The sequence below is a fragment of the Streptomyces sp. NPDC002499 genome (assembly GCF_053595415.1).
In genome coordinates this window covers 287,071-344,741 of sequence record NZ_JBSFXO010000013.1, presented here as the reverse complement: position 1 = coordinate 344,741, position 57,671 = coordinate 287,071, and the positions used below count along the sequence as shown (strand labels likewise).

The 57,671-nt window shown below is 71.4% G+C and carries 42 protein-coding genes (1 of these 42 running past the window's edge); 15 read left to right on the top strand and 27 right to left on the bottom strand.

Going from position 1 to position 57,671, the window contains the following annotated elements:
- From ACWD5F_RS34860 to ACWD5F_RS34845, 4 genes are all read right to left on the bottom strand, one after another.
- Positions 1–1,693: the 5' portion of a 1,4-beta-glucanase gene (locus ACWD5F_RS34860; RefSeq protein ID WP_451260317.1), read on the bottom strand. Its footprint begins 500 nt before the window's first position; only the first 1,693 of its 2,193 coding nucleotides appear in the window; its start codon is at positions 1,691–1,693; the stop codon falls past the left edge of the window.
- Positions 1,694–1,792: 99 nt separating this feature from the next.
- On the bottom strand, positions 1,793–2,746 hold the full coding sequence (locus ACWD5F_RS34855) for a carbohydrate ABC transporter permease (RefSeq protein ID WP_451260316.1): 954 nt from the start codon (positions 2,744–2,746) through the stop codon (positions 1,793–1,795).
- Positions 2,743–3,777, bottom strand: coding sequence for an ABC transporter permease (locus tag ACWD5F_RS34850; protein ID WP_451260315.1), 1,035 nt, complete (start codon positions 3,775–3,777; stop codon positions 2,743–2,745). Before ACWD5F_RS34850 ends, ACWD5F_RS34855 begins: the two co-directional genes overlap by 4 nt.
- A gap of 26 nt (positions 3,778–3,803) precedes the next feature.
- Positions 3,804–5,495: an extracellular solute-binding protein gene (locus ACWD5F_RS34845; protein WP_451260314.1), complete on the bottom strand. Its 1,692-nt coding sequence runs from the start codon at positions 5,493–5,495 to the stop codon at positions 3,804–3,806.
- A gap of 299 nt (positions 5,496–5,794) precedes the next feature.
- Between ACWD5F_RS34845 and ACWD5F_RS34840 the strand changes: the two genes are divergently transcribed.
- A complete protein-coding gene (locus tag ACWD5F_RS34840) occupies positions 5,795–8,629 on the top strand; it encodes a glycoside hydrolase family 3 C-terminal domain-containing protein (RefSeq protein ID WP_451260313.1) in 2,835 nt (944 codons plus the stop codon).
- A 111-nt stretch (positions 8,630–8,740) separates the two neighbouring features.
- On the opposite strand, the gene ACWD5F_RS34835 is transcribed toward ACWD5F_RS34840, so the two are convergent.
- The 3 genes from ACWD5F_RS34835 to ACWD5F_RS34825 form a co-directional block, all read right to left on the bottom strand.
- Entirely contained in the window at positions 8,741–10,186 is a 1,446-nt protein-coding gene (locus ACWD5F_RS34835) for an aldehyde dehydrogenase family protein (RefSeq protein WP_451260312.1), read from the bottom strand.
- Between the two features lie 245 nt (positions 10,187–10,431).
- Positions 10,432–11,994 carry a PucR family transcriptional regulator gene (locus ACWD5F_RS34830; protein ID WP_451260311.1) on the bottom strand — a complete coding sequence of 521 codons (1,563 nt, stop codon included), beginning with the start codon at positions 11,992–11,994 and terminating at the stop codon, positions 10,432–10,434.
- 182 nt (positions 11,995–12,176) lie between these two features.
- Positions 12,177–14,294, bottom strand: a complete 2,118-nt coding sequence (locus ACWD5F_RS34825) for an ATP-binding protein (RefSeq protein ID WP_451260310.1) — start codon at positions 14,292–14,294, stop codon at positions 12,177–12,179.
- 272 nt (positions 14,295–14,566) lie between these two features.
- Between ACWD5F_RS34825 and gabT the strand changes: the two genes are divergently transcribed.
- The gene (gene gabT, locus ACWD5F_RS34820; protein ID WP_451260309.1) at positions 14,567–15,901 is read left to right on the top strand and encodes a 4-aminobutyrate--2-oxoglutarate transaminase; all 1,335 of its coding nucleotides are present in this window, start codon (positions 14,567–14,569) and stop codon (positions 15,899–15,901) included.
- Positions 15,902–16,283: 382 nt separating this feature from the next.
- Entirely contained in the window at positions 16,284–16,913 is a 630-nt protein-coding gene (locus tag ACWD5F_RS34815; protein ID WP_451260354.1) for a phosphatase PAP2 family protein, read from the top strand.
- Here ACWD5F_RS34815 and ACWD5F_RS34810 read toward each other — a convergent pair.
- The 8 genes from ACWD5F_RS34810 to ACWD5F_RS34775 form a co-directional block, all read right to left on the bottom strand.
- Positions 16,852–18,645, bottom strand: a complete 1,794-nt coding sequence (locus tag ACWD5F_RS34810; protein ID WP_451260308.1) for a chitinase — start codon at positions 18,643–18,645, stop codon at positions 16,852–16,854. The two genes, ACWD5F_RS34815 and ACWD5F_RS34810, sit on opposite strands and share 62 nt — an antisense overlap.
- Before the next feature lie 121 nt (positions 18,646–18,766).
- Complete coding sequence (locus ACWD5F_RS34805) at positions 18,767–19,222, bottom strand: bifunctional DNA primase/polymerase (protein WP_401722975.1); 456 nt, start codon at positions 19,220–19,222, stop codon at positions 18,767–18,769.
- A 128-nt stretch (positions 19,223–19,350) separates the two neighbouring features.
- Complete coding sequence (locus ACWD5F_RS34800; protein WP_451260307.1) at positions 19,351–20,769, bottom strand: NAD(P)/FAD-dependent oxidoreductase; 1,419 nt, start codon at positions 20,767–20,769, stop codon at positions 19,351–19,353.
- A 29-nt stretch (positions 20,770–20,798) separates the two neighbouring features.
- Positions 20,799–21,599 (bottom strand): ABC transporter permease, encoded by an 801-nt coding sequence (locus ACWD5F_RS34795; protein ID WP_401722970.1) that lies wholly within the window; start codon positions 21,597–21,599, stop codon positions 20,799–20,801.
- On the bottom strand, positions 21,599–22,522 hold the full coding sequence (locus tag ACWD5F_RS34790) for an ABC transporter permease (RefSeq protein WP_401722967.1): 924 nt from the start codon (positions 22,520–22,522) through the stop codon (positions 21,599–21,601). Before ACWD5F_RS34790 ends, ACWD5F_RS34795 begins: the two co-directional genes overlap by 1 nt.
- Positions 22,522–23,682 carry an ABC transporter ATP-binding protein gene (locus tag ACWD5F_RS34785; RefSeq protein WP_401722965.1) on the bottom strand — a complete coding sequence of 387 codons (1,161 nt, stop codon included), beginning with the start codon at positions 23,680–23,682 and terminating at the stop codon, positions 22,522–22,524. The genes ACWD5F_RS34790 and ACWD5F_RS34785 overlap by 1 nt, the downstream gene beginning before the upstream one ends.
- Entirely contained in the window at positions 23,679–24,926 is a 1,248-nt protein-coding gene (locus tag ACWD5F_RS34780) for a polyamine ABC transporter substrate-binding protein (RefSeq protein ID WP_401722963.1), read from the bottom strand. Before ACWD5F_RS34780 ends, ACWD5F_RS34785 begins: the two co-directional genes overlap by 4 nt.
- Positions 24,927–25,009: 83 nt before the next feature.
- Positions 25,010–26,548, bottom strand: a complete 1,539-nt coding sequence (locus ACWD5F_RS34775; protein ID WP_451260306.1) for a gamma-aminobutyraldehyde dehydrogenase — start codon at positions 26,546–26,548, stop codon at positions 25,010–25,012.
- A 210-nt stretch (positions 26,549–26,758) separates the two neighbouring features.
- Here ACWD5F_RS34775 and ACWD5F_RS34770 point away from each other — a divergent pair, with 210 nt between their 5' ends.
- Positions 26,759–27,340, top strand: coding sequence for an NADAR family protein (locus ACWD5F_RS34770; protein ID WP_451260305.1), 582 nt, complete (start codon positions 26,759–26,761; stop codon positions 27,338–27,340).
- Between the two features lie 31 nt (positions 27,341–27,371).
- Here ACWD5F_RS34770 and ACWD5F_RS34765 read toward each other — a convergent pair whose 3' ends face one another.
- A complete protein-coding gene (locus ACWD5F_RS34765; RefSeq protein ID WP_401722959.1) occupies positions 27,372–28,178 on the bottom strand; it encodes a DUF4190 domain-containing protein in 807 nt (268 codons plus the stop codon).
- A gap of 188 nt (positions 28,179–28,366) precedes the next feature.
- On the opposite strand from ACWD5F_RS34765, the gene ACWD5F_RS34760 reads away from it, so the two are divergent.
- Together ACWD5F_RS34760 and ACWD5F_RS34755 are read left to right on the top strand one after the other, a co-directional pair.
- Positions 28,367–29,428, top strand: a complete 1,062-nt coding sequence (locus tag ACWD5F_RS34760; protein WP_451260304.1) for an adenosine deaminase — start codon at positions 28,367–28,369, stop codon at positions 29,426–29,428.
- A 26-nt stretch (positions 29,429–29,454) separates the two neighbouring features.
- A complete protein-coding gene (locus ACWD5F_RS34755; protein ID WP_451260303.1) occupies positions 29,455–30,165 on the top strand; it encodes a glycerophosphodiester phosphodiesterase in 711 nt (236 codons plus the stop codon).
- An 18-nt stretch (positions 30,166–30,183) separates the two neighbouring features.
- Here ACWD5F_RS34755 and ACWD5F_RS34750 read toward each other — a convergent pair whose 3' ends face one another.
- A complete protein-coding gene (locus ACWD5F_RS34750) occupies positions 30,184–31,857 on the bottom strand; it encodes an RNA polymerase sigma factor (protein ID WP_451260302.1) in 1,674 nt (557 codons plus the stop codon).
- A gap of 314 nt (positions 31,858–32,171) precedes the next feature.
- Between ACWD5F_RS34750 and ACWD5F_RS34745 the strand changes: the two genes are divergently transcribed.
- Positions 32,172–33,347 (top strand): serine hydrolase domain-containing protein, encoded by a 1,176-nt coding sequence (locus ACWD5F_RS34745; protein ID WP_451260301.1) that lies wholly within the window; start codon positions 32,172–32,174, stop codon positions 33,345–33,347.
- Here the strand turns inward: ACWD5F_RS34745 and ACWD5F_RS34740 are convergent.
- The 5 genes from ACWD5F_RS34740 to ACWD5F_RS34720 all read right to left on the bottom strand — a co-directional run bounded on the left by ACWD5F_RS34740 (position 33,340) and on the right by ACWD5F_RS34720 (position 35,986).
- On the bottom strand, positions 33,340–33,861 hold the full coding sequence (locus ACWD5F_RS34740; RefSeq protein ID WP_451260300.1) for a hypothetical protein: 522 nt from the start codon (positions 33,859–33,861) through the stop codon (positions 33,340–33,342). The genes ACWD5F_RS34745 and ACWD5F_RS34740 overlap by 8 nt on opposite strands.
- Positions 33,862–33,914: 53 nt before the next feature.
- Positions 33,915–34,424: a hypothetical protein gene (locus ACWD5F_RS34735; protein WP_451260299.1), complete on the bottom strand. Its 510-nt coding sequence runs from the start codon at positions 34,422–34,424 to the stop codon at positions 33,915–33,917.
- On the bottom strand, positions 34,408–34,899 hold the full coding sequence (locus ACWD5F_RS34730; protein WP_123997401.1) for an RNA polymerase sigma factor: 492 nt from the start codon (positions 34,897–34,899) through the stop codon (positions 34,408–34,410). The genes ACWD5F_RS34735 and ACWD5F_RS34730 overlap by 17 nt, the downstream gene beginning before the upstream one ends.
- 122 nt (positions 34,900–35,021) lie before the next feature.
- A complete protein-coding gene (locus ACWD5F_RS34725; RefSeq protein WP_451260298.1) occupies positions 35,022–35,636 on the bottom strand; it encodes a class F sortase in 615 nt (204 codons plus the stop codon).
- A complete protein-coding gene (locus ACWD5F_RS34720) occupies positions 35,633–35,986 on the bottom strand; it encodes a sortase-dependent protein (RefSeq protein WP_401722942.1) in 354 nt (117 codons plus the stop codon). The genes ACWD5F_RS34725 and ACWD5F_RS34720 overlap by 4 nt, the downstream gene beginning before the upstream one ends.
- 240 nt (positions 35,987–36,226) lie before the next feature.
- Here ACWD5F_RS34720 and ACWD5F_RS34715 point away from each other — a divergent pair, with 240 nt between their 5' ends.
- Positions 36,227–41,395, top strand: coding sequence for a hypothetical protein (locus ACWD5F_RS34715; RefSeq protein ID WP_451260297.1), 5,169 nt, complete (start codon positions 36,227–36,229; stop codon positions 41,393–41,395).
- A 24-nt stretch (positions 41,396–41,419) separates the two neighbouring features.
- Here ACWD5F_RS34715 and ACWD5F_RS34710 read toward each other — a convergent pair whose 3' ends face one another.
- Positions 41,420–44,194 carry an AAA family ATPase gene (locus ACWD5F_RS34710; RefSeq protein ID WP_451260296.1) on the bottom strand — a complete coding sequence of 925 codons (2,775 nt, stop codon included), beginning with the start codon at positions 44,192–44,194 and terminating at the stop codon, positions 41,420–41,422.
- Positions 44,195–44,463: 269 nt separating this feature from the next.
- Between ACWD5F_RS34710 and ACWD5F_RS34705 the strand changes: the two genes are divergently transcribed.
- The 3 genes from ACWD5F_RS34705 to ACWD5F_RS34695 all read left to right on the top strand — a co-directional run bounded on the left by ACWD5F_RS34705 (position 44,464) and on the right by ACWD5F_RS34695 (position 48,093).
- Positions 44,464–45,126, top strand: a complete 663-nt coding sequence (locus ACWD5F_RS34705) for a helix-turn-helix transcriptional regulator (protein WP_280880068.1) — start codon at positions 44,464–44,466, stop codon at positions 45,124–45,126.
- Between the two features lie 151 nt (positions 45,127–45,277).
- The gene (locus ACWD5F_RS34700; RefSeq protein WP_451260295.1) at positions 45,278–45,964 is read left to right on the top strand and encodes a DUF4255 domain-containing protein; all 687 of its coding nucleotides are present in this window, start codon (positions 45,278–45,280) and stop codon (positions 45,962–45,964) included.
- A 50-nt stretch (positions 45,965–46,014) separates the two neighbouring features.
- Positions 46,015–48,093 carry an ATP-binding protein gene (locus tag ACWD5F_RS34695; RefSeq protein WP_451260353.1) on the top strand — a complete coding sequence of 693 codons (2,079 nt, stop codon included), beginning with the start codon at positions 46,015–46,017 and terminating at the stop codon, positions 48,091–48,093.
- A gap of 57 nt (positions 48,094–48,150) precedes the next feature.
- Here the strand turns inward: ACWD5F_RS34695 and ACWD5F_RS34690 are convergent, their stop codons facing one another.
- The 4 genes from ACWD5F_RS34690 to ACWD5F_RS34675 form a co-directional block, all read right to left on the bottom strand.
- Positions 48,151–49,539, bottom strand: a complete 1,389-nt coding sequence (locus ACWD5F_RS34690) for a ricin-type beta-trefoil lectin domain protein (protein WP_451260294.1) — start codon at positions 49,537–49,539, stop codon at positions 48,151–48,153.
- A gap of 1 nt (position 49,540) precedes the next feature.
- The gene (locus ACWD5F_RS34685; protein WP_451260293.1) at positions 49,541–50,968 is read right to left on the bottom strand and encodes an RICIN domain-containing protein; all 1,428 of its coding nucleotides are present in this window, start codon (positions 50,966–50,968) and stop codon (positions 49,541–49,543) included.
- 4 nt (positions 50,969–50,972) lie between these two features.
- Positions 50,973–52,397 carry a hydrolase gene (locus ACWD5F_RS34680; RefSeq protein ID WP_451260292.1) on the bottom strand — a complete coding sequence of 475 codons (1,425 nt, stop codon included), beginning with the start codon at positions 52,395–52,397 and terminating at the stop codon, positions 50,973–50,975.
- An 82-nt stretch (positions 52,398–52,479) separates the two neighbouring features.
- Positions 52,480–53,961, bottom strand: coding sequence for an eCIS core domain-containing protein (locus ACWD5F_RS34675; RefSeq protein WP_451260291.1), 1,482 nt, complete (start codon positions 53,959–53,961; stop codon positions 52,480–52,482).
- Between the two features lie 230 nt (positions 53,962–54,191).
- On the opposite strand from ACWD5F_RS34675, the gene ACWD5F_RS34670 reads away from it, so the two are divergent.
- The 4 genes from ACWD5F_RS34670 (at position 54,192) to ACWD5F_RS34655 (ending at position 56,975) form a co-directional block, all read left to right on the top strand.
- Positions 54,192–55,790 (top strand): phage tail sheath subtilisin-like domain-containing protein, encoded by a 1,599-nt coding sequence (locus ACWD5F_RS34670; protein ID WP_451260290.1) that lies wholly within the window; start codon positions 54,192–54,194, stop codon positions 55,788–55,790.
- Positions 55,791–55,858: 68 nt separating this feature from the next.
- On the top strand, positions 55,859–56,302 hold the full coding sequence (locus ACWD5F_RS34665) for a phage tail protein (RefSeq protein ID WP_133047373.1): 444 nt from the start codon (positions 55,859–55,861) through the stop codon (positions 56,300–56,302).
- Positions 56,302–56,820 carry a hypothetical protein gene (locus ACWD5F_RS34660; RefSeq protein WP_451260289.1) on the top strand — a complete coding sequence of 173 codons (519 nt, stop codon included), beginning with the start codon at positions 56,302–56,304 and terminating at the stop codon, positions 56,818–56,820. Before ACWD5F_RS34665 ends, ACWD5F_RS34660 begins: the two co-directional genes overlap by 1 nt.
- A complete protein-coding gene (locus ACWD5F_RS34655; RefSeq protein ID WP_185146030.1) occupies positions 56,817–56,975 on the top strand; it encodes a DUF6760 family protein in 159 nt (52 codons plus the stop codon). The genes ACWD5F_RS34660 and ACWD5F_RS34655 overlap by 4 nt, the downstream gene beginning before the upstream one ends.
- Positions 56,976–57,671: the final 696 nt, after the last annotated feature.

The following is a 57,671-nucleotide window of genomic DNA, read 5'->3' as shown; positions in this document are numbered from 1 at the left end:
GCGTGGCGCCCTTCGGGAAGGAGGAGATCTCGGTCCAGGTCGTGCCGTTGTCGGCTGAGCGGTGAGCTGCGTACTTCGTGCCGTCCCAGTGCACGAAGGACCACAGCAGCACGCTGCCGTCGGCGTTGGTGGCGATCGGCCCCGGTGCGTCATGGGCGAGGGAGGGCTGGGCGGCGAAGGGCGCCCAGGTCCGGCCGCCGTCGCCCGAGTGGGCACCGTTGCCGTTGTCGCCCCAGCCGGTGCGCACCACGTACGCCGGCCTGCCCGCGGCCTGCGCGAGTCCCGTCGCCGACCCGAACACGGGGTTCGCCGCCATGCCGCGGGAGGGCGAGGCCGTGAGCCGCTCGTGGTACAGCACGCCGATGTCCCCCGAGCCGCTCAGCAGGTGCGCCTCCCCGACCGGGGGCGACACCAGCTTGATCACGGACGTCTCCTCCAGGCCACGGATCTGCGGCGCCCAGTGCTTCAGATCCCGCGTGCCGTAGAGCGTGGCCCCGGTCCCGTACACCACATGCCGGGAGTCGTACGGGTCGACGGCGACGGCCTGGATCCACCAGCCGAACTTGGGCTGGTCCCCACCCCACTTGAGGAAAGGAGTCTCGGACACGTCAAAAACAGCAGCGTCCTTGAGGGACGTCCAGGTGCGACCGCCGTCGGTGGTCCGGTACAGGGTGTCGACGGCTGCCCAGCGGTTGTTGGTGGAGACGACGACGGTGCCGGGTCGACGGGCGTCGACGGCGACCCCGCCGTAGCCGAAGCTGTCGCTGCCGCCGGGCCGGACAGGGGTGACGTCCGTCCATCGGCCGGTGGCGGGAGCGAACCTGTGCACACTGCCGTCGGCCTGCCCGTTGGGCCCGGGCGCGTCGGCGTACGACACGTACAGCTCGCGGGTGTGCGCGTCGTAGGCGGCCCGGATCGGCACCTTGGCGGAGGCGCCGGTGGGCTGCGCGGGGACGGCTTCCCAGGTGGCGCCGTCGACGGTGCGGTACAGGTTGACGGCGGCCGAGGTGCCGTCGCCGTCTCCCCAGCCGGCGTAGACGGCACGGCCGACGGCGACGAGGAGGGTGACGCCCTGGCCGGAGCCGCTCGGGGTTGCCGGGAAGTCACTGACGGCTGCCCAAGTGGCGCCACGGTCGGTCGACTTGAGCAGCCCGTCGTGCCGGGTGCCGAGCCACAGGGTGTCACTGTCACGCGGGTCGACGAGCAGCCGCTCACCCGCGCCACGTCCGTCCTCGTTGGCGCCGAGCTTCACGGTGAGGTCGCTACGGGCCCAGGTGGCACCGCGGTCGTCGGACCGCAGGACGGCTCCGTTGCCGGCCCAGGACTGGGCGTAGGTGCCGACGGCGAGGTAGAGCCGGTTCGGGTGGAGGGGGTCGACGGCGAGGGCCTCGACGCCGAGGAGGTTCCAGTCGTCCCAGCCGAGGTGGTCGGTCAAGGGGGTCCAGCGGGCGGCCCGTTCGTCCCAGCGGTAGGCCCCGCCGATGTCGGTACGGGCGTAGGCGAGCCCGGGGACGGAGGGGTGAAAGAGCACGCCGGTGACGAATCCGGTACCGCCGATCACTGCGTTGCGCCAGCGGTAGGAGGGGGTTTCCACCGCAGCTGCCTTCACCGCGGCGCCGGGCACAGTGATGAGCGCGGCGGTGGCCGCAGCCCCGGCAAGAACGACACGCCGGCTCGGACTGGACGCGCGCATGACACAACCTCGCTTTGTGAGAGGGGATGAGGACACCCACCTAGGGGCGCGGGGAACTGCGCGACCAGCCACAACGCAGCGGCAGACAAATGACCCGGGTCAGCCCTTCACCGCACCGGTCAACATGCCCTTCTTGAAGTGCTTCTGGACGAACGGGGAAAGCACAGCCACCGGCAGCAACGCCATCACCATCACCGCCATCTGAACAGCGAGCCCCGACAGCTCACCCGTCTTGATCGCCTGCCCCAACCCCACCGGCGCCTCCTGCTTCTGCACCAGCTGGATCATGACGTTCTGCAGCGGCATCATGTTCTGGTCGTTGAGATACAGGGACGCGTTGAACCAGGCACTCCAGTACCCGACGGCGTAGAAGAGCGTGATGACCGCCAGCACCGCCCGGGACAACGGCATCACGATCTGCCACAGGATCCGGAAATCCCCGGCCCCGTCGATCCGCGCGCTGTCGGTGAGTTCCTGCGAGATCCCCATGAAGAACCCGCGCAGCACAAGGATGTTGAACACGCTGAGCGCACTCGGCAGGATCAGCGCGAGATAGCTGTCGGTGAGCCCGAGCGACTGCACCAGCAGGTACGTGGGAATCAACCCGGCACTGAAGAACATCGTGGCGAGCAGGATCATCAGCAGCCACCGGTGCCCGAGCGACCCGATCCGCGACAGCCCGTACGCGCAGAGCACCGACACCGTCATCGAGAACACCGTGCCGACGAGCGTGACGAGGATGCTGATGATCGCCGCACGGGTGACCTGGCCGCCGCTGAGGAGTTCCCTGTACGCGACGAAGGTGACGCCCTTGGGCACCATGACCAGGCCGCCGGCCTCGTCGATGGTCCTGCGCGAGGAGAGGCTGGTGACGAGGACGATCCAGAGCGGGAAGAGGATGCCGAGGCAGGCGAGGGTGAGGACGAGCCCCTTGCCCGCGAGGCCGGCCCTGCTGGGTTCTTCCTCCCAGGTCGGCCGGGGCGGCGCGGCCCAACGACCCGGCTGTCGTACGGACTTGACCGGCTGCACGGCCTTGTCGATGACGGCGGTCATTTCTTGTACACCCCCTGCTCGCCCATGAGATGGGCCACTTTGTTCGCGGCGAGGACCAGGCCGAGGCTGATCACACCCTTGACGAGTCCGGCGGCGGCCGCGTAGCCGAAGTCCTGGTTGCGGACGCCGTTCCACCAGACGAAGGTGTCGAGGACCTCCGCCGCTCCAGGGCCCACGGCGTCGCGTTGGAGGAGTATCTGTTCGAAGCCGACCGTCAGCGCGTCACCCACCCGCAGCACCAGCAGCAGCGCGATCACCGGCCGCAGCGCGGGCAGCGTGACGTGCCACATGCGACGCCAGCGCCCGGCGCCGTCCATCGCGGCGGCCTCGTACAGGTCGGGGCTGACGGAGGACAGCGCGGCGAGGAAGACGATGATCCCCCAGCCGGCGTCCTTCCACACGCTCTGCGCGGTGATCAGGAACTTGAACGTGTCGGGGTCGGTCATGACGTCGAGGCCGTCGTAGCCGTGCTGGCGCAGGAGTTGGGAGAACAGGCCCGCCCCGCCGAGCAGTTGCTGGAAGACGGCGATGACCAGCACCCAGGAGAAGAAGTGCGGCAGGTAGAGGATCGCCTGTGAGAGCGCCCGGACCCGGGGCCTGACCACGCTGTTGATGAGCAGCGCGAGCAGGATCGGGATCGGGAAGAAGAGGATCAGCTGGAGGAAGAAGAGGACCAGCGTGTTCCGTACGGCGCTCCAGAAGGCCGAGTCCTGGAAGATCAGCTGGAAGTTGTCGAAGCCGACCCAGGGGCTGTGCAGCATCGAGACGATGCCGTTGTCGCTGACGTAGGGGTCGTAGTCCTGGAAGGCGACGATGTTGCCGAGGATCGGCAGGTAGTTGAAGACCAGGATCAGCAGCAGCGCCGGCAGTGTCATCAGGAGCAGGACGCGGTCGCGTCGGAACCTGAGCCGCACGCTCAGCTTTCCGCCGGGACGTTTCTGCCGGGTGCCGGTGGCGCCGCCGGACGCCACCGGGGTCTTCCCCGTCGTGTCGGCCTCGGTCCTGCTCCGAGGCACCGTGCTGTGGGACACGGCCGTTCTCCTTGCCTCGGTGCCGGTCAGCTCGCCGCGGTGCCGTTGTCGTCGAGCAACTTCTGGTACCAGTCGCGCAGTCTGTCGCCGCCCTTGCTCTTCCAGTCGGAGACGGCCTGCTGCATGTCGCTGACCTTCTTGCGGCCGCGGGTGATGTCGTCCTCCAACTGCTCGAAGTCGTTGGAGAGGTTGGTGTACCGGCTGGGCTCGGTGATCTGCTGGCCGTAGAAGGTGGACTTCTTGGTGAAGGCGCCCATCCGCTGCTGCCACTCGACCTGTGCCTTGGCGACGTCGGGGAAGTCGGGGTGGGCGATCGTGGCGGCGGGGCTCGCGACCATCACGTAGGCGTTCAGGACCTCGTTGTTGCCCTGGTCGGTCTTGGTGGGCACGCCGTCCTTGACGGTGTAATGGGTGCCCTCCACGCCGTAGTTGGTGAGCATGTACTCCTTGGTGCCGTACGGCGCGGCGGTGACGTTGGCGACGGCCAGCACGTCACGGATCACGGACTCGGAGGCCTTCTTGCTGATGAAGGCGAAGATCCCGGCGGGCTGTTCGGCCCAGAGGCTCGGGTTGCCGCCGTCGTGGCCGAAGATGTCCATGCCCCAGATCTTGTACTCGGGGTTCTGGGTGGCCTGTTCGGCGGTGCGGCTCCACCACTGCGAGATGTTGTTGGCGTAGATGAGGAACTCGCCGGCCGCGAACTTGGGTCCCGGGTCGGTGGCCGCGCTCTTGCCCAACTTGGCGTCGGGGTGGACGTATCCGGCCGCGAAGAGCTTGCGGGTCCACTCCAGCGCTTCGAGGTACTCGGGGGTCTCGATGCGGTTGATCAGCTTGCCGTCGACGAGGTTCCAGCCGAGCGGCTTCTCACTGCCCGAGAGGACACCGAAGGCCTGGAAGGCGGTCCACTTCATGTCCAGGCAGGCCCACCGCTTGGCCTTGGCGTTGGTGATCTCCTTGGCCAGGGCCATGAACTCGTCGGCGGAGGTGGGGACTTGGTACCCCTCCTTGTCGAAGATGTCCTTGCGGTACAGGGGCACGATGCCGGTGACGTACGGGGAGGGCTGGGGCAGGCCGCGGAGTTTGCCGCCGAAGACCGAGCGCTGCCAGGCGTCCGTGGGGATCGCCGCGAGGTTCGGGTACTCCTTGATCTTGTCCCCGGAGAGATAGGGGCCCAGATCGGCGAACTTGCCGACGATCGCGCTGGGTATCTTGCCGCCCATGTTCCAGCCGGGGATGACCACGACGTCGGGGATGTCGCTGGAGGCGAGGACCGCGCCGAGCTTCTGGTCGTAGGTGTTGCCGTCCTGGTTCTGCCACTCGACGTCGACGCCGATCAGGGCGTTCATCGCCTTGTAGTAGGCGTTGTCCGACTTCGGCGGCGAGCCCCAGAACGGCGACATGATGGAGACCTTGCCGCCCTTGCCGAGCTTCTTGGGGACCGAGGTCTTCAGGCCGGCGAGGTCGAGCTTGGCGGTGAAACCGAGTGCGGAGCCGTTCTTCGCGGGGATGTCGGGGGTCACCACGTTGCCGGCCACGTACGCCGGGAGCAGCTTCTTGACGCCCTTGCCCGACGACGAACCCCCGTTCGACCCGCTGTCCGAACCACCGCACGCGGCGAGCAGCGGCATTCCTCCCGCCACCGCTGCGGCGGCGACCGCCGTGGAGGCGAGGAAACTTCTCCGGCTGGGGGCGGAGGCGGCGGAGGCGTTCGGCGTCATTGCGTCAACCCTTCATGGCGCACCAGGACACCCGGCGGTGGGCCGTCGGCTGCGGTGTCTTGAGTGGAACAGAGCACTTGGCGAACTTGTCGAAGCGCTTCGATGTTGCTGCGAGGTTAAGTGAACACCCTGGGGTGCACAAGGGTCGCCTCCAAGATTCCTCCGAGCTATCAGGGACGACCTCTTGGTATGCGCTGCTTGAAATAGCGGTGAGCATCCCTTGACACCCACCGGTCCGTCGAATGAGCATCGAAGCGCTTCGAAAGCGTTCCGCCGCTCCATCGCAAGGGGAACCCCACGTGACCGAACAGACGCCGTCCACGCCGCCGTTCCGCGATCCGCAGCTGCCGTTCGCGAAGCGCATCGACGATCTGTTGGAGCGGCTGACGCTCGACGAGCGGATCTCCTTCCTGCACCAGTTCGCGCCCGCCGTCGAGCGCCTGGGCATCGCCGCCTTCCGCACCGGCCAGGAGGCCCTGCACGGAGTCGCGTGGATGGGCCCGGCGACGGTGTTCCCGCAGGCCGTGGGTCTCGGCGCGACCTGGAACCCGGAGCTGGTGCGCCGCGTCGGCGAGGCGGTCGCCCAGGAGGCGCGGGCCATGCGCGCCCGCGACGACCGCGTCGGCCTGAACGTCTGGGCGCCGACGGTGAACCTGCTGCGCCATCCGCTGTGGGGCCGTAACGAGGAGGGCTACTCGGAGGATCCGAAGCTCACCTCGGCCATCGCCACCGCGTACACGCGCGGCCTGCGCGGCGACCACCCGACGTACTGGCGCACGGCACCGGTCCTCAAGCACTGGCTCGCGCACAACAACGAGACGGGTCGCGACGTCACGTCCTCCTCGGTCCGCCCGCGCGTCCTGCACGAGTACGACCTGCGGGCCTTCCGCGAGACGGTCGAGGCGGGCGCGGTCGCCGGGGTGATGCCGGCGTACAACCTGGTCAACGGCCGCCCCAACCACGTCTCCCCGTATCTGCGCGAGCACCTGCGCGCCTGGACCGACGAGGAGCTGCTGGTCTGCTCGGACGCGGGGGCGCCCTCCAACCTGGTCGATTCCGAGCACTACTTCGACACCCACGAGGAGGCGACGGCCGCCGCGCTGAGCGCCGGCGTCGACAGCTTCACCGACCACGGCACGGACGCCTCGCGGATCACCGCGCGGATCAAGAGGGCGTACGAACAAGGGTTGTTGACGGACGCGGACATCGACACGTCCGTCCGCCGCCAGCTCTCCGTACGCTTCCGGCTGGGCGAGTTCGACCCGCGCTACGACCCGTACGCCGGGGCCGCCGACTTCGACACCCCCGCGCACCGCGCCCTCGCCCAGGAGGCCGCCGAGCAGGCCGTCGTGCTGCTCAGGAACGACGGCCTCCTGCCGCTCGCCCCCGACACCCGGATCGCGGTCGTCGGCCTGCTCGCCGACGAGTGCAAGCTCGACTGGTACAGCGGCACCCTCATCCACCGCTCCACTCCGCTGGAGGGGTTGTACGAGCAGTTCGGCGCCGAACGCGTGGAGTTCGCGGAGGGCGTGGACCGGGTGCGGCTGCGGACCTCTCAAGGCGACTTCCTCCAGCTGCCGTTGGTGGAGGTGGCCGACGAAGTGCGCGGCGCCGAGGGCGCGTTGGACCCGGCCCTGCTGGCCGGACGCACCGATCTGCCCCCGCTCACCACCGACCCCGTCGGCACCGAACTCGCGCTCGTCGACTGGGGAGAGGGCGTCCTCACGCTCCGCGCCCCCGACGGCCGCTACCTCTCGGTGGCCGATGACGGCTACCTCCGCGCCTCCACCGACCAGCCCGGCGGCTGGGTCGTCCAGGAGACGTTCCGCCTTGAACCCCACGAGAACGGTCACCTCCTGCTGCACATCGGTACAGGTCGCCATGTCTGTGTCGCCGCCGACGGCGTGAAGGTTGCCGAGACGGGGGCGGAGGTGTTCGAGCCGGTCTTCGTCGAGCGCGGCGAGGAGGCGGTGCGGCGGGTCGCCGCACAGGCCGACGTCGTCGTGGTCGTCGCGGGCAACGACCCGCACATCAACGGCCGCGAGACCGAGGACCGTACGACCCTCCGCCTCCCCGCCCAGCAGGAACGCCTGCTGCGCGCGGCCCGCGCCACCAACCCGCGCACGGTGCTGGCACTGGTCTCCGCGTACCCGTACACCGTCCAGGCCGCGGCCCTGCCGGCCGTGCTGTGGACGGCCCACGGCGGCCAGGCGGCCGGCACCGCGCTGGCCCGCGTCCTGTCCGGCGAGGTCTCCCCCGCCGGGCGCCTGCCGCAGACCTGGTACGCGAGCGACGGTGACCTGCCCGACCTGCTCGACTACGACGTGATCGGCGGCCGGCAGACATACCTCTACTTCGAGGGCACGCCCCAGTTCCCCTTCGGCCACGGACTGTCGTACGCGTCCTTCGCCTACGCCGACCTCGCCGTGCGGGTCGAGGACGGGTCGGCGCACGTCTCCTTCACGGTGACCAACACCGGTGACGTCACTGCCGACGAGGTCGCGCAGCTGTACACGCGGGCCGTGGAACCGTCGGTGCCGCGTCCGCGCCGTGAGCTGCTCGCGCACCGCCGGGTCACGCTGGCGCCGGGCGCCCGGGCGGACCTGTCCTTCGAAGTCCCGCTCTCCGCCTTCGAGTTCTGGGACGTGAAGGGCAGCGGGTGGCGTCTGGAGCCGGGCCCGTACGAGGTGTTGGCCGGCGCCTCCAGCGAGGACGTCCGCCTCCGGACGACGGTTGTGCTGGACGGCGACCCCGGCGGTCCGCGCCGCGTGCTCCAACGGGGGCTCTCCGCCGCCGACTTCGACGAGCAGAGCGGGATCGCGATCGTCGACCGTACGAAGGTGTCGGGGGACGCGGTGACGCCGGCGGACGGCAGGGGCGGTGAACTGGTCTACCGGGACTGCGACTTCGGGGCCGGTGTCACGGAGGTGACCGTGCGGGTGGCGGGCGAGGGGGCGGTCGAACTGTCCCTCGACGGCGGTCCGGCACTCGCCGAACTCGCCCTGCCCACGGCCACGTCGGGACCGTACGACTACACCGTCCTCGGTGCCGGGATCGTCGCCGAGGGCGTGCACGACGTACACCTCAGACTGCGCGGCCCGCTGCGGCTCGCGCACGTCGGCTTCTCCGGTTGAGGGTCCGGGGCGGGCCGACGCGGAGAAGGGGCCCGGCACCGGAAGGCATCGGTGCCGGGCCCCTTCGGGGAGACTATATGAAAATGGTTCCCATTAGCTAGAGAGGTGCGGTCAGAGCGCGAGGCCCGTCAGCACCAGCACCCGCTCGTACGTGTAGTCGTCCATCGCGAACTTCACGCCCTCGCGGCCGACGCCCGACTGCTTGGCGCCGCCGTACGGCATCTGGTCGGCGCGGTAGGACGGGACGTCGCCGATGATCACGCCGCCGACCTCCAGCGCGCGGTGGGCGCGGAAGGCGACCTGCACGTCGTGGGTGAACACCCCTGCCTGGAGGCCGTACTTGGAGTCGTTGGCGGCGGCGAAGGCGGCGGCCTCGCCGTCCACCTTCGTCACGGTCAGCACCGGTCCGAAGACCTCCTCGCAGGAGATCGTCGTGTCGGCCGGTACGTCGGTGAGGACCGTCGGCGCGTAGGAGGCGCCGTCGCGCTTGCCGCCGGCGAGCAGGGTGGCGCCGGCCGAGACGGCCTCGTCGACCCAGGACTCGACCCGCTTCGCGGCGTCCTCGCTGACCAGCGGGCCGACGTCGGTCTTGTCGTCGGCGGGGTCGCCGGTGACCTGGGCCTCGACGGCGGCGACGATGCGCGGCAGCAGCCGGTCGTAGACCGAGGCGTCCGCGATGACCCGCTGCACCGAGATGCAGGACTGGCCGCCCTGGTAGTTGGAGAAGGTCGCGATGCGGGTCGCGGCCCAGTCGAGGTCGGCGTCGCTCGCGTAGTCGGCGAGGACGACGGCCGCGCCGTTGCCGCCCAGCTCCAGGGTGCAGTGCTTGCGCGGCACCGAGTCCATGATCGCGTAGCCGACCTTCTCGGAACCGGTGAAGGAGATGACCGGCAGGCGCTCGTCCTGGACCAGCGCGGGCATCCTGTCGTTGGCGACCGGGAGGATCGACCAGGAACCGGCGGGCAGGTCGGTCTCGGCGAGCAGGTCGCCGATGATCAGGCCCGAGAGCGGGGTGGCGGGGGCCGGCTTGAGGATGATCGGCACGCCGGCCGCGATCGCCGGGGCGATCTTGTGGGCGCACAGGTTCAGGGGGAAGTTGAAGGGCGCGATGCCGAGGACGACGCCCTTGGGGAAGCGGCGGGTGAGGGCGAGACGGCCCTGGCCGCCGAGGTCGGTGTCGAGGCGTTGCGCCTCGCCGGCGTTGAAGCGGCGGGCCTCTTCGGCGGCGAAACGGAAGACCGAGACCGCGCGGCCGACTTCGCCTCGGGCCCACTTGATGGGCTTGCCGTTCTCGGCGGAGATCAACTGGGCGATCTCTTCCGTGCGGTCTGCCAGGCGGCGGCTCACGTGGTCCAGGGCGGCGGCTCGGAGGTGGGCCGGGGTCGCGGCGAAGTCCTCGCGGATCGCGTGCGCGGCGGAGACGGCCTCTTCCACCTGGGCGTCCGTCGGGATGGCGACCTTTGCCACCAGGCGGCCGTCCCAGGGGGAGGTCACGTCGAAGGTGTCATCGCCGGTGACCTGGCGGCCGGCGAGCCAGAAGGCGGTGGGGGAAGTCATTGCGGGGTCCGGCCCTTCCGTCGGGGGTGCATGGGGTATTCGCGTCATTCGGGTCCACCGTAGGGCGGTGGGGGTGGGGCGGCGTTTGTCCGGGGTGTAGGGGTGGGGGCGGTGGGTGTGCCGGATTGGCGTAGTGGGGGGATTTCGCCCCCGCCGCCCCTACCCGTCCCATCCTCCAGGGGCTCTGCCCCTTCGACCCCGCTGGGGCTCCGCCCCAGACCCCGCTCCTCAAACGCCGGAGGGGCTCAATTGCCTGCCTTCAGGGCCAGCCACAGCTCCATCCGCACGTCCGGGTCGTCCAAGGAGCGGCCCAGGATCTCCTCCACCCTGCGCATGCGATAGCGCAGCGTATGGCGGTGGACGCCCAGGTCGGCCGCTGCCGCGTCCCATTGGCCGTGGCGGGAGAGCCAGGCCCGTAGGGAGGCGACCAGGTCGCCTCGGCCTGTCGCGTCGTGTTCCTGGAGGGGGCGGAGGAGGCCGTCGGCGAAGGCCTTCACCGCGTCGTCGGCCAGGAGCGGGAGGACGGATCCCGCGGCCAGTTGTTCGTGTTCCACCGAGATCCGGCCCCGGCGTCTCGCCACCGACAGCGCCTGTTCGGCCTGTTTGTACGCCGCTGCCGCCGCGATCGGGCCCGCCGGGGCGGACAGGCCGACGACCGGTTCGGTCTCGTCGCCGACGGGCTGGTCGCCCACCGCGCCCGTCCGGGCCGCCTCCAGTGCCGATGTGTACTCCCGGCACGCGGCGACCGCGGCGCCCTCGTCCGCGGCCAGGACGACCAGGCGCCCGCCCTCGGGCACCACCAGCACCGACTCCCCCGCGCGGGCGGCGGCGGACTCCACGGCCTCGGCGAGTGCGACCGACGCCGAGGGCGATTCGGCCACGACGATGCGGAAGGGCGCGTCGAGGAGGGTGCCGTAGAGGTCGCCGGCGACCGTGCGGGCGTGGTCCGGTTCGCCGGCCAGGAGCAGGCGCAGGACCGCCGCGTCGATGCGCTGTTCGGCGTCCTGGAGGGAGCGGGAGCGTTCCGTGGTGAGGGTGAGGAGGGCGATGGCCGAGTGGACCGCGTAGCGTTCCGCCGTGCCCAGGGCGGCTGCCGTGCCGACCGCCAAGGCCGCACGTGGTCTGCGGCCCGTGCCGAGCGAGTGCAGCTCTACCCGGTCCTCGTTCTCCGGGCCGCCCACCACCGAGGACGCGGGGGCCGGTCGTTCCCGCAGTCGCTCCACGTCGGGCGTGAGGCGTCCGGCCCGGCGGCCCGCCCACTCCGGTGCCGCGGCGACCACGGCGCCCGAGACGTCGTAGAGCGCCGCCCAGCCGTCCACCTGGGTCGCGAGCGCGGCGAGGAGCCCCTCGGGGCCGTTGGTCAGGGTCTGTCTGGTCAGTTCGCGCTGGGCGGCGAAGCCCGCCGTCACCGCGCGGTACTGGTCGGCCGCGATGGCCGCGGAGACCGCCTTGCTGATGGCGAGGAAGGGGGTGCGGCGCGGGACTTCGAGGAGCGGCAGTCCCTCCTTCACCGCCGCGTCCACCAGGGCCCCTGGAATGTCCTCGTAGTGGACGCCCACGGCGAAGCCGAGTCCGACCACGCCCGCCTCGGCCAGCCGCTTCACATACCGGCGCATCGCCTCCGGGTCCTCCGCGTCCAGCTTCAGCGCGGTGATCAGGAGGAGCTCGCCGCCCTCCATGTAGGGCACCGGATCGGCCAGCTCGCTGGCGTGCACCCAGCGGACGGGCACGTCCAGGCGGTCCTCGCCCGCGCGCACGGTCAGCTTGAGCGCGGAGTGATGGACGAGCGAGGCGAGGGTGGGGCGCATGGGGCCTTCAGGTCGGCGGGCGGGAGCGAGGTGCGGTGACGTGCGGTGAGGTGAATCGGGTGGAGCGATCGGATGACCCGAGCTGATCATTTGGCCGCTTCGTATGAACGACCTCTACCGATTCTGCCTCACCGTACGATCCAGGTCCCGATCCGTCTCCCGCCACCCGTCACCCGTTGCCCTCAGCTCCGGAGGTCCACCAGGAGCGGTGGCGCGTGTTCGCCCTTCACGTTCGTCAGGGAGAGGACCGCGTGGCCCGCCGGTACGCCGTGGGCCAGCTCGGACGCCGACCAGCGCTCCCGCTCGACCTGGCGGACGGTGACCGCGCGCTGGGTCGGGGCCTTGCCGGTGATCACGCGGCGGACCATGTGCAGGGCCTTGCCCGCGGGGGTCTCGGCGATGATCTGCCGGTCGGTGACGTCCCGCGCCTCGGTCCACTCCTTGCCCCAGACCTCGGCGAAGTCCTGCCCGTCCCAGGGGGTGAGCCCGGCGAGCGCCATCCGGCAGCCGGCGGCGCCGAGCAGGGGGTTGCGCAGGGGCCTGGGTACGTCGTCCAGGGTGCGCAGGGTGAGGACGACACCGGCGTTCGCCGACCGCAGCCGCTGGATGCCGCGGATGGCCTCCGGGGTCACCACGCCCGACGCGTCGTCCAGCACCAGACAGGCGAACAGCGACCGGTCCTCCCGCGCCGACACGCTCGCCGTGAACTGCGCGAGCACCAGCCGCGCCAGCATCCGCGAGGCGTCCGCGTGCCCGCGCTCGGGCAGGTCGATGCGGACCCGTACGGGGTGGTCGAGCGCCTTGAGCGAGAACGGCCGCGTCTGCCCGGACGTGTCGAAGAACCCGGCGAAGGCGGGCCGGTCCAGCAGCGCCACCCGGTCCGCGAGCACCGGCGCCACATCGCCGGGATGCGCCAACTGCCGCTCCCGCGCGTCCAGTTCGCGGATCAGCGACTCCTGTCCCGAGCCCTGCAACGCCTTCCGCAGGGTGTCCAGCGGGCCGGGCGCGCCGTCCAGCAGCTGCCGCAGCTCCGGCACGGACGGGAAACGGCCGTGCACGGCCCGGAAGGGGCCGAGGAGTTGGGCCAGGACGGTCGTGGAGCGCCGGCTGTCGTTGCCCGGGTGCGGATCGGCGAGGTCCCCGACCAACGCCTCGGCGAGCACGGCCGCGGCCTCGTCCGGGTCCGCGGTGCCGCCGTACAGGTCCAGGTCGTAGACGGATTCCGGATTCCCGATCCGTACGACGACGTCGTACGCGTCGACCGGTCCGAGCCCCGCGCCCGCCGCGCCGACCACGACCACCGCGGCGCGGCCCGCCAGCGCGTGCAGGCACAGCGACTCGGCGAGCGGGCGGACCAGGGTCCCGGTCTTGCCGGAGCCGGCCGGTCCGACGGCAAGGAGGGAGGTGCCCAGCAGGTCGGGGTCCAGGCCGAGGCCCGCACCCCGGTAGGCGTAGGGGTTACGGGGGTCGTCGGCGGTGGTGCCGAGCCGTACCTGTCCGGTCAGCAGGTCGTGGCGGGCCAGCCGGGCCGGCAGGTCACGTTCGCCGGAGGGGTGCAGACAGGCGGCCGAGCCGTCCTTCAGTACGGCACCCGTGAAGGCGGCGAGGGTGTGCCGGCCGCTGCGCACGCCCTGCCAGGCCCGGGTGATCCGGGCGTGGTCGACGTCCCGCATCAGCCCGGACCGCGCCTCGGTCGTCAGCCGCTCGGCCGCGTCCACGGCGCCCGCGGCCCGCAGCTGGGGCCATTCGGCGGGGTCCTGCTCGGGGGCCGGGGGGCGTTCGGTACGGGGGGTCGCGGAGCGGTTCCAGGCGGGCGGGCCGTAGCGGCGCCAGATCTCCGCCCAGCGGCCGAGCCGGCCCACGCCGATCATGATGATCAGGGCGATCAGCACGTAGTAGGCGTAGACGACCACGACGGAGGCGAAGCTGTGGGGCGAGGCCCAGGAGTCCGGGATCATCGCGTAGAGCGGGAGCAGCCACCAGCCGCCGACGTAGCCGTTCCACAGCAGCGACCAGATCAGCCAGCCGACCAGGAAGGCGATCAGCGCGCCGCTGATCAGCTGGCGGCCCGGGATCCGCTCGGGCTCCTCCTCGGGCCGCGGCCGGTGTCCGAACCGCCACACCCCGGGCAGCGTCTCCGGGCGCGCCGTCCGCAGCCAGGTCAGGAAGGCCGAGCCGTCCGGGCGTGGCGGCGCGCCGGGGGCGTCGGCGGGCCGCGGCGGGATCCGGGGCGGCCCCGCCGGGCGCGGCACGGGATTCGCCTGCGTACCCCGCGTGTCCTGCGTCCCGTCGCTGTCCATCGCTCTCGCTTCCTGACCAGCCGTTCCGTCCACCTTCAGCGGTCAATCTAACGCGCCCGCAAGGGGAGTTCACCGATTGCGCGGCCGGGCCGTCCCAGCACTCCCGGAGTGGGCCATGTCCACGGTGGACAACCGGCGGCACCGAAAACGCCCACATGGAGCATGCCCACCCCCCATGCCCCGTCCTAGCCTGCGAGAAAAGGAAAAGTCACAGCCGACGCCACAGCCGAAGCCAACAGTCCGTTTGGCCGCAACACCCCCAGGAGCCCCTCATGACCGCACTTCCGCAGGAGCGCCGCGTAGTCACCGCCATCCCCGGCCCGAAGTCGCAGGAACTGCAGGCCCGCCGGCTCGCCGCGGTCGCGCAGGGCGTGGGCTCGGTACTGCCCGTCTTCACCGTGCGGGCCGGCGGCGGGATCATCGAGGACGTCGACGGGAACCGGCTGATCGACTTCGGTTCCGGCATCGCGGTGACCTCCGTCGGCGCCTCCGCCGAGGCCGTCGTACGGCGGGCGAGCGCGCAGCTGGCCGACTTCACCCACACCTGTTTCATGGTCACGCCCTACGAGGGGTACGTGGAGGTCGCGGAGGCGCTCGCCGAGCTGACCCCGGGCGACCACGCCAAGAAGTCGGCGCTGTTCAACTCGGGCGCCGAGGCCGTCGAGAACGCCGTCAAGATCGCGCGGGCGTACACCAAGCGGCAGGCCGTGGTGGTGTTCGACCACGGGTACCACGGGCGTACGAACCTGACGATGGCGCTGACCTCGAAGAACATGCCGTACAAGAACGGCTTCGGGCCGTTCGCGCCCGAGGTCTACCGGGTGCCGGTGGCGTACGGCTACCGCTGGCCGACCGGTGCCGAGAACGCCGGTGCGGAGGCGGCCGCGCAGGCCGTCGACCAGATCAGCAAGCAGGTGGGCGCGGACAACGTGGCCGCGATCATCATCGAGCCGGTGCTCGGCGAGGGCGGCTTCATCGAGCCGGCCAAGGGCTTCCTGCCGGCGCTGAGCAAGTTCGCCAAGGACAACGGCATCGTCTTCGTCGCCGACGAGATCCAGTCCGGCTTCTGCCGTACCGGTCAGTGGTTCGCCTGCGAGGACGAGGGCATCGTGCCCGACCTGATCACCACGGCGAAGGGCATCGCGGGCGGGCTCCCGCTGGCCGCGGTGACCGGCCGCGCCGAGATCATGGACGCCGCGCACGCCGGCGGCCTCGGCGGCACCTACGGCGGCAACCCGGTGGCCTGCGCCGGTGCGCTCGGTGCCATCGAGACGATGAAGGAGCTGGACCTCAACGCCCGGGCCAAGCACATCGAGGCGGTCATGAAGCCCCGCCTGGCCGCGATGGCGGAGAAGTTCGACATCATCGGTGACGTGCGCGGGCGCGGCGCGATGATCGCCGTCGAACTCGTCAAGGACCGGACGACCAAGGAGCCGAACCCGGAGGCGACCGCCGCGCTGGCCAAGGCCTGCCACCAGGAAGGTCTGGTGGTCCTGACCTGTGGCACCTACGGCAACGTCCTGCGTTTCCTGCCCCCGCTGGTCATCGGCGAGGACCTCCTGAACGAGGGCCTCGACATCATCGAGCAGGCCTTCACCCGCATCTAGGGACGCCCCGGGGATGCCCACCGGCAGAGCGTGTGAAGAAGGTGTGCGAGGTGCATGGCGGGACTCGATTCCGCCTGTCTTCGCCCACTCCACTGCCGTAGGTTCATTCCAGATGAGAGATACACCCCGCCCACAGGGGACTGTGGGCGATTTCAGGACGGGGCCTCCCCAGCTTCGACCTGGTCGTGCCCTCGCGCACACACCCGGAGCCTCCGGCTCCGGATCTCCTCACCGATCGGACAGTCGCCCGCCCCAAACCCCCCGGGGTGGGCGTCGATCCGATCCGGACGGCCACCCCGGAACCACCCCCCCTGTTCCGGGGTGGCCGACCTCCTCTCTCTCCTTCGTACTTCCCCTCGGGCTTCCCGCCCTCCTCTTCGCGCTGATCACCTGGCAGGTCGTGGCCGACGGCCCCCTGCTGCGCGCGGACGAACGGATCAGCCGGGCCCTCGTCCATCCGGACCGCGCCTCCGAGCTGCTCGCCGACCTCGGCAACTTCCAGATCGCGGTCCCGGTCCTCGCCGTCGCCCTGGTCTACGTCGCCTGGCGAGGTCGTGCCACAGGTACGGACCGCTGGTGGCTGCCGCCGCTCGCCGGAGCCGTCCTGATGATGCTGGTCCCGGTGCTGGTCGTGCCCCTCAAGGAGCTGATCGACCGCCCCGGGACCCCGGCCGTGCCGCCCGCCACCGGCTACTACCCCTCCGGCCACACCGCGACGGCGATGGTCGCGTACGGCACCGCGGCCCTGCTCCTCCTCCCGTGGCTCCGCTCGGCGAACGCCCGCCGGGCGGTGGTCGTCACTGCCGCCGTCCTCAACCTCGCCGTCGCCTTCGGCCTGGTCCGCCGGGGCTACCACTGGCCACTGGACGTGGTGGCCAGTTGGTGCCTCGGCACGATCCTGCTGACCGCGCTGACCCTGGTGCTCGGCCAGCCCGGCCCGCTCGGTTCGCTCAGGGGAAGTACGCGTCGAAGTTCCGCTGGAACTCCCAGTTCGAGTACCGGTCCCAGTTGACCGACCAGGTCATCAGGCCGCGCAGGGCGGGCCAGGTGCCGTGGGTGGTGTACGAGCCGCAGTTGGTCTTCTTCGTCAGGCAGTCCAGGGACTTGTTGACCTCGGACGGGGAGACGTAGCCGTTGCCCGCGTTCGTCGACGCCGGCATGCCGATGGCTATCTGGTCGGGGCGCAGGGCCGGGAAGACGTTGTTGGCGTCACCGGCCACCGGGAAGCCCGTGAGCAGCATGTCGGTCATGGCGATGTGGAAGTCGGCGCCGCCCATGGAGTGGTACTGGTTGTCGAGGCCCATGATCGGGCCCGAGTTGTAGTCCTGGACGTGGAGCAGGGTGAGGTCGTCGCGCAGGGCGTAGATGACCGGGAGGTACGCGCCGCAGCGCGGGTCCTGGCCGCCGAACTTGCCGGTGCCGTAGAACTGGTAGCCCATCTGCACGAAGAAGGTCTCCGGGGCCATCGAGAGCACGAACTTCGAGCCGTACTTGGCCTTCAGGGTCTTCAGGGCCGAGATCAGGTTGACGATCACGGGGGTCGTCGGGTTCTTGAAGTCCGTGTCGCTCGCGTTCAGGGAGAGCGAGTGGCCCTCGAAGTCGATGTCCAGGCCGTCCAGGCCGTAGGTGTCGATGATGTTCGAGACGGACGAGACGAAGGTGTCCCGGGCCGCCGTCGTGGTCAGCTGGACCTGGCCGTTGGCGCCGCCTATCGAGATCAGCACCTTCTTGCCCGCCGCCTGCTTGGCCTTGATCGCCGCCTTGAAGTCGGCGTCGGACTCGACGTTCGCGCACTCCGTCACCGGGCAGCGGTTGAAGCGGATGTCGCCCGAGGTGGTGGAGGTCGGCTCGCCGAAGGCCAGGTCGATGACGTCCCAGCTGTCGGGCACGTCGGCCAGGCGCGTGTAGCCGGCGCCGTTGGCGAAGCTGGCGTGGAGATAGCCGACGAGGGCGTGGGTGGGCAGGCCCGGGGTGCCGCCGGTGCCCGTGCTGGTCGTCGCGGTCACCGCGGCCGACTTCGCCGACTCGCCGGCGTCGTTGCTCGCGGTGACCTGGAAGCTGTACGCGGTGGACGCGGTCAGGCCGGTCACGGTCGCCGAAGTGCCGGTCGCCGTCTGGACCTTGGTGCCGTTGCGATAGATCGCGTAGCTGGTGGCGCCGGTGGCCGCCGTCCAGGACAGGCCGACGGAGGACGAGGTGATCGTGCCGGTCCTGAGGCCGGTCGGGGCGGCGGGCGGCTGGCCGGTGCTGCCGCCGGGGCCGATGAGGGAGATGTCGTCGGCGTAGTAGGCGCCGGTGCCGTACCAACCATGGGTGTAGAGAGTGACCTTGGTGGTGGCGGCGCCGGTGGTGAAGGTCGTGGTGAGCTTCTGCCAGTCGGGGGCGGACTGGGTCCAGGTGGAGACGTCGGTGGTGCCGGTGCCGTTCGCACCGAGATAGACGTAGGAGCCGCGGACGTAACCGCTCAGCGTGTACTGGGAGTTCGGCTGGACGGTCACCGTCTGCGCACACTGGGCGTAGTCGCTGCCGGCCGGGGTTGCCTGCAGCGCGGAACTCCCGCTGTGCACGGGCGAGTTCACCGTCTTGGCGGCCGAACAGGTCCAGCTGTCGAGGCCGGACTCGAAGCCTCCGTTCTTCGCCAGTTCCGCGTCGGCCGCACGGGCGGCCGACGAGAGCGCGGTGATTCCGGGCACGGCCAGCAAGGTGGCCGTGAGCAGGGCGAGGAAGGGTCTGAAGCGGTCCACAAGGGCCTCCGGACATGGGGGAATTGGAGGGGTGGAGCGCGCTCAATTTGGTCCAGACCAATCCTGTTGTCAAGACCTCCTGCCGCTACCCGCGTTCATCGCCCACTGTCATCGCCCGTCCTCATGGGCTGCCGTCGTCGGTGGCCAGCCCGGCCGCCGCCTCGTGCATGGCGAGTTCGAGCAGGGCCGGATCGGTGAGCGTGCCCGAGCCGTCCGGAGGGACCAGCCAGCGGACTCCTCCGGTGGCACGGCCCGGGTAGGGCACGACGATCCAGGTGCCCGCGCCCGCCGTGCGGATGCCGGTGCCGAGCCAGCGCGCGGCCGTCCCGGGCGGCACGAAGAAGCCCATCCGGTTGTCGCCGAAGTCGACGAGCACAGGCCCGGGTTGATCCAGCACCCGGGTGAGTACGTCGAGCGTGGGATAGCCGAGTTCGCCCGGCAGGATCAGTACGTCCCACGCCTTGCCGGCGGGCAGCAGGGCCACCCCCAGCGGATTGCGCTCCCATTCCCAGCGGCAAGCCTCGGGGTCGGGTGCCACCGATGCCAGCCAGTCGACCGCCGTCTTCGCCCCAGTCATGAGACGACCTCCCTCTGTGTCGTGGACGCTGGTCGCGTCACGAGAGAGAGGGAGGTCTTCCGGGGAGCATTACGCGGGTTCCGGCACCCCGTTGGAGTGAACCGGATCACACCTCGCGAAAGCGGCGTTCAGCTGTCGAAGCCCAGGCCAAGCCGGTCCATGGTGCGCAGCCACAGGTTGCGCCGACCGTCGCGGGTGTCCGCGCGAGCCAGCGACCACTTGGTGAGGGCGATGCCCGTCCAGGCGAACGGCTCGGGCGGGAACGGCAGCGGCTTCCTGCGGACCATCTCCAGCCGGGTCCGCTCGGTGTCCTCGCCGTCCAGCAGGTCCAGCATCACGTCGGCGCCGAAGCGGGTGGCGCCGACACCGAGACCCGTGTACCCGGCCGCGTACGCCACGTTCCCCCGGTGCGCGGTGCCGAAGAACGCCGAGAAGCGCGAGCAGGTGTCGATCGCGCCGCCCCACGCGTGCGAGAAGCGGACGCCCTCCAACTGCGGGAAGCAGGTGAAGAAATGCCCCGCGAGCTTCGCGTACGTCTCCGGGCGGTCGTCGTACTCCCGGCGCACCCGGCCGCCGTACGGGTAGATCGCGTCGTAGCCGCCCCACAGGATCCGGTTGTCGGCCGACAGCCGGAAGTAGTGGAACTGGTTCGCCGAATCACCGAGACCCTGGCGGTTCTTCCAGCCGATCGACGCCAACTGCTCGTCGCTGAGCGGTTCGGTCATCAGCGCGTAGTCGTAGACCGGGACGGTGTACGCCCGTACGCGCTTGATCAGGTTCGGGAAGATGTTGGTGCCGAGCGCGACCTTGCGGGCCCGGACCGAGCCGTAGGGGGTGCGTACGGCCATGCCGGCGCCGTACGGCTTCAGGGCGAGGGCGGGGGTGTGCTCGTACACGCGGACCCCGAGCCGGACGCAGGCCTGCTTCAACCCCCAGGCCAGCTTGGCGGGGTGGAGCATCGCCACGCCTCCGCGGTCCCACAGGCCCGCCTGGAAGGTCGGTGAGTCGACTTGTTGCCGTACCGCCTCGGCGTCCAGAAACTCGACGCCCTCGGCGAGGCCCGCGCGCTCCATCTCTTCGTACCAGTCGCGCAGTTCGGCCGCCTGGTAGGGCTCGGTCGCCACGTCGATCTCGCCGGTGCGCTCGAAGTCGCAGTCGATGCCGTGCCGGGCGACCGCGCTCTCGATCTCGTCGAGGTTGCGGGCGCCCAGCTTCTCCAGCTGGTGGATCTCCTCGGGCCAGCGGGCGAGGCCGTTGGGCAGGCCGTGGGTGAGGGAGGCGGCGCAGAAGCCGCCGTTGCGGCCCGAGGCGGCCCAGCCCACCTCGCGGCCTTCCAGCAGGACGACATCCCGTCGCGGGTCGCGCTCCTTGGCGATGAGCGCGGTCCACAGTCCGCTGTATCCGCCGCCGACGACCAGCAGATCGCAGGTCTCGGCGCCGGTGAGCGCGGGCTCGGGGTGGGGCTTGCCGGGATCTTCGAGCCAGTACGGGACCGGCTGTGCGTCGGAGAGCGACTTCGTCCACTTGCTCATGGCGCTTGGGGCCATGATTTCAACTCCCTACAAGGGCTTTGTGCTTACGCCTTCTGCCTGTTGCGGCGATTTCCGAGAACCATGGAGAACAGCACCAACAGTACGGCGACCAGGAACATGGCCGTGCCGATGACATTGATCTGTACGGGTGTTCCGCGCTGTGCCGAACCCCAGACGAACATGGGGAAGGTGACGGTCGAGCCCGCGTTGAAATTGGTGATGATGAAATCGTCGAAGGAGAGCGCGAAGGAAAGCAGCGCGCCCGCGGCGATTCCGGGTGCCGCGATGGGCAGGGTGACGCGCAGGAAGGTCTGCGCCGGGCCGGCGTAGAGGTCCTGGGCGGCCTGTTCCAGGCGCGGGTCCATCGACATCACCCGTGCCTTGACGGCGACGACGACGAAGCTGAGGCAGAACATGATGTGCGCGATCAGGATCGTCCAAAACCCGAGCGGCGCACCGAGGTTGAGGAACAGGGTGAGCAGCGAGGCGGCCATGACGACCTCGGGCATCGCCATCGGCAGGAAGATCAGCGAGTTCACGGAACCGCGCGCGCGGAAGCGGTAGCGGACCAGCGCGAAGGCGATCATCGTGCCGAGCGCGGTCGCGCCGACGGTCGCCCAGAAGGCGATCTGGAGGCTCAGCGAGAGCGAGCCGCACATGTCGGCGACCCCGCACGGGTCTTTCCAGGCGTCGAAGGAGAACTGCTGCCATTCGTAATTGAAGCGCCCCTTCGGTTTGTTGAAGGAGAACACCGTGACGACGACGTTCGGCAGCAGCAGATAACCGAGGGTCAGAAGTCCCGCGATGACGACGAGATGGCGCTTGAACCAGGTGACGACGGGCATCAGACCAGATCCTCCGTCCCGGACCTGCGGATGTAGATGGTGACCATGAGGAGAATCGCCGCCATGAGGATGAAGGAGAGGGCCGCGGCCGTCGGATAGTCCAGGATCCGCAGGAACTGCGTCTGGATGACGTTTCCGATCATGCGGGTGTCGGTGGAGCCGAGGAGTTCGGCGTTCACGTAGTCGCCGGCCGCCGGGATGAACGTCAGCAGCGTCCCGGAGACCACACCCGGCATCGACAGCGGGAAGGTCACCTTGCGGAAGGTCGTGAAGGGCTTCGCGTACAGATCGCCGGCCGCCTCGTGCAGCCGCCCGTCGATGCGTTCCAGCGAGGTGTAGAGCGGCAGCACCATGAACGGCAGGAAGTTGTACGTCAGTCCGCAGACGACGGCGAGCGGTGTGGCCAGCACGCGGTCGCCGGAGGTCCAGCCGAGCCAGCTGGTGACGTCCAGGACGTGCAGCGTGTTGAGGGCGCCGACGACCGGGCCGCTGTCCGCGAGGATCGTCTTCCAGGCGAGCGTGCGGATCAGGAAGCTGGTGAAGAAGGGCGCGATCACCAGGATCATGATCAGGTTCCGCCAGCGGCCCGCGCGGAACGCGATGAGATACGCCAGCGGATAGCCGAGCAGCAGACACAGCACGGTCGCGGCGGCGGCGTAGAGGACCGAGCGCAGGAACTGCGGCCAGTACTCGCTCAGCGCGTCCCAGTAGGTCGCGAAGTGCCAGGTGACCTTGTAGCCGTCCTCCAGGGAGCCCGTCTGCACGGAGGTGGAGGCCTGGTAGATCATCGGCAGCGCGAAGAAGACCACCAGCCAGAGCAGACCGGGCAGCAGGAGCCAGTACGGCGTCCAGCGGCCCCGCTTGCGCGGCGGCTTCTTGTCGGGGGCCGGCGCCAGAGGGGGCGCCTCGGTGGCTGCGGCCATCAGGCGGCCTCCTCCTCGATGTCGACGCCGGCGTCGATGTCCTGGGCCGCGTCGAGGCCGAAGGTGTGGGCCGGGTTCCAGTGCAGGACGACCTCGGCGCCGGGCCGCAGCCGGGCGTCGCGGTCGATGTTCTGGGCGTAGACCTCGAACTCGGGGCAGACCGGGCTGTCGATGACGTACTGCGTGGAGACGCCGATGAAACTGGAGTCGACGATCTTGCCGGTGATGCGGTTGCGGCCCTCGGGGATCTCGCCGGCCTCGTCGGCGTGGGTGAGGGAGATCTTCTCGGGGCGTACGCCGACCAGCACCTTGCCGCCGGTGGTGGTCGGCGCCGAACAGCGCGCCTCGGGCAGCACCAGCTTGCCGCCACCGGCCTTGAGGACGATGTCGTCGCCGCTCTTGGTGTCGACCTCGGCCTCGATCAGGTTGGAGGTGCCGAGGAAGTTGGCGACGAACGTGGTGTTGGGGTTCTCGTACAGGTCGGTGGGCGAGCCGAGTTGCTCGACGCGGCCCGCGTTCATCACGGCGACCGTGTCGGCCATGGTCATGGCCTCCTCCTGGTCGTGCGTGACGTGCACGAAGGTGATGCCGACCTCGGTCTGGATGCGCTTGAGCTCCAACTGCATCTGGCGGCGCAGCTTGAGGTCGAGGGCGCCGAGGGGCTCGTCGAGCAGGAGCACCTTCGGGGTGTTGATCAGGGCGCGGGCCACGGCGACGCGCTGCTGCTGGCCGCCGGAGAGCTGGTGCGGCTTCTTGCGTGCCTGCTCGCCCAGTTGGACCAGGTCGAGCATGTCCTCGACCTGCTTCTTCACCGACTTGATGCCGCGCCGGCGCAGGCCGAAGGCGACGTTCTCGAAGATGTCGAGGTGCGGGAAGAGGGCGTAGGACTGGAAGACGGTGTTCACCGGCCGCTTGTAGGGCGGCAGATGGGTCACCTCCTGGTCGCCCAGGAACACGGTCCCGCTGCTCGGCTCCTCCAGGCCCGCGATCATCCGGAGGGTGGTGGTCTTGCCGCAGCCGGAGGCACCGAGCAGGGCGAAGAAGGAGCCCTGCGGCACGGTCAGGTCCAACGGGTGCACGGCGGTGAAGGCGCCGTAGGTCTTGCTGATTCCGGAGAGGCGGACGTCGCCGCTGTTGTCCGTGGTGTTCATGGTCGTCACGCCCCTGTGAGCTTCGCGAACTTCTCTTCGTAGGCCGTCTCTTCCTTCGCGCTCAGGGAGCGGAAGGCATGGGACTTGGCGGCCATGGCCTGGTCGGGAATGATCAGCGGGTTCTCGGCCGCCGACTTGTCGATCTTCGCCAGATAGGGCTTCACGCCGTCGACGGGCGTCACGTAGTTGATGTAGGCGGCGAGGTCGGCGGCCTGCTGGGGCTCGTAGTAGAAGTCGATGAGCCGCTCGGCGTTGGTCTTGTGGCGCGCCTTGTTGGGGATCAGCATGTTGTCGGTCGACGTCATGTAGCCGCTGTCCGGGATGACGAAGTCGACGTCGGGGCTGTCCGCCTTGAGCTGGACCACGTCACCGGCCCAGGCGATACAGGCCGCGAAGTCGCCCTTGGTGAGGTCGGACGTGTAGTCGTTGCCGGTGAAGCGGCGGATCTGGCCCTTGTCGACGGCCTTCTGGATGCGGGCCACCACCGCGTCGAAGTCGTCGTCGGTGAACTTCGCCGGGTCCTTGCCCATGTCGAGCAGCGTCATGCCGATGCTGTCGCGCATCTCCGACAGGAAGCCGACCCGGCCCTTGAGCTTGGGGTTGTCGAGCAGGTCGGAGACCGACTTCACCTCGACGCCGTCGAGCGCCTTCTTGTTGTAGGCGATGACGGTCGAGATGCCCTGCCATACGTAGGAGTAGGCGCGTCCCGGATCCCAGTCCGGGTTGCGGAACTGGGCCGAGAGGTTGGCGTAGGCGTGCGGGAGATGGGACGGGTCCAGTTTCTGGACCCACCCCAGGCGGATCAGGCGGGCGGCCAGCCAGTCGGTGAGGACGATGATGTCGCGGCCGGTGTCCTGGCCCGCGGCGAGCTGCGGCTTGATCTTGCCGAAGAACTCGTTGTTGTCGTTGATGTCCTCGGTGTACTTGACCGTGATGCCGGTCCGTTTGCGGAACGCGTCCAGCGTCGGGTGGTGCTTGCCGCTGTCGTCGACGTCGATGTACTCGGTCCAGTTGGAGAAGTTGACGGTCTTCTCCGTGGCCGAGTGGTCGTCGGCGGACACGCCGCCCTGGGTCTTGCCGGCCGCGGGGATCCCGCAGCCGCTCAGTGCCCCGACGCCGCCGAGCGCGAGCGCGCCGCCCGCGGAGGCGCGCAGCAGCGAACGGCGGGTGAGGGCGGCCCTCCCGTTGCGGAAGCTGCGCCGCATGGCGGCCACCTGGGCCGGGGAGAGGCGTTCGGGCTCGTACTGCTCCATGCGCTTGCTGCCCTTTCAGGAGGGACGAGGTTGGGGCCGTGGTCGGCGGCCGGTCTTCCCGCCCGGCGGTAGCCGGAATCGAACTACAGCCGGTCCCCGAAGATGGTGCGGTGCCAGTCCTTCCTGGCCACCGCCGTGTTGTCGAACATCACGTGCTTGATCTGGGTGTACTCCTCGAAGGAGTACGCCGACATGTCCTTGCCGAAGCCGGATGCCTTGTATCCGCCGTGCGGCATCTCGCTGATGATCGGGATGTGATCGTTGATCCACACGCAGCCCGCCTTGATGTCGCGGGTGGCGCGGTTGGTGCGGTAGACGTCGCGGCTCCACGCGGAGGCGGCGAGTCCGTACGGGGTGTCGTTGGCGAGCGCGATGCCCTCGTCGTCGGTGTCGAAGGGCAGGACCACCAGGACCGGGCCGAAGATCTCGGACTGGACGACCTCGCTGTCCTGGGCCGCGTCGGCGATCAGGGTGGGCCGGTAGTAGGCGCCCTTCTCCAGGTCTCCGCCGGGTACCTCGCCGCCGGTCACCACGCGCGCGTAGGCACGCGCCCGGTCGACGAAACCGGCGACGCGGTCGCGCTGGACGTGCGAGATGAGCGGGCCGAGGTCGGTGCCTCCGGCGAAGGGGTCGCCGAGCCGGACGGTCTCCATCAGGGCGGCCGTCCGCTCGACGAACACCTCGTAGAGCGGGCGCTGCACGTACGCGCGCGTGGCGGCGGTGCAGTCCTGACCGGTGTTGATGAGCGCGCCCGCGACCGCGCCGTTGGCGGCGGCCTCCAGGTCGGCGTCGTCGAACACGACGAAGGGCGCCTTGCCGCCGAGCTCCAGGTGCAGGCGCTTGACGGTGGCGGTGGCGATCTCGGCGACGCGCTTGCCGACGGCGGTGGAGCCGGTGAAGGACGTCATCACCACGTCCGGGTGGCCGACCAGGTGCTCGCCCGCCTCCTTGCCCGTGCCGGTGATGATGTTGACGACTCCGTCCGGGATGCCGGCGTCGGTGACGGCCTGCGCGAACAGCAGTGAGGTCAGCGGGGTCAGCTCGGCCGGCTTGAGGACGATCGTGTTGCCCGCGGCGATCGCCGGGAGGATCTTCCAGGCGGCCATCTGGAGGGGATAGTTCCAGGGCGCGATGGAGCCGACGACACCGATGGGCTCACGGCGGATGTACGAGGTGTGGTCGCCGGAGTACTCGCCGGCGGACTGCCCCTGGAGGTGCCGTGCGGCACCGGCGAAGAAGGAGGTGTTGTCGATCGTCCCCGGCACGTCGAACTCACGGGTCAGCTTCAGCGGCTTGCCGCACTGGAGGGACTCGGCGCGGGCGAAGTCCTCGGCGCGGTCGGCGAGCACGGAGGACAGCCGGTGCAGGGCGTCGGAGCGGTCGCCGGGGGTGGCGGCGGACCAGGCGGGGAACGCCTCGCGGGCGGCGGCGACGGCCGCGTCCACGTCCTCGGGTCCGGCCAGCTCGTAGGTGAGGACCTCCTCGCCGGTCGACGGGTCGACGACCGTGTGCGTACGGCCGGAGGTGCCCTTGGTCAGGCGGCCGGCGATGTACTGGGCGCCGTCCGCGAAGCAGTCCTGCGCCGGGAATCGGTCCGGGGTGGCATTGCCCGGCTTGTGCATGTCGCTCTCCTCCGCCGGAGCCCCTCGGTCGCGGGGGCGGGTGGCGTAGCTCCAGCTCGATTTGAGTGCCGATCCTGACAGAGCAAAGGGCGTCCAACAAGTGATTCCGTTGTTGCCTTTTGGTTACGCGACGGAATCTGTCGACCAGGTGTCGAGTGACCACGGGAAAGGACGGACGGAATGTCAGTGGTGGCTGCCAGACTCGCGTGCATGGGACGGATCACGGGGACGATCGATTCACAGGAAACGCTGGTCAAGGCGGCCCGCGCGGGCGCGAAGATCAAGTACCTGCATTTCTGGGGGCACCGGCCGCGGGCGGACGGTCAGGTCGGTTCGAGCTGTCTGAGCCAGTGGTGGCCGGCGCCGTTCACGGTGGACGGGGTGGAGTACGGCACCGCCGAGCACTGGATGATGGCGCGGAAAGCGCAGCTGTTCGGGGACGCGGAGGCGGAGCGGCGCGTCCTGGACGCGGGGCATCCCTCGCTCGCCAAGAAGGCGGGGCGGCTGGTGCGCGGCTTCGACCAGGCGATATGGGAGCGGGAGCGCTTCGGGATCGTGGTCGAGGGCAGCGTCCACAAGTTCGCGGCGCACGCGGATCTGCGGGAGTACCTGCTGACGACGGGCACGCGCGTACTGGTCGAGGCGAGCCCCGTGGACCGGGTGTGGGGCATCGGCCTCGCGGCGGACGACCCGGCCGCGGAGGATCCGCAGCGGTGGCGGGGGCCCAATCTGCTGGGGTTCGCCCTGATGGAGGCGCGGGAGCGGCTGCGGGGTGCTGGTGACGGGGACTGACGCGGACCGGGAGTAGCGGGACGGGGGCGACTCAGCCCTGGGCCAGCAGGGGGGCCGAGATGCCGGGGGCCGAGTCGTAGTAGGAGCCGTCGTCCGTGCTGCCGCTGTCGTCGTCGTTCACGGCGATCACGATTCCGACGATCACCAGGGCGATCGTGGCGAGACCGAGGACGATCCCGATGATGCCCGTGATCAGGCCCGACTGCGCCTGGCCGCGGTTGGTGGCCTCGCCGCGTTCGGCTCGTCGCTTGCCCTTGACGGCGAAGACCACGGCGAGGACGCCGAGGATGACGGAGAGGATGCCGTACACGCAGAACAGGCAGCAGGACAGGATGCCCAGCACCATGGCGGCGGTGCCCATGCCGTTCTGCGGGGGCGGCTGCATACCGGGCCAGCCGTAGCCCTGCGGGTAGGCGGGGTAGCCGTAGCCGCCGGGGCCCTGCGGCCCGCTCGGGGCGAACGGCGGGGGCGGCACGGCGGAGTCGGACCAGCCGGGCGGGGGCGTGCCGGGAGCGCCGTAGGTGGGGGCGCCGAAACCGGGGGTCGTCTGACCGGGTGTGCCGGTGCCCTGGCCGGGCGGGGCGAAGCCGTCGGACGGCAGGGCCGCCATCGTGGCCTGGTCGTGCACGGAAGGCGGCTGCGGGTACGCCGGGGGCGGCGGATACGCGGACGGCGGGGCCGCCTGGGGCGGCTCGCCGGGCCCGGGCCGGGCGCCCTTGTCCAGCGACGTCTTCTCCTCGGGCGGCGGCGCCCACGGGTCGCGTTCCGCGCCCGCTCCCCCGCCGGACTGTGTCCCGTCCACCACGTTCCCGTCCCCCTCGATCGATCGCCACGCCATGGTAAAGCCTCAGCCTGAACGGCTGACCGCCCGGTTCGCCGCCCGGTCGGCCGCTGTCTCCCCCGCCCCCACCCACCGCACCCAGCACCCCGCCCCGGCCTACGATGATCCCTGAACCACCGATCAGCCGATCACCCGCGTCCCGCGAGGCCGAGCCGCCCAGGGGCGCCGTTCCGGGGAGGAACCCCTTGACCGACCACCTCGACGCTTCCGTCGCCCCGCGTGAGCTGCACGCCTTCATCGCCGGGCTGCCCAAGGCCGAACTGCACGTGCATCACGTCGGCTCCGCCTCCCCGCGCATCGTCTCGGAACTGGCCGCACGGCACCCCGACTCCCAGGTGCCCACCGACGCCGAGGCGCTCGTCGACTACTTCACGTTCACGGACTTCGCGCACTTCATCGACGTGTATCTGTCCGTCGTGGATCTGATCCGGACCCCGGAGGACGTGCGGCTGCTGACCTACGAGGTGGCGCGCGAGCTGGCCCGGCAGCAGGTGCGGTACGCCGAGCTGACCATCACCCCGTACTCCTCGACCCGCCGCGGGATCGACGCACGCGCCTTCATGGACGCGATCGAGGACGCGCGCAAGGCGGCCGAGGCCGAGTTCGGGACCGTACTGCGGTGGTGCTTCGACATTCCCGGCGAGGCGGGCCTGGAGGCCGCGGAGGAGACCGTGCGGCTGGCCACCGACGACCGGCTGCGCCCGGAGGGCCTGGTGTCGTTCGGGCTCGGCGGGCCCGAGATCGGCGTACCGCGGCCGCAGTTCAAGCCGTACTTCGACCGGGCGATCGCGGCCGGGCTGCGGTCGGTGCCGCACGCCGGCGAGACGACAGGACCGGAGACGGTGTGGGACGCGCTGACGTATCTGCGCGCGGAGCGCATCGGGCACGGGACGAGTTCGGCCCAGGACCCGAAGCTGCTAGAGCACCTGGCCCAGGAACGCATCGCGCTGGAGGTGTGCCCGACCTCCAACATCGCCACGCGCGCGGTCCGCACCCTCGACGAGCACCCGATCAAGGAGTTCGTGCGGGCCGGAGTCGTCGTCACGATCAACTCCGACGACCCGCCGATGTTCGGCACGGACCTCAACAACGAGTACGCGGTCGCCGCCCGGCTGCTCGACCTCGACGAGCGGGGCCTGGCGGAGCTGGCCAAGAACGCGGTCGACGTCTCCTTCCTCGACCCGGCCGGCCAGGCACGGATCCGTGAGGAGATCGACACCTTCACCACGGCGTGGCTCGCCCCCTGAGTCACGGAGTCACCACAATGGGGTCCATGCAGAAGGTGACCGCAGTCGCCCATCGCGGCGACCCCTACCGCGTCCGTGAGAACACCACCGACTCACTGCGTTCCGCGTTCCGACAGGGCGCGGACGCGGTCGAGTTCGACGTACGGCTGACCAAGGACGGCGTCCCCGTGCTGCTGCACGACGACACGCTGAAGCGGCTGTGGGAGCACGACCGCCCGATCAAGTCCCTGTCGGCCGACGAGGTGCGCGGGCTCACGGACGGCGGGGTGCCGACCCTCGCGGAGGCGCTGGCCGCGACCGAGGGCCGCCGGGTCATGGTCGACCTGCCCGGCGATCCGGGGCTGCCCGCCGTGCGGCGGATCATGGACGTCGTGCGCGACAGCGGCGCGGCGGACCGCGCGTACTACACCGCGGACGCCCCCGCGATGCTCGCCGTCCGGGCCGCCGACCCGGCCGCCGAGATCGCGCTGACCTGGAAGTCGCTGGCGCCCCCGCGGCCCGCGCTGCTGGACGCGGTGCGTCCGCGCTGGCTCAACTACCGCTTCGCTCTGGTCGACCGGGACCTCGCGACCTACGTCCACCGCTCCGGCTACCTGCTCTCCGTCTGGACCCCCGACACCCGCCGCTCCATGCGCCGCCTGCTCGACCTCGGCGTCGACTCCATCACCACCAACCGCGTCGACGTCCTGCACGCCCTGCGTGACAGCGACAGCGACAGTGACGTCAACGGCGGCTGAGACAGCAGCAGTTGACGGCTAGAGGCGCGAGCGCTGCGCCACCGTCGCCGGGTCCGCCGGGGTCGCGCGGGTGGCGTACTGCGGTACGGGGGTGTCGTCCTTGCCCGTGTCGCGGACCAGGCCGTAGCGGATCGCGCCCTGGGCGGGGCCGGTGGTGACGTCCTTCTCGACCGCGTCCCAGGTGGTCGGGAAGACGTTCAGGCCGTAGTCGGCGCCGCGTTCGTTCACGGTGAGGGTGACGGCGCCGTCGACGTAGAAGTACTCGTTCTGCCACATCTGCTGCGTGCCGGTGGGCAGGACCGCGAAGCCGGTGGCCGAACTGCCCATGCCGGTGGCGGAGTTGTCGGTGGTACCGGCCCGGTCGTCCATGCGCTTGCCGCCGCCCGAGGCGACGTGGAAGAGCTTGCCCTTCAAGCCGGTCCAGCTCGGCATGACCAGGCTGCCGGCCCGGTACTGCGGCGAGATCTGCCAGCGGACCAGGACATAGCCCTCGCCGGTGAGGGTCACCGCGTCCCCGCGGTGGTTCATGGTGGCGTGCGCTCCGCCGGTGCTGGTGACGCCGGATCCGGGGCGGTGCGGGAGGGCGGCGGGCGGGGTGTCGGGGTCCGGGGCCCGGTCGACGGCGTCCACGACACTGCCGTACACCGCGGTCGCCTTCTTCGTGGGCGTCGCGGACGGGGAGACGGACGGTGACGACGAGGGCGAGGCGGTGGGCGACGGGGAGCGGGAGGTCTGGGCCGTGGGGGTGGTCACCGCGCGCGGGGGCGGGGTGTCGGCCGGTCGCGTCACCACGTACGCGCCGCCCGCGACGATGGTCGCGCTCGCCGTCACGGCGACGGCCGGCTTGGTGAGCGCGCCGAGCAACTTGGCGGACCAGCCGGCCGACCCGGCGGCCGCCGCCGTCTTGCCGCCGAGGGCCAGCGACACGGTGAAGCCGACGGGGAGCGGGACGAGCGCGATGCCGACGAGCAGGCGTTCGGCGGGTACGACGGACTCGCGCGTGTCCGAGCAGTAGGCGCAGCCCCTGATGTGCCGGGCCAGGCGCTTGCGCCAGACCGAGTCGGGCCGGCCGGTCCAGCGGCCGGTCAGCTCCCGCAGCTCCGGGCAGGCGCCGTCCAGCGCCCGCACGATGCCGCGCGCGGTCTCCAGGCGCTCCTTCATCCGCTGGACGCGCACGGCCGCGTGCTGCCTGCTGATGCCGACGGCCGCCGCCAGCTCGCGCCGGGTCACCTCCCCCGCGACCTCCAGCCACCACAGCGACAGCAACTGCCGGTCCTCGTCGTCCAGCCAGCGCACCGCCTCGGCGACCTCGCGCCGCTGGCCCTCCAACTGGAGCCGCAGCACGGTGAGTTCGGCGAAGTCGGTGACCTCGCGGGCGGCCGACTCGTCCAGTTTCTCCGTGGACCTGCGCCGGGCCCGGTCCCGTATCTGCCGCATGGCGATCGCCATCAGCCAGGACCGGAAGCTGTCCGGGTCGCGCAGGGAGCCGAGGTTGTCGACGGCGCGCAGCATGGTCTCCTGGACGACGTCGTCGACGTCCGCGTGACCGTTCAGGGCGCGGCCGACGACGTTGTAGACCAACGGCAGCCAGCCCGCCACCAGTTCGTCCAGCGCCTGCCGGTCACCGTCCTGCGCCGCCGCGATGGTGGAACGCCACTGCCGCCCGTCCACGTCCGTCCTCTCCAAGGTCATCCGCCCTCCGACCGCACCTTCTCAGCCGCGCCCTTGGTGGTGGCTCCCGGGGTGTGGGGCCGGCGGGTGCGAGAGGAGACGCGGTGGGGGCGGGCGGGATAACACTTTTTCGCCCATCGGAGTCGCCCGCCGGAGTCGCCCGCCGGAGTCATCGCCCGTAGGGGACATCCCTCACAACACCCTTGATACGTAAGGGAGTTGCTCGGGGTCCGGTCAGGGTCCGGCACCCTCCTCGCCGACGATCCGCGCGGCGGCGCCCACGGCAGAGGCTGATCGACGACAGCGACCGCCACCGCAGCCCTCTGGAGCAGCCGATGCGTGCCCGTACCCCCGTTCTCGCCGTCTCTGTCGTCCTCGCCCTGGCAGCGGCGGGCCCATTGGCGGCGCCCGCCTCGGCCGCGCCGGCCTCGACCTCGGCCGGCAGCCCGGCCACCGTCACCAGCACCGCCACCGCCCCGGACGCCGAAGCCCTGCGCGCCGCGATCGCCGGGTTGCCGGACGCGGACGCGACGGCGGCCCTGGTGCGTGTCGGGGGCAGTGACGGGAGGTGGCGGGGCAGCGCGGGCGTGCACGATCTGGCGAGCGGGCGGGCGGCTGACCCGGACGCCCGCTTCCGGGCCGGTTCGACGACGAAGGTGGTCACCGCGGCGGCCGTGCTGAAGCTGGCCGCGCAGGGCCGGATCGACCTGGGCACGCCCGTGCAGCACTACCTCCCCGGGCTGCTGACCTCGCGCTTCGAGCCGATCACCGTACGGCAGTTGCTGAACCACACCAGCGGCATCCAGCCCGGTGACGGGTGGGGCGACTTCGGCGACTTCGAGTCCCAGTACGCGCACCGCTTCGACACGCTCACCCCGCAGCAGGTGGTGGCGTCGGCCGTGTCGAAGGGTCCGGCGTTCCGGCCAGGGCGGAAGCAGCAGTACCTCAACATCAACTACACGGTCCTCGGGCTGCTGATCGAGAAGGTGACGGGACGCTCGTACGCCGACGAGGCCACCCGGCTCGTGCTGCGGCCCGCCGGGATGCGGGACACGTACTTCCCCGGGACCGATCCCCGGATCCGCGGCCCGCACAACCACGGCTACCAGGCGGTCCAACGGGCCGACGGGACGACGGAGTTCGTCGACGTCACCGACTGGAACCAGGCGGACCGGTTCGCGGCCGGGGACATGATCTCGACGACGGCGGATCTGGAACGGCTGGTCACCGCGCTCTTCCGGGGGCGGATCGTGTCCGGGCCGCAGCTGCGGGAGATGTTCACCGTCCCGGCGGGGATCAAGGACGCCAGTTACAGCGCCGGGCTCCAGCGGTTCGTGCTCGACGGGCGGGTGTACTGGGTCAAGTCGGGCTCCCGGTACGGCTACAGCGCGGTGATCGCCGCGACCCGCGATCTGAGCCGGACCCTCGTCTACTCCGTCAACGCGACGGACGCGAAGGGCGAGGAGATGAACGCCGTGGCGCAGCGGATCGCGCTGGCCGCGCTCAAGTAGCCAGCGCCGGGGCGTGGTTCGGGGTGAGAGCCTCAAGCTGCTTGATCTTCTGGCGTACGACGTACAGCGGGACGATCCCGATGACGCCGAAGGACATGTCGATCACCGTCCACCAGAAGGGGATCCCGCGGATCGGCCCGCAGATCAGGGCCAGCGGGATGATTCCGGCGCAGGCGATCATCGCGAACTCGACGACCCAGATGTTGCGGACGGGGTCGCGGTAGGGGCCGTAGAAGGCGACCGCGATGACGAGATGGGCGAACGCCAGCCAGTCCGTGCCGTAGAGGACGAAGGGGTACTCGGCGTCGGCGGTGTCGAGGCCGCGGCGGACGTGCTCGATCCACTCCATGAGCGCGGGCAGGTGCTGCGGCACGGACAGGGAGCGCAGGACGTCCTCGGTCCAGCGCAGTTCGTGGACCAGCGGAAAGGCCGTGGCGCCGCTGAGCACCAGACAGACGACGAAGAGGACCAACCAGGCGCGGATGCCCTTGAGCAGGGCGGCTCTGTCGCTCATGACGGCAGCGTACGCCCATAGTTGAACGTGTTCAAAACCATTGGCGAGTGGTGTCAGCCACGTGGTGCGGCGGCGGTGCGGCGCGACGACGGTGCCACGGAGGCCGTGTCCCGTACGTCGGTCGGTGCCGTCGACGGCACCGAGGTGGCGGACGTCGTGGCGCGCTGGCTGGGCGTGGTGCCGGACGGCATCCGGCTGGGCACGGGGGTGGGCGTCGCGGACATGGGAGCCTGCGTCCGGTCGGGGCCGGTCGTCGGATCGGCCGGCGGGCCGTTCGACGGGCTGCTCGACGGGCTGCTCGCCGGGGGCGGGGCCTGCGGCAGGACCGGGGCGGACGGGGAGTCCGTGGCGGTCAGCCGCAGGGGCAGCACGACGAGGGCGGCGACACCGCAGGTCAGGGCGGCGCCGACGGCCGCCTTGTACAGCTTGCGGCGGGCCGCGCCGCGGCGGATCGCCTCGTAGCGGCCGGTGGGCGGCCCGAGGTACTCGGTGGACGGGCGCAGCAGGACGGTGAGTTCGTCCTCGGGGTCGAAGTCCGGGCCGTCGTCAGAGTGTGTGATCAAGGCTTCTCCTCAGATGCGCGCGGAGCAGTTCGCGGGCCGCGTGGAGGTCGGCCTTGACGGTTCCTTCCTTGCGTCCGGTCAGCACGGACACCTCCCGGATCGGCATGTCAGCGTAGTAGTGCAGCAGGATCGGCACGCGCAGCCGTTCGGGCAGGGACTGGACCAGGAGCCGTACCGACGGGTCCTCCTGCTCCGGCTGGGGGCGCACGGCCGCCTCGTCGGTGGCGCGGCGCACGGCCCGGCGCTCGCGCTCCAGTTTGCGCCAGTGGTCCCGGACCAGGTTGGCCGCGGTGACGTAGAGGAATCCGCGCGGCTCCGACACGGTCGTCCAGCGCGCCCACAGCCTGGTGAACGCCTCCGAGGCGATCTCGTGGGCCGTCTCGTCGTCGTCGACGAGCCGGCGGCACCAGCCGGCGAGGCGCGGATAGAGGGCGGCGAACAGCTCGGACGCGGCCTTCTCACTGGACCGTTTCAACGTTCTCTGTGTTCTCCATGTGGGGGGTGGTGGCGTTCGCGTTCGCAGAGGAAGAGCCCGGACCGTCGGCTCGGGTTCCGACGGTCCGGGATCCGGGACGGTGTGGAGCGAGCGGCCGTCGGCTACCCGGTCAGCGTCGCGAAGACGATGACGTTGTCCTGGTAGCCGTCACCGGTACGGGCTCCGCCGCACGTGATGAGCCGCAGCTCCGGCCGGTCCACGTCTCCGTACACCTCGTCCGTCGGGAAGTCGGCCTTGGCGACCGTCCGCACGGCCGTGACGGCGAACACCGCGGACCTGCCGTTCTCCAGGCGGGCCACGACCTTGTCGCCCCGGTTCAGCTCCCCCAGGTGACGGAAGACCCCGTCCCCGTAGGAGCCGACCGTGACATGGCCGAGGATCACCGAGGGGCCGGTCTGGCCCGGCGTCGGTGAGTGCCGGTACCAGCCCGCCCGGTCGTGCGCGGCGATCGGCGGCACCTCGACGGTGCCGTCGGCCGCCAGCCCCAGCCGCATGACCGACGTGTCGACCCCGATGGCCGGGATCTTCAGCCCGACCGGGACCGAACGCGCCATCGCCGCCGCCGACTTGGCGGGCGGCGGGACGGAGGTCCCGGACGACACCGATGCCGGTGATGGGCTCGCGGAGCCTCCGGTCGTGGTGCCGGGGCCGCCGCAGGCGACGAGCAGCGAGGCCAGCGCCGCCCCGGCGAAGGCGCGCCTGGAGAAGGGGCTCATACCCCGTTCGCCCGGCGGCGGCGGACGAGGAGGACCCCGCCGCCCAGGACGACCGCCGCGGCGGCGCCCCCGCCGACCAGCGTGCCTGTGCCGGAACCGGAGGAGGGCGTGACCTCACCGGTGTTCGGCGCCCCGCTGGGCCGGACGGAGACCTGGGCGTCGGACGGCGCGCGGGTCGGCTCGGCGCTGGTGGCGGGGCTCGGGGCGGCGGACGGCGCCCGGGTCGGCTCGGCGGACGTCGCCTGGCTCGGGACGGGCGACGGGGACGTGTCGTCGGCGAACGCGGGCACCGCACCCGCCAGGACGGCGGCGCAGGCGAGTGCCATGGCACTGAGGCCGGTTCGACGCATGAATCGCTCTCTTTCATCGGTGGGCGGTCGGTCGACCGTCGGGCGAAGGCCACTGAGCGGTCGGCTGACGGATCGAGCGGAGAGACGAGGCAGCCGGCGGGCGGGTTGTAAAGGGCTGGCAAAGCCGTAGATGACCTTGCGGTGTACGGGAGTTGGCAGGCCGGTTGAGCGTGAGCGGCGACTGGGCGGGAAGTGGGCGGAGCGATCTCCGGCCGCCACGGCGCTGGTTACGTTGAGGCCGTGCGGACACCTCAGCAGTCAGGGAACGGCAGGACCGGCGACTCCCATCAGACGCCCCCGGCACCCCGCACCACCCGGCCGCCTGCCTCCGCCGCGCACCCCCTGCTCGGCGTCCAGAACTCTGCGGGGAACAGGGCCGCCACCCGGGCCGTACGCCGCAACCGTGCCGGAGCCCCCCGTCCCGCGCTGCCGGGCGTGGACGAGCGCCCGGAGACCGGGCTCGAACTGCCCTCCTACCTACTGCACTTGCAGGCCGCCGGTCTCTCCACGGCCTACGGCCCGACCGGGCACGAGTTCGTGCGGCACGCGGTGGCCGCGGTCGTCGGGCGCGGCGACGGCGCCGTCGGTGACCTCGCCGCCGAACTGGCCGGCCGGCCGGAGAGCTTCTTCGGGCAGGGCCGGGCCTTCGCCGTCCAGGGCCGCACCGGCAAGGAGTGGTACGACGTGACGGTCGCCGTCCGCCGGGCCCCCGACGACCGGCCGCCCGCCTTCCAGCCCCCCGAGCGCGTGGCCGACGCGGGCCTGGAGACGGGTGAGGCGGAGCTGGAGGACGCCGAGGGCAAGGACACCAAGGTCGACGTCCAGCACAACAGCGGTGCCACGGTGAGCAGTACGGCCGGGAGTTCGTCGAGCAAGGGCGTCGGCGGCATGGGCTTCGGGCTCGCGCCGGTCGTGCCCGGTCTCTTCCTCGGCGGCGCCGCCACCGGCAACGTGCAGCCCTGGCAGTCCTCGCGGGAGTCCCGCCGGCAGAAGAACGTGGCCGAGCCGCGCGTCCTGCGCAGCGACAAGGGCTCGGTCGAGGTGACCCGCAAGGTCCTCTACGACGTACGGATCCAGCAGCACGGCAGCGAGGACGCGCAGTCCTTCCAGGGCGCGGGCACGCTCACCCAGCGGGTGCCCACCGAGCATCTGGTGCCGGTCGGCACGAGCGATCCCGGCACCCCCGCGCCCTTGCACGCGGATCCCGTACGGGCTGCCGCGCTCGCCGACTCGGTCTCGCAGGCCGACTCGCTGGCGCCCGTCGCCGTCGTCGAGACCGGTGCCCCGCAGCGCGGCGGGGGCGGTCTTTTCGACGCGGTCGCCTCCGTCCTGCACCCCTCGATCACCGCGTCCGGCGCGCCGGGACGGGCCCGGCTGCAGGAGGCGACGGCCACCGCGACCGTCCTGGAGGACCTGCCCCGACTGCTGCGGGACGGGGTGGTCGGCGAGGACCTCCAGTCCAAGGACGGGAAGACGGCGGGCAGTTACCACCTGCGGGCCGTGCTCAGCGGCCTCTCCCCCGCGTGGGGCACCGGCAAGACGCAACTGCGCACCCACCAGCAGGGCCAGGACACGGTCGCGGAGAGCGCGGGCAAGGGGCGGGCGATCTCGGGCGGTGTGGGGCCGGCGATCGGCGTCGGTCTGTCCGGCAGCGCGGCGGTCGTGCGGGCCACGGCCATGCCGGTCGCCGGTGCCCGCAAGGCGCGCTTCACGGCGACCGAGCAGACCGTCTCCAGCCGGCAGGGCGCGGAGGTCCGGGGCGAGAAGGCGCTCTACGTCGGAACGGTGACCCTCAGCGCGGAGGGTACGGGTCCGCGGTCGGCCGAGATGATCCTGCACCCCGAACGCCGGGTCGCCACGCACTCGATGAAGGTGTGGATGAGCCTGCGGGCCGACGAGGCGCAGGCGCTCGGGCTGCCGCTGCCGCCGGGGATGGCGGCCGGTGAGTTCGTCGAGAAGCCGAAGCGGACCGACGAGCACGGCGACGAGGTGGACGTCGAGCGCCATCTCCCGTACGGCGGCAAGGGATCCAACGTCGCGCTCAGCCGGATTGACACCGGGCCCATGGTGCGGGCGGTGCGCGAGATGTTCGCCACCGATCCCCGACTGGCGGGCTATCTCCCCGCGTTCGGCACCAACCCGCCCGGCGTGCACACCAGCAACGAGGAGGCCGAGGTCCAGCGGCGCAACTACCGCGAGCTGATGACCGCCCTCTCGGAGACCAACCTCCGTGTCAACAAGGACCAGTTGCTGTCCACCGGCCTCACGGTCCGGCTGCGGCGCAAGACCACCTTGCACGCTCACGACGTCCAGCTGCGGGTCAAGGGCGATCTGGGCGACACCGCCTACCAGGGCGACGTCAAGGACTGGCTGGTGCGCGCGCACTCCGGGGTCACCAGCAACGCGCAGAGCGGGCGCAGCAGTTCGCGCTCGATCGGCGGTCTGGTGCTCGGCCAGGCCCGGTTGATACCCGGTGTGCTGACCGGCGCGGCCCGCTACGAGCGGCACAGCACCGGCAGTCGGCGCAACCAGGCCGGGCCCACAGGCCGTTCGGACATTGTGGCCAACGGCTCCGAGTCGGCGAGCGCCTTCGCGGCGCCGCTGCGCCTGGACGTGGACGTCACCATGACGTCCCGCCCGCGCAAGCTGGCCCGGACCGTCACCCCCGGCTCTCCGGGCCGGAACGGTCCGGAGTCCAGGCAGTTGGGCGGGCTGCACCTGCCGGAGCAGGACGTACGGCTGCTCACGCCGACCGAGTTCACGCTGGACGAGGCGGGCAAGGAGCGGCTCGACGCCGTGGTCGAGGCCCGCAAGGCGCAGGCGCCCAGGCCCGATCACGACTTCGCCGCCGAGGGCATCGGCGATCTGGCCGCGGTGGCCCCGAGGCCGTCCGCCGGGCGGGTGCTGCGGGACTGGCAGCTGGTGGAGACCCTCGACGGGGAGCCTGTACGGGCCCTGGCCTACGAGCTGTTGGCCCGGGCCGCCGCCCGCGACAAGGGACTGCGCAGGGACACCGCGCTGGAGGCGGAGGGGCTCGCGCCCCGGCAGGCGCTGGAGGAGCGGTTCGGTGAGCGGTCGATCCAGGGGGCGCTGCGCCAGGCCGCGTCCTCGGGCTGGGTGGTGAAGAACCTCCGCTATCCGCGCCGGCTCGCGGCCCTCAACGGCGCGGTCGGCACCCGGATCGCCCTCGCCAACCCGAAGTTCCTGCACACGGGTTCGGGACCGGGTACGGAGACCTTCGTGCTGGGCGGGCACCAGTCGGCCGGGCAGGTCGGCCAGGGCACCAGCAGCACGGTGCAGATCGGCGCGACCGTCTCGGAGAACGGACCCGAGTGGCGCACCGGCCAGGGCCTGTCGTCGTTCCGCACCTCGGGCGAGGGCGACACCCGGGCCACCGCCGTGTCCGGCACGGTCGAGCGCAACACCCATACGCCGAAGAAGGCTCCGCTGTACCTGGTCCAGTGCGATGTGCTGCTGAACATGGTCGCGGAGGTCAAGGTGACCGGCGGCGGCCCGTACGTGACCAAGGGCGCGCGGACACTGCCGGGGGCGGCGGGTGTGTGGCTGACGGAGGCGCAGTTGCCGCCGCGGATACGGCGGGAGTTGGGGCTGGACGCGGAGACGCCGGCCGCGAAGACCGCCACCACCGCTTCATCCCGGGTACAGGGCGAGAGTCCGGCGGAGAGTTCGCGGATGGCACAGGAGCGGGCGGGCCGGGAACAGGCGGTCACGGACGCGTCCGGCTCGGCGGGGGTCGGGGTATCCGGGGTCTCCGGGTCCGCTCGCGCGCGGGCCACCGGTCCGACCCTCGGCGCCGACACGGCGCTCGGCTTCGGCACGATCGAGGATCTGCCGGACTTCGTACCGCTGTTGACCCGGCTGCGGGCGAACCTCGCGACCTCCGGTCAACAGGCCGTCGCCGACGCCGTGTTGCCCCGGCAGCAGACCAAGGACCGCAACGACAACGTGCAGCGGCTGCTGCGCGTGCTGGACCGGGACGGCTCGGCCGGGCTGCTGTCGAGCGCCATGGACGGCGGGGTCACCGTCGAACTGCTCGACGGCCGCAGGACGCCGTACTGGGCGGTGTTCAAGATCAGCCGCAGCGGGCCCGGCACGTACGAGGGTGACGTGGACGACGGCCGGGACATGGAGTACATCACCTCGGCCGTCTCCCAGAGCGCCGCCTCCCACGACGCGGGCGCGACGACCGGCGTCGAGGGCATCGTCGCGGGATCCGGCAAACCCGAGGGCGGGGTGGGCCAGTTGAAGAGCACGGGTGGCTCGGTGGGGCTCGGCTACGCGTCGAGCGACGCGCGCCGCACCGGCGGTGCGGGCCGGGGGCAGCTCGGCATGAAGACGGTCGCGGAGGCGGGCGCGGCGCCGTCGGCGAAGATGCGCGTGCCGATCCGGGCGAGCCTCGAACTGTACAAGGGCGACCGGCGGTTGGGGCTCGCCCAGCTGGCCGGGAGGAATCTGTCGCTGACCCATCGCGTCCTGAAGAACGACCTGGCGGCGCTGAGCCGGGTGGCCGCCCCCGCGGCCGACGCACGGCCGACCGCCGGGCGGGCCGCCGGACCCACGGCCGGGCGGGCCCCGGGCGGGCTCGGCGCGTGGCGTGCGGGCGGGGTGCGGTTGCCGATGGAGGCACAGGTCAACGGGTTCCAAGGGGTCACGCAGGTACGGCAGTTGCTGGACTCGGCGGTGCGACAGGCGGGCGGCGGGGGCCGGTTCCGGGACAAGGGGCAGGCCGCCGCGTACGCGCTGAACGAGGCGGTCTCCACCGAGTGGATGATCGCCGCGCTGCCGCTGCTCACCTCCGCGGGGGCCGAGTTGCCGCCGGTGCACGCGTCCGGTGCGGAGGGACAGGATCTGCGGGCCTCGCTGCACGCGCGGTTGCGGCAGGGGCGGGTGCTGGGCGTCGGCGACAAGATGACCTTCGAGACGGTGGGCCAGAGCCACCTGGACGCGCCGCGCCCGACCCAGTCGGACGGCCAGAGCTCCACCGACCGGAGCCGGGCGGCCCGGCCGATGGGGGGTGCGGGACTGCTCAACGCGGACGAGTTCCGGCTCAACCAGCTGATGGGCAACACCGGCGGTTCGGGCGGCGCGGCGGACGCCACGGCGAACCAGGCGGGCTCGATGCCGTTGCACAAGCCGAAGATGAGGTCGGTCCTGGTCCAGTTCACCCTGGACGTCCGGGTGGTGGCCCACCTGACCAACCGCGTCCGCACCGGCCGCACCGAGACGGTTGAACGCGAGACGACCCTCGCCCGCCCGGTGGTGATCCGCATGCCGGAACCGATGGTCCGCCGGATGCTGCGGGCGGAGGGCGCCAAGCTCCAGGACCCGGACGACCACCTGGGGCTCGGCGCGACGGTGGCCCCACCGCCTCCGCCGTCCGGCAGCTAGGACTCCGAGCACCGTACGCGAGCCCTAGTCGGCCGCCAGCGCCTGCGGCAGCTCTCCCCGTCTCCGTATCCCCAACTTCTTGTACGTGCTGGTGAGATGGGTTTCCACCGTTCGGCGGGCCAGGTGGAGGAGGTCGGCTATCTCCGTGTTCGTGCGGCCCTGGGCGGCGAGTTGGGCGATGCGGCGTTCGCTGCCCGTGAGGGAGCGGGAGCCGGTGCGGACCAGGGGCGGGCGGCGGGCGCCGCCCTCGCGCAGGGCCTCCTCGGCGAGGGCGCGGAGCCGCAACGCGCCCAGGCGTTCGGCGCGTTCGGCCGCCTCGCGCAGACACTCGCGGGCCCGGGCGCCTTCGGCGGCGGTGAGTTGGCGGCCCTGGGCGAGGAGGGCCGCGACCAGCTCCGGCTCGGCCGTGGCCGGCGCCGTGCGCAGCAACCGTACGGACTCCTCGGCCAGTTCGAGGCCGCGGCGGCCGCCGGTGACCGTGCCGAGGGTGCGCAGGGCGCGGCCCACCGTGCGGGGTGTGCCCCACTCGCGGGCCAGCCGCAGCTCCTCCTCGGCCAGCGCGAGCGCCTCGCGGGGGTCGCCGAGCGCGTGCCGGCACTCGGCGGCGGCCGAGCGCCACGGCGTGACCACCGGGCTGACCACGTCGCGTGCCGACTGGCGGCGCCCGCACTCCAGGAAGTCGTGCAGCGCCCCGGCCGGATCGCCCGCGGCGGCCCGCTGGAGTCCGCGCGCGTAGAGGAACCGGTTCAACTCCCAGGAGTCCGGCGCCTCCCGCAGGTCGAAACCGTCCGCGAGGCGCCGTGCCTCGACCGTGCGGCCGGTCTCCACGAGCGCGATCAGGGTGTGCGCGTGCACGTTGGAGGGGCCGTCGTGCAGCCGGACGGGCGGCTCGACCGGGAGGTCCGCCCACTCGCCGCGCACCGCCGCGATGTCGGCGCGGGTGTTGAGCAGCGCCTGGTGCATGGGGTGCAGCATCCCGGGCCGCTGACCGGCGAGGCCGCGCTCCACGAGCCGCTCCGCCTCGTCGAGTTCGTCGGCCCACTGGGCGACGGCGGCCGCCGTGCCCAGCAGGAAGGGCTCGGTCAGCGGGTCGGCCGGCTCGGCGAGCAGGTCCCGTACCTGGCGCATGGCGTCGGCGGCGGAGGTGAGTCCGGCGGTGGCCGCGTACCGGACGAGCAGGGCGCGGGTGGCCGGGCCGACCAACTCCGGTGCGCGTCGGGCGCGTTCGCACAGTCCCCGGTACACCTCGCGGCGGACGGTCTGGTCCTGTTCGGAGAGGAGGGCGGAGGCGCTCTGCAGGATGCCCGCCAGGTCGGGGCGGCCGACGAGCTGTTCGTCCAGTCCGTGCAGCACCTCCACCGCGGCCCGGGCCCGGCCGCGCCCGGCGAGCGCGGTGCCCAGGGCCATCGCGGCGCGCACCCTGTCCTGCGGCGGGCCGGGCAGGCCCAGGGCCTCGGTGAGCCGGGGTATGCCGGCCGAAGAGCCGCGGCCCGCGCACTCCAGGGAGCCCAGTTCGGTCAGCAGCCGCTGCCGGCGTTCGTCGGGCAGCGTCTCGTCCAGGGCCCGGCGCAGGTACTCCACGGCGTCGTCGGGGCGGCCGTCGCGCACGGCGAGCGCGCCGGCGTCCTGGAGCACCCCCGGCGCCCAGGAGGTGCCCACCCGGTCGGAGACCAGCAGTTGGCGGGCGACCGCCTCGGTGGGGGCGCCCCGGTGCAGCATCGCCTCGGCGGCGGCCCGGTGCGCGGCGCGCCGCCGGGTCATGGGCACGCCGGTGAGCACCGCGTCCCGCAGCAGCGGATGGGCGTAGCGGGGGCGGCCGTCGGCGTCCGGGCGCAGCAGGCCGAGCCCGGTCATCGCGGTCAGCCAGCCCGCCACCCGCGCGGGGTCGGTGCCCGCCAACTCGGCCAGCAGTCCGCCGAGTCGACCGGCCGGCTCGAGGTCCCAGGCGCCGGCCGGCGCGTGGTCCCAGCCCTCGTCGAGGGCGGCGAGGGCCCGCGCCACCTCGGCGGTGCCGGGCCCGGCGCTGTCCAGCCACCACGACACGGCCGCCGAGTACTCGCCGGGGTAGAGGGCGGCGGTCGTCTCGGGCACGGTAGAGGGGCCGCCGGGGGCTCCGAGGTCGTCCAGCAGGGCGCGCAGCAGCAGCGGGCTGCCGGCGCCGGCCCGCACGCAGTCGGCCACCCAGGAGGGGCGGGCCGAGGGGAACTCCGCGCGCACCACGAAGGCCGCCCGGTCCGGGGTGAGCGGGGCGAGGGTGTGGGTGTGCACGAGAGCCGGCGAGAGGGTGTGGGTCAGGCCCGGTGTGGGCACGTCGATGTCGTACTGGCTGCGTTCGGTGACGGCCAGCAGGACGGGCTGCCTTAATCGGCCCACGTGCCGGGCGATCTCCACCAGCCAGCGGTGGGAGGGGGCGTCGGCGAGGTGGATGTCGTCCACCGCGAGCAGCAGGGGGGACTCGTCGACGTAGGAACGCAGGGCGCGGCTCAGCAGCGCGGCCCGGTCGCGTTCGCTCGCCGCGGGACCGATCTCGTCGAATTCGGGTACGGGGCCCAGCAGTTGGAGCACGGTCGCGAAGGGTGCGGTGGTGTCGCCCGGGGAGCAGCGGGCGCGCAGCACGCGCATGCCGTGGGCGGTGGCGTCCGCGGCGGCGGCCTCCAGGACGGTGGTGCGGCCGGTGCCGGTGGCACCGCGCAGCAGCACCAGGCTCCCGGTGCCGGCCCGGGCGCGGGCCGCCGCGTCCGCCAACAGCGCGGCGGCTTCCCGATGTTCGCGCGGTCGCTCATGGTGCGCCTGGGACATCCCTGCCTCCTTGCTCGGACGTGCCGTGTTCCGCTGTCGAGGACGACCGCGGAGGCCGATGGGTGACGTGACAAGTCCCACGGTGGCCGGAACCCGTCCTCGGGGAACCGGGCGGTCCACCTCCGTCGTGGTACCCGTACCGCCGATCTCGTGGTGCTGCTCGTGGTGCTCCACGATTGCCGCCGCCCCACCCGCCACACGAGTGTGAGGAGCACACACCTGTCACCGCCCGCACAGAGGTGACATGTACGTGGACATGGGGGAAACGCTTGCTCAGCTCATCGCGGACCACACGCTCCGGTACGGCGGACGTGCCCGAGCGGATACCCGTGGCGGTGCACGCGCCCGACCCGATCCTGCGCGAAGGGGCGACCGGCCAGCTGCGCCGGTACCCGGAGATCGAACTGCGCGAGGAGTCGGGCCCCGGCACGGTGGCCCTGCTCGTGGGCGACGTGCTGGACGAGGCCACGCTGACCCGATTGCGCCGTCTGGTGCGCAGCGAGGGCGCGCGGGCGGTGCTCGTGGTGAGTTCGCTGCGGGAGACCGAACTGCTCGACGTGATCGAGTGCGGGGTCGGCGCCATCGTGTGGCGGCACGAGGCGACGGCGACCCGCCTCGTACAGGCCGTGATCGCGGCCGCGCGCGGCGACGGGGACCTGCCGGCGGATCTGCTGGGCCGGCTCATCAACCAGGTCGGGACACTGCACCGCAGTGCGGCGGGCCGGACCGGCGCACCCTCCTCGGGGCTGACGCCGCGTGAGGTGGATGTGCTGCGGTTGGTCGCCGAGGGACTGGACACCGGAGAGATCGCCGCCAAGCTGTCCTACTCCGAACGCACCGTCAAGAATGTGATGCACGGGCTGACGACCCGACTGCATCTGCGCAATCGGGCGCACGCCGTGGCCCATGCCCTTCGGGAAGGTTACATCTGACCGCAAGGGCAGCCGGGGCCGCCCCCTCGGACAGGACGTTCTGCCCCGCCGCCGTCCCCTGCGTGCCTGCGGGGGCGGGGCCGGCCGGGGGCAGGATCGGAGAGCGGCAGGTCAGGCACGCGGTTGGGCACGGCAGGGCGGGAGCACGACGGTGATCCACGAAGTGGACGAGGTCCTCAAGGAGCTGCTCGGCGGCGGCGCGCTGGCGGGTTCCGGGATCGACGTCGCCCTCGACGCGCCGACCCGCGACTGGGCCGCCCGCCGCAACGCGCCCACGATCAACGCCTACTTGTACGACATCCGTGAGGACGTCAATCGCCGTCAGCGCGGGCACGTGCCGGTGCGCGACGAGCGGGACGTGATCGTGAAACGGCGTCAGCCGCCGCGCTGGTTCCGGCTGTCGTACCTGGTGACGGCGTGGACGAAGCAACCGCAGGACGAACACCGACTGCTGTCCGCCGTGTTGGCCACGCTGATCCCGCGCGAGCTGATCGCCCCCGAGGAACTCCCTGGCTCGCTCGGCGCGTTGGGCCTCACGGTCGGCCTCTCGGTGGCCGGCATCCAGACCGAGGCGCGCTCGCTGGCCGAGATCTGGTCCGCGCTGGGCGGCGAACTCAAGCCGTCCCTCGACCTGGTGGTCACCGCCCCCTTCCCGGCCTACCCCGAGTACGACGCGGGCCCGCCCGTCACCGAGGGCGCCGCGGTCCGCGTCCGCACCATGGACGAGGAGCACCCGGTCACCGAGGAACGCGCCCACCGCCCGGTCCAGGTGGCCGCCACCCGCGACGCCCGCACGACGGCCCGGCCCGACAAGAACCAGGAGACGGACCGCAGTTGACGACGCAGACCCCGCGCGGTGCGGCGCCCGACGCCGAGACGTACGCGGAAGTGCCGCACGCCCCGGAGTCGTACGCGGAAGGGCCGCACGAACCGGCGGCTCAGTCCGTCTCCGGCAGCGCCGCCGCGCTCGTCGCCCGGCTCGACGTCCTGCGCGACCGCGTGGCCGTGCTGGTCGAGATCCGCTCCGCCGACGACCCCACCGCCGGCGACCCGCTGCGCGGCCTGTACCTGTCGGAGGAGGCGGTACGGCACCTGCTGGAGCCGGTGGAACCGGTCCGGGAGGCCTTCGCCGACGCCCATTTCCGGGCCGAGTCCGCCGCCCCGCAGGATCGTCTCGTCGCCCTCGCCCGGCGCCTGGCCCTGACCGAACTCGACGCGGCGCTGCTGCTCATCGCGCTCGCGCCCGACCTGGACCGCACCTTCGAACCGCTGTACGGCTATCTGAACGACGACGTCAGCCGGCGCCGGGCCACGGTCGCGCTGGCGCTGGACCTGCTCGGCGTGCCCGTGCACTCGGCGGGTGCACGGGCGCGGTTCCACGCCGATGCCCCCTTGTCGACGCTCGGGTTGCTCACCGTGGAGGAGCCCGAGCGTCCTTTCCTCAGCCGGTCGTTGCGGGTGCCCGACCGGCTCGTGGCGCACCTGCTCGGCGACGACACCCCGGACGCGACACTCACCGGCCACCTGCACCCGCTGCCGGCGCCGCCCCCGTCGTACGACACGGACGACTCGTACGAGGGTCAGGACCCGTTCCAGGACGGCGAGTTCGCCCCCTTCGCGCACCGGCTGGCCGTTCATCTCGCCGCCGGTCCCCCGCTCGCCGTCTACCTCCGTGAGCGGCGCGAGGGCGAGGGGCTCGCCTGTGTCGCCGCCGCCCTGCACACCGCGGGCGTGCCGGCGCTGCGCTTCTCGGGTCCCGAGGACCGCGTACCCGACCTGGTGCGGGAGGCCCGGCTGAGCGGGCGGGCGATCGTCGTCTCCGGGCTGCCGGACCGACCGGCGGGCCTGATGCGGGAGTTGACGGCTGTCACCGATGTGCCCGTGCTGGTCACCGGAGCCCGCCCGTACGACCCCCAGTGGTGCGCGCACGACCCGCTCGTGCTGGACGTGCCCGCGCAGCAGGCGGAGGCGGTACGCACCTGGTCGGCCGCTCTCGGCGAGGAGCCCGGCTTCGATCTGGCCGCCGTCGTCGCCCCGTACCACCTCTCCGGCGACCGCATCTCGCGGGCCGCACAGGCCGCCCGTCAGCTCGCCCGCTTCGACGGCACCCCGCTCTCCCCCGCCCATCTGCGCCTGGGCGCCCGGCAGCAGTCGGCGTCGGGGCTCGAGCAGCACGCCCGCCGTATCCACCCCGCGGTCGACTGGCAGGACCTCGTGCTGCCCGACCGTCCGCTCACCCAGCTGCGCGAACTCGCCCTGCGCGCCCGACATCGCGACCGGGTCCTCGGCGACTGGCGGCTCAGCGCGGGCGGCGGCCGGGGCCGGGGCGTGCTCGGGCTGTTCGCGGGCGAGTCCGGCACCGGCAAGACGCTGTCGGCGGAGGTGGTCGCCGCCGAACTGGGCCTCGACCTCTACGTCGTCCAACTCTCTTCCGTGGTCGACAAATACGTCGGCGAGACCGAGAAGAACCTGGAGCGCATCTTCTCCGAGGCCGACCGCACCGACGCCGTGCTCCTCTTCGACGAGGCCGACGCCGTGTTCGGCAAGCGCTCCGAGGTGAAGGACTCGCACGACCGGTACGCCAACATGGAGAGCGCCTATCTGCTCCAGCGGCTCGAGTCCTTCCACGGCATCGCCCTGCTCACCACCAACCTGCGGGCCAACATCGACGAGGCGTTCACCCGGCGCCTTGACCTGGTGGTCGACTTCCCGTTCCCGGACCGCCACCAGCGGCTCGCCCTGTGGCGGCAGAGCCTGTCCCACGTGCCGTGTGCCGGTGAGGTCGAACTCGGGCCCGTGGCCGCCGACTTCGAGCTGGCCGGCGGCTCCATCCGCAGCGCGGTGGTGACCGCCGCGTATCTCGCCGCGGCCCGCGACGACCTCGTCACCGGGACGGACCTCCTGGAGGGCGCCCGCCGCGAGTACCGCAAGGCGGGGCGGCTGGTGCCCGGCGAAGGGTCCTGGTAGCGGCGGCACTTGGCGACGGTGGCGGCCGGGCTCCCACGCGGCCGCCACCGGTCCCGGTCAGTCCTGCACGCGCCACTTCTGGTTGGGCGTGCCGGAGCAGGTCCACAGCTGGAGCTTGGTGCCCTTGGCGGTGCCGTTGTCCTTGGCGTCGACGCACTTGTCGGCCTGCGGGTTCACCAGGTCGCCGGCCTGGCTCAGCACGAACTGCTGGGCCGGGTTGCCGCTGCACCGGGCGAGCTGGATGTGCGCCCCGTCGTCCTTGGAGCCCCACGCCACGTCCATGCACATGCCGAGCGAGCGCACGGTGCCGTCCCCGCGGAAGTCCCACTTCTGGTTGGCGCTGCCGGCACAGTCCCAGAGTTGGAGCTGCGTGCCGTCCTTGCCCTTGCCGTTCTGGGTGTCGGTGACGTCGATACAGCGGTCCGAGCCCTGCCCGATGATGAGCTGCCCCACCACCTTGACGGTCTTCTTCGGCGTGGGCTTCGACTCGGTCGGCTGCTTCTCGCCGCCGCCCGTCGAGCCCGTGGACCCCGAGGAACCGGACGTGTCGGTGTCCCCCGAGCCGCCCGACCCCTTGTCCGACTCCTCCTCGGTCGCCAACGGGACGGGCGGCTCCGGGGCCGCCTGGGCGAGGTCGGGACTGGCCTGCGACGACGGGGCGAGCGGGTTGCCGGCCACGACGGGCTTCGGCCTGGCACCGGTACCGACCTGGGGCTTGTAGGCGATCCAGAACATCGTGAAGGCGAGAGCGAGGGCGACGAAGACACCGAAGAAGGTCGCCAGCCAGCGGGGCAGGAGTCCGCCCTGGAGGTAAGTCCCCTCCACCGGAAGGGGATTGGCGCCCGATCGCAGGACCGACAGCGCGTACGGCCGCTGTTCCTTCGACCCGAACCAGATGATCCGGCGCGGCTTCAGCGTCGCCTTGACGAAGGCGGCCCGCCCCGGCTCGATCTGCACGCTGCTGGGATGGATGTCGTACGCCAGGTGATCGCCGTGGTCACTGCCACTGATCGACGCCGTGAGCCCGGTGTTGCCCAGGTTGTCCACGGCGAGCCGCGGCCGCCCCCGGAACCGCCCCTTCACCGTCGGCGGCACCAACTCGGCCCGCACTTCCGTGAACGGAGTGATCGTCAGGTTCCCCTCGGGGACGGTCGTCGCCTCGGGGTGCTCGGTCGGCGTGATCCGCACCGCGTACGGGTTCGGGCCCGCCGTCGCATCGGGTGTGCGCGGCGGGGAGAAGGTCAGGTCCACCGACCCCGTCGTCCCCGGATACAGCCGGAGCGTCTGCGGCTCCACCGTCGTCCAGGGTGCGACCGGGCCCACCGCCTCGAAGCGGTACTCGTCCACCACGTCACCGGTGTTGCGCAGGCGCAGCCGCACCCGCGTGCTGCCACCCGGATCGACCGTCGCCGAAGCGGGTTCCAGAGAAGTCCACAGGCCGGTCACGTCATGCCTCCGTCGGGTGGACGATCCGCCACTCCTGGTCGTCGGTGGTGGAGCAGTCGAAGAGAGTGAGGTTGAGGTCGTTGGCGGACGAGCTGTTGCCGTCCACGTCGAGGCATTTGTTGTTGCTCGCGAAGTTGCGGATCCAGTAGTCGCCGCTCTCCTGCTTGTCGATCCACCACAGTTGGTTGTCGGCGGTCGTGCCGTCGCAGGTGAACTCGGTGATCTTCGTGCGGATCGGCTGCGCCCCGTAGTAGGGCAGGTCCATACAGAGCCCGTCCTTCACGTTCCGGATCTGGAAGAGCGCGGTGCTGCCGGGGCCGCCCTTCGGGTACTTCACCTCAAGGTTCCAGAGCTGGTTGTCGTGGCTGGTGCCGTCGCAGATGTACTGGCGCACCGGGCCGTTGATCGTGCCCTTGTCGTAGTTCGGGATGTCCGCGCACTTGGTGGTCGTGGCGTTGCGCAGCAGGACGTTCGTCGCGGGCACCACGGGCTTCGGGGTCTTCTTCTTGGGCGGCGCCTGCGAACTGCCGCCGCCACCGCCTCCACTGCCGGCCTGCTCGGTCTGCCCGCCGCCGGTCTGCGCCGCCGGAGCGGACGGCTGCGGAGCGGGCGGTGTGAGGACCGGGCTGGGGGTCGGGGTGGGCGTGAGGGCGTTGCCGGCCTCGACGGGCTTCGGTCTGGCGCCGGTACCGACCTGGGGCTTGTACGCGATCCACAGCATGGCGAAGGTGATCGCCAGGGCGAAGAAGATGCCGAAGAACGTCGCGAGCCAGCGGGGCAGGAAGCCGCGCTGAAGGTAAGTCCCCTCCACGGCAACGGGGTTGGCCCCTGAGCGCAACACGGAGAGTTCGTACGGGCGTTGTTCCTTGGGCCCGAACCAGATGATCCGGCGCGGCTTCAACGTCGTCTTCACGAACGCCGCCCGACCCGGCTCGATCTGCACGTTGCCCGGGTGGATGTCGTACGCGAGGTGATCGCCCTGGTCACTGCCGCTGATCGACGCCGTCAGCTTCGTATTGCCGATGTTGTCGATCGCCAGCTTCGGCCGCCCACGAAAACGCCCCTTCACGGTCGGCGGCACCAACTCGGCCCGCACTTCCGTGAACGGAGTGATCGTCAGATTCCCCTCGGGGACGGTCGTCGCCTCGGGGTGCTCGGTCGGCGTGATGCGGATCGCGTACGGGTTCGGTCCGGCCGTCGCATCGGGTGTGCGGGGCGGGGCGAACGTCAGGTCCACCGATCCTGTGGTTCCGGGGTAGAGCCGGAGGGTCGTCGGCTCCACCGTCGTCCAGGGCGCGATCGGGCCCACCGCCTCGAAGCGGTACTCGTCCACCACGTCACCGGTGTTGCGCAGGCGCAGCCGCACGCGCGTGCTGCCGCCCGGATCGACCGTCGCCGAAGCGGGTTCGAGTGAGGTCCACAGAGTCATGGCGTCACACCGTCAGCTTGATGGCTTCGATCCAGTGGTTGTTGTCGAAGTTGCCGGCGGTGTTGAGGCCGGGGCGGGCGTCGTTGCAGACCTGCTGGCTCCAGTCCTGTTCGACCTGCTTGACGGTGTTGCAGAGCTGACCGGAGCCGACGTTCCAGACGAAGGTCACCATGTACGGGGCGTCCTTCGCCGTGCTGCCCACGTAGTTGTCCTTGCCGTCCTCGACGATGGCCGTCCACTTGGGCAGCCAACTGCCCTGGCCGTTGGTCGACTCGGGGTTGTGCACCATGGCCGTGCCGGCGGAACCGTCAACGCCGTACACCGCGATGTTCAGCGCGGTGACCTGCCTGCCCTGTCCGACCGTGCCGCCGAGGGTGCCGTCGCAGACCGGCTTCTGCCAGCCCGCGCCGAACACGAACGCGCGGTAGCAGACGTGCCGTCCGCCGGGGTCGCTCTTGGCCAGCCGCTTCACGGCGGTCGCCGCCGTGTCCGCCTTGGGCTTGGCGGTCACCGTGGCCTCGGCCCCACCGCCGCCCCCGGACCCGCTTCCCCCGCCCGCCGCACCGGAGTCGGCGGCCGGCGGTGCGCTGGTCGTCGCGGGGGCCGCCGGTATCACCGGAGCGGCGCTCGCCGAGGGAGTGGGCGTGAGGGCGTTGCCGGCCTCGACGGGCTTGGGCCTGGCGCCCGTACCGACCTGGGGCTTGTACGCGATCCACAGCATGGCGAAGGTGATCGCGAGGGCGAAGAAGATGCCGAAGAACGTGGCGAGCCAGCGAGGAAGGAAGCCGCGCTGGAGGTAAGTCCCCTCCACCGGGTGGGGGTTGGTGCCCGAGCGCAGGACCGACAGCGTGTACGGGCGTTGTTCCTTCGGGCCGAACCAGATGATCCGGCGCGGCTTCAACGTCGTCTTCACGAACGCCGCCCGACCCGGCTCGATCTGCACGTTGCCCGGGTGGATGTCGTAGGCGAGGTGATCGCCCTGGTCACTGCCGCTGATCGACGCCGTCAGCTTGGTATTGCCGATGTTGTCGATCGCCAGCTTGGGGCGGCCCCTGAACCTGCCCTTCACGGTCGGCGGCACCAACTCCGCCCGCACCTCCGTGAACGGAGTGATCGTCAGATTCCCCTCGGGGACGGTCGTCGCCTCGGGGTGCTCGGTCGGGGTGATCCGTACCGCGTACGGGTTCGGGCCCGCGGTGGCGTCCGGGGTGCGCGGCGGGGCGAACGTCAGGTCCACCGATCCCGTCGTCCCCGGGTACAGGCGGAGCGTCTGCGGCTCCACCGTCGTCCAGGGTGCGATGGGCCCCACCGCCTCGAAGCGGTACTCGTCCACCACGTCACCGGTGTTGCGCAACCTAAGCCGCACGCGCGTGCTGCCGCCCGGATCAACCGTCGCGGAAGCAGGTTCCAGAGAAGTCCACAGGCTCACAGCGACACGTTAGGTGGGGTCGACGGGGCCGGTCAGGAGGCTTTGGGGCACATCGGGTGACCGGCGGGGCAGAGTGGTGCGGTCAGTCCTTCAGTTCGTCGAGCCCCGGCTTCGCGCGCGGTCCGGTCGAGTAGGGCCGCAGGGTCATGTGCTGCGAGCTGTTGCCGGCCATCCGCTGGAACTGGGAGAGGCTCACCTTCAGCGTGATGTTCCCGTAGTTGGGGTCCTTGTAGCGGACCTCCCGGCTCCCCGTGTCGTAGGAGTCGATGAGAACGGCGTGCACCGTGCTCTCCATCGTGCTCGCCAACCGCGAGGTCAGGTCCAGTTCCGGCGCGGACGTGTCGTCGCCCGCCTTCAGCTTGAACCGCCGCTTGATGCCGGCGTAGCAGGGCAGGCTCTGGTGCGTCATCGCGAGGTGGACGTCGTTGAGGCTCTGGCTCGCGTCGATCTGCGCGGGGGCGGTGTCGAGGAGCTTGTTCACCTCGTCACCCTGCGCGCCCACCTTCTGCACCAGCTTCGTGGCACGGTCCTGGGCCTTGGCGTAGACGTCACGGATCGAGGCGAACTGTGCGCTGCCGTTCTGGAAGTCCAGCTTGTCGAGCGAGGTCTCCGCGCCCATGGACCGGCGAGCGAACAGGGCGACCTCGTCGCGGGTGATGTCCGTGACGGACGGGTCCTGGTGCGCGCGCCAGTTGTCGAGCTTGTTCACCATGACGGCCAGCGCCTCGGCCGTCATCATGACCGCGAGCCGGCGGCCCTCGATGCTGTTCCCCCGCTGCTTCTCCTCCCGCTGGCGGTCGTCGCGGTCGGCCGTGGTGGGGTAGGCCCGCATCGCGACGGACAGCGCCTGGATGGGCAGCCCGTGGTGCTCGGCGATGGCCTCCAGCACGTAGAGCCAGCAGGACGGCCCCTGTTGCACGGCCAGCTTGGTGACCCGCTGCACGGCGCCGGTGGGCGCGGGCGCGGTGGAGGCCTGCGCCGTCGCCGGCATGCGCTGCACCTGCGGCACCGAACCGCTCATCACCTTGCGGGCGTTGTCCACCGCCCGGCGTTCGCCCGAGTCGTTGACGTCGGAGACCCGCACCCCGGTCCCGTTGTCCGTCCCGGGGACCGGGCCCGCCAACTGGTCCTGGTAGTGGGTCAGTTCGTGCGCCCAGTCCTCCTTGGTCATGGTGTCGCCGACGACCACGTTCGGACCGGAGGTGTACGCCTTGGCCTGGAGCTGTACGGCCGAGGCGCGGGCCGTGGCGCCCGTGTGCACGCGTACGCCGCTGAAGTCGGCGCCGCCGAACCGGGCTTCCATCTCGCCGCGCAGCACCGGGTCCATGGACTGCCCGGGAGAGCGCACCACGTCGTGCACGAGGGCCCGGCGCTGCACGGACGGCGTGTGCCCGCAGCCCGCGTCGTGCTCGTGGCGCTCCTCCGCGATCGCCTGGGTCACGGCGGCATTGCCCGCGAGGCGTTGCAGGTCCAGCACGCGTTGCGCGGGCGGACCCGGTACCGGGACGGGGCGTGCCCCCTGCTGGTCGCTGTCCTTGCGGACCGGTGTCCCCTGTGCGCGCACGGCACTCCCTCGAAGCTGGACGTCGACTCCCCAGCGTTACCGGGCCGTCGGGGGACGGGGAAGGACCGGAAGGGCAACGGCGAGGGCACAAGGACCGGGCATCACCGACCGGACTGCCCTTCCGGGCAATCGAGTTGCCCCCGATCAGGCACTGGGGGCCGTTTCGCGGAGAGTTGCGCGCGCGTGAGGGTGGGAGGCGTTCCTGTCTCGTACCCCGAGGAGAGCAGAGCATGCCGTCCTACCTGTCGCCCGGCGTCTACGTCGAGGAGGTGGCCAGCGGCTCGCGCCCCATCGAGGGAGTGGGCACATCGGTCGCGGCCTTCGTGGGCCTGGCCCCGAGCGGCCCGCTGAACGAGCCGACCCTGGTGACCAACTGGACCCAGTACGTGGCGGCCTTCGGTGAGTTCACCGACGGGTACTACCTCGCGCACTCCGTCTACGGCTTCTTCCAGAACGGCGGCAGCGCCGCGTACGTCGTGCGGGTGGGCGGTGCTCCCGGCGCGTCCGCCGGAAACGGCGCCGGCCCCGCCGCGGTCACCGGTTCCGCCGCCCCGGCCGCTCTCCCTGCGGGCGAGCCCCGTCAGTTGGGCACGTTCTCCGTGACGGCGCTCGCCGCCGGCAGCGGCGGCCCGCTGAGCGTCGAGGTCGCGGACGCGGAGGGCGAAGGCCCCGCCGAGCGGTTCAAGCTGATCGTCAAGGACGGCGACAAGGCCGTCGAGAACTTCGACGTGACCGCCAAGAAGGGCGGCCGCAACTACGTGGTCACGCAGGTGAAGGAGCGCTCCAAGCTCATCACCGTGACCGAGGCCGCGCCGGCCGCGCAGCTGGCCCGTCCGGACAACCAGACGCTGGCCCTGGTCTCCCCGGCCGCCGCGCCCGCCGGCTCCGGTGGCACCGACGGCGCCGTCGAGACCTCGCACCCCGGCCCGGCCACCTACCTCGGCGACTCCGCCGACCGCACCGGTTTCGGCGGCCTGGAGGCCGTGGACGAGATCTCCATGGTCGCGGTGCCCGACCTGATGGCCGCCTACCAGCGCGGCGCGATCGACCTGGAGGCCGTCAAGGCCGTCCAGTTGGGCCTGATCGCGCACTGCGAGCTGATGGGCGACCGGGTCGCGATCATCGACCCGCCGCCGAGCCTGAACGCCCGTCAGATCCGGGTGTGGCGGCAGGAGACGGCCGGCTACGACTCCAAGTTCGCGGCCCTGTACTACCCGTGGATCAAGTCCTTCGACCCCTCCAGCGGTCAGTCCCGGCTGATCCCGCCGAGCGGTCACGTGGCCGGCATCTGGGCGCGCAACGACTCCGAGCGCGGTGTGCACAAGGCGCCCGCCAACGAGGTCGTACGCGGCGCGGTGGACCTGGAGATGCAGATCACCCGCGGTGAGCAGGACCTGCTCAACCCGATCGGCGTCAACTGCATCCGCTCCTTCCCGGGCCGCGGCATCCGCGTCTGGGGCGCCCGCACCCTCTCCTCGGACCCGGCCTGGCGCTACCTGAACATCCGCCGGTACTTCAACTACCTGGAGGAGTCGATCCTGATCGGCACCCAGTGGGTGGTGTTCGAGCCGAACGACCACGCCCTGTGGGCGCGGATCCGGCGCAACATCTCGGCGTTCCTGGTCAACGAGTGGCGCAGCGGCGCCCTGTTCGGGCAGCGGCCCGAGGAGGCGTACTACGTCAAGTGCGACGAGGAGACCAACCCGCCGGAGTCGGTCGACGTCGGCCGGGTCGTCTGCGAGATCGGCATCGCGCCGGTCAAGCCCGCCGAGTTCGTGATCTTCCGGCTGGCCCAGTTCTCCAGCGGCAACGGGGAGTTGGAGGAGTAGGGCAGGGCCTCCGCTTCTCCAGGTCTTCTGCCTGCACCACCCTCAGCCCCTAGAAGGACAGCGAATTCATGAGTCTCCAGCCGGGTGACGCCCTCACCTCACACAACTTCGGCCTGCAGATCGACGGCGTGATGGTCGAGTACCTCGCCGAGGTCAGCGGCCTGAGCATCGAGCAGGACGTCATCACGTACCAGCAGAACACCCCCAACGGCCAGAACGTGGTCAAGAACCTGCCGGGTGTGAAGAAGAACGGCACCTGCACGGTGGTCCGCGGTATGACCCAGTCGGCCTCGTTCACCCAGTGGATCAACGAGTCCATCTCCGGTCAGATGACGACGGCCCGCAAGAACGCGTCGATCATCATGATGGACTTCCAGAACAACCCGGTGAAGCGCTACCACCTGCGCAACGCCTGGTGCAACAAGATCGACGCGAGCACGGTCAAGGCCGGCGAGGCCGCCGCGCTCACCGAGACCGTGACCATCGCGTTCGAAGAACTGGTCATCGAGTAATGCGTCGTTCGGCTGCCAGGGCCGGCGGCGCCGTCTCGTACTCCGGCGCGGACGCGGCGGCGCCCGCGTCAGAGGCGGACGGGGAGTTCACGGGCGGTCAGCCGGCCGTGGCCCCCGCGCCGCCCGCCCCCGCGCCACAACCCGAGCCGCTGCGCACGGAGTTCGCCTTCCAGCTGCCGCGCGGATACGTCGACGAGGCGGGCACCGTCCACCGGGACGGCGTGATGCGTCTGTCGACGGCACGGGACGAACTGGTCCCGCTGCGGGACGTGCGGGTGCAGGAGAACCCGGCGTTCCTGTCGGTGGTGCTGCTGGGCCGGGTCATCACCCGCCTCGGCACGCTGCCGATCGTCCACGACGGCATCGTGGAGAACATGTTCGCCTCCGACCTGGCCTTCCTTCAGGACTTCTACCGCCAGATCAACGCGGAGGGCCACACCCGCGCCGCCGTGCAGTGCCCGCACTGCTCAGAGCCGTTCGAGGTGGAACTCGGCGGGAGCCGCCTGGGGGAATCGTGACGTACGCGACCGACCGGCTGCACGAGGAGATCGCGTACGTCGCCTACCACTTCCACTGGAGCATGGACGAGATCCTGGATCTGGAGCACGCCGACCGCCGCCGTTTCACGGACGAGATCGCGTCCCTGGTGACACGGGCCGGGGCGGAGGGCTGAGCGGTGGGTTTCCTGGACCGATTGCGCAGCCGGGGTGTCTCCGTCGGTGGGCGGGGTGACAGTGGCGTGGGCGTCGACGTCGGCGGGAGCAAGGGTGACGGCGAAGCAGCCGTCACCCCCGCACCCGTGCCATCGGGCGGTACGGCGCCTGTGCTCGCCTCCTGGCCGGGGTTGCCGCCGATCCAGCGGACGCTGGCGCCGGGGCGGGCCGGGGTGGCCGACGCGGCCTTCGGCGGCCGCCTGCCGACCTGGCAGAACCCGTCGTTCATGGCCACGGCGTCCCATGCCGTGCTGGACGGCCGCTCCAGCGCGCTCCTCGGCCGGGCAGCGCAGGTGGCGGCCCGTCCGGTGTCAGGTCTCGAACGGCCCGCGGGCTCCTTGCCGTTGGCCGGTCCCGAGCCGACGGCGACACCGGTGCAGCGCGTACCGGCGGTGCCTCTGCGGGTGCTTCCGCCGTCGGTGCCGGGTGCGGGTGGCCGTCCGGCCGCGGCCGGCGGCCCTACGGCCGGGGCGCGAACGCCCTTGGTCGGACAGGCCGTTCAGCGGGTGGCCCGGGTCGGTGCGGCCGATCCGACCGGCGCAACCCGCCCGGGCGGCGATCCCGTTGGGGGCGGAGGTGCGTCGGGTTCGGTCCCCTCTGGGGGTACGTCGGCGCCGGCTCCTTCCGGCGCGGGCCCTTCCGAACGTGCGCCGGCG

Bases quoted from the DNA above. Each gene is read 5' to 3' on its own strand.
- ACWD5F_RS34855 (WP_451260316.1), bottom strand. From the start codon at position 2,746: ATGACCGCCGTCATCGACAAGGCCGTGCAGCCGGTCAAGTCCGTACGA.
- ACWD5F_RS34845 (WP_451260314.1), bottom strand. From the start codon at position 5,495: ATGACGCCGAACGCCTCCGCCGCCTCCGCCCCCAGCCGGAGAAGTTTC.
- ACWD5F_RS34835 (WP_451260312.1), bottom strand. From the start codon at position 10,186: ATGACTTCCCCCACCGCCTTCTGGCTCGCCGGCCGCCAGGTCACCGGC.
- ACWD5F_RS34830 (WP_451260311.1), bottom strand. From the start codon at position 11,994: ATGCGCCCCACCCTCGCCTCGCTCGTCCATCACTCCGCGCTCAAGCTG.
- ACWD5F_RS34825 (WP_451260310.1), bottom strand. From the start codon at position 14,294: ATGGACAGCGACGGGACGCAGGACACGCGGGGTACGCAGGCGAATCCC.
- gabT (WP_451260309.1), top strand. From the start codon at position 14,567: ATGACCGCACTTCCGCAGGAGCGCCGCGTAGTCACCGCCATCCCCGGC.
- ACWD5F_RS34805 (WP_401722975.1), bottom strand. From the start codon at position 19,222: ATGACTGGGGCGAAGACGGCGGTCGACTGGCTGGCATCGGTGGCACCC.
- ACWD5F_RS34800 (WP_451260307.1), bottom strand. From the start codon at position 20,769: ATGGCCCCAAGCGCCATGAGCAAGTGGACGAAGTCGCTCTCCGACGCA.
- ACWD5F_RS34795 (WP_401722970.1), bottom strand. From the start codon at position 21,599: ATGCCCGTCGTCACCTGGTTCAAGCGCCATCTCGTCGTCATCGCGGGA.
- ACWD5F_RS34790 (WP_401722967.1), bottom strand. From the start codon at position 22,522: ATGGCCGCAGCCACCGAGGCGCCCCCTCTGGCGCCGGCCCCCGACAAG.
- ACWD5F_RS34780 (WP_401722963.1), bottom strand. From the start codon at position 24,926: ATGGAGCAGTACGAGCCCGAACGCCTCTCCCCGGCCCAGGTGGCCGCC.
- ACWD5F_RS34775 (WP_451260306.1), bottom strand. From the start codon at position 26,548: ATGCACAAGCCGGGCAATGCCACCCCGGACCGATTCCCGGCGCAGGAC.
- ACWD5F_RS34770 (WP_451260305.1), top strand. From the start codon at position 26,759: ATGGGACGGATCACGGGGACGATCGATTCACAGGAAACGCTGGTCAAG.
- ACWD5F_RS34765 (WP_401722959.1), bottom strand. From the start codon at position 28,178: ATGGCGTGGCGATCGATCGAGGGGGACGGGAACGTGGTGGACGGGACA.
- ACWD5F_RS34755 (WP_451260303.1), top strand. From the start codon at position 29,455: ATGCAGAAGGTGACCGCAGTCGCCCATCGCGGCGACCCCTACCGCGTC.
- ACWD5F_RS34750 (WP_451260302.1), bottom strand. From the start codon at position 31,857: ATGACCTTGGAGAGGACGGACGTGGACGGGCGGCAGTGGCGTTCCACC.
- ACWD5F_RS34745 (WP_451260301.1), top strand. From the start codon at position 32,172: ATGCGTGCCCGTACCCCCGTTCTCGCCGTCTCTGTCGTCCTCGCCCTG.
- ACWD5F_RS34740 (WP_451260300.1), bottom strand. From the start codon at position 33,861: ATGAGCGACAGAGCCGCCCTGCTCAAGGGCATCCGCGCCTGGTTGGTC.
- ACWD5F_RS34725 (WP_451260298.1), bottom strand. From the start codon at position 35,636: ATGAGCCCCTTCTCCAGGCGCGCCTTCGCCGGGGCGGCGCTGGCCTCG.
- ACWD5F_RS34720 (WP_401722942.1), bottom strand. From the start codon at position 35,986: ATGCGTCGAACCGGCCTCAGTGCCATGGCACTCGCCTGCGCCGCCGTC.
- ACWD5F_RS34710 (WP_451260296.1), bottom strand. From the start codon at position 44,194: ATGTCCCAGGCGCACCATGAGCGACCGCGCGAACATCGGGAAGCCGCC.
- ACWD5F_RS34685 (WP_451260293.1), bottom strand. From the start codon at position 50,968: ATGACTCTGTGGACCTCACTCGAACCCGCTTCGGCGACGGTCGATCCG.
- ACWD5F_RS34670 (WP_451260290.1), top strand. From the start codon at position 54,192: ATGCCGTCCTACCTGTCGCCCGGCGTCTACGTCGAGGAGGTGGCCAGC.
- ACWD5F_RS34665 (WP_133047373.1), top strand. From the start codon at position 55,859: ATGAGTCTCCAGCCGGGTGACGCCCTCACCTCACACAACTTCGGCCTG.
- ACWD5F_RS34660 (WP_451260289.1), top strand. From the start codon at position 56,302: ATGCGTCGTTCGGCTGCCAGGGCCGGCGGCGCCGTCTCGTACTCCGGC.